Source organism: Candidatus Nitrospira neuquenensis (assembly GCF_979578155.1).
Map to the genome: position 1 here is coordinate 111,679 of NZ_CEFZDU010000039.1, position 44,269 is coordinate 155,947.

Annotated in this window: 46 protein-coding genes, 1 tRNA gene and 1 pseudogene (1 of these 48 cut by a window edge); 10 read left to right on the plus strand and 38 right to left on the minus strand. The window is 69.3% G+C overall.

Translation table 11 applies throughout. The features are described 5' to 3' along the window. From AC1U7O_RS17455 to AC1U7O_RS17490, 8 genes are all read right to left on the minus strand, one after another. On the minus strand, positions 1–854 hold the 5' portion of the coding sequence (locus tag AC1U7O_RS17455; RefSeq protein WP_479896177.1) for a PilW family protein. Its footprint begins 145 nt before the window's first position; 854 of the gene's 999 nt are visible here — the first part of the coding sequence; its start codon is at positions 852–854; the stop codon falls past the left edge of the window. A gap of 104 nt (positions 855–958) precedes the next feature. Further along, positions 959–1,447, minus strand: a complete 489-nt coding sequence (pilV, locus tag AC1U7O_RS17460) for a type IV pilus modification protein PilV (RefSeq protein WP_479896178.1) — start codon at positions 1,445–1,447, stop codon at positions 959–961. A gap of 22 nt (positions 1,448–1,469) precedes the next feature. After that, positions 1,470–1,964, minus strand: a complete 495-nt coding sequence (locus AC1U7O_RS17465; RefSeq protein ID WP_479896179.1) for a prepilin-type N-terminal cleavage/methylation domain-containing protein — start codon at positions 1,962–1,964, stop codon at positions 1,470–1,472. A 203-nt stretch (positions 1,965–2,167) separates the two neighbouring features. Then, positions 2,168–3,622, minus strand: coding sequence for a hypothetical protein (locus tag AC1U7O_RS17470; RefSeq protein WP_479896180.1), 1,455 nt, complete (start codon positions 3,620–3,622; stop codon positions 2,168–2,170). After that, complete coding sequence (locus AC1U7O_RS17475) at positions 3,619–4,395, minus strand: PilW family protein (RefSeq protein WP_479896181.1); 777 nt, start codon at positions 4,393–4,395, stop codon at positions 3,619–3,621. The genes AC1U7O_RS17470 and AC1U7O_RS17475 overlap by 4 nt, the downstream gene beginning before the upstream one ends. 17 nt (positions 4,396–4,412) lie before the next feature. Then, the gene (locus AC1U7O_RS17480; RefSeq protein WP_479896182.1) at positions 4,413–4,901 is read right to left on the minus strand and encodes a type IV pilus modification PilV family protein; all 489 of its coding nucleotides are present in this window, start codon (positions 4,899–4,901) and stop codon (positions 4,413–4,415) included. Next, a complete protein-coding gene (locus AC1U7O_RS17485) occupies positions 4,898–5,332 on the minus strand; it encodes a GspH/FimT family pseudopilin (RefSeq protein ID WP_479896183.1) in 435 nt (144 codons plus the stop codon). The genes AC1U7O_RS17480 and AC1U7O_RS17485 overlap by 4 nt, the downstream gene beginning before the upstream one ends. Positions 5,333–5,568: 236 nt before the next feature. Beyond that, positions 5,569–6,351, minus strand: a complete 783-nt coding sequence (locus AC1U7O_RS17490; protein ID WP_479896184.1) for a prepilin peptidase — start codon at positions 6,349–6,351, stop codon at positions 5,569–5,571. Between the two features lie 207 nt (positions 6,352–6,558). Between AC1U7O_RS17490 and AC1U7O_RS17495 the strand changes: the two genes are divergently transcribed. Further along, positions 6,559–6,843, plus strand: coding sequence for a response regulator transcription factor (locus AC1U7O_RS17495; RefSeq protein WP_479896185.1), 285 nt, complete (start codon positions 6,559–6,561; stop codon positions 6,841–6,843). Here the strand turns inward: AC1U7O_RS17495 and rlmB are convergent. The 12 genes and pseudogenes from rlmB to alaC form a co-directional block, all read right to left on the minus strand. Then, positions 6,840–7,619 (minus strand): 23S rRNA (guanosine(2251)-2'-O)-methyltransferase RlmB, encoded by a 780-nt coding sequence (gene rlmB, locus AC1U7O_RS17500; protein WP_479896186.1) that lies wholly within the window; start codon positions 7,617–7,619, stop codon positions 6,840–6,842. The two genes, AC1U7O_RS17495 and rlmB, sit on opposite strands and share 4 nt — an antisense overlap. Further along, positions 7,594–9,066: a cysteine--tRNA ligase gene (cysS, locus tag AC1U7O_RS17505; protein WP_479896187.1), complete on the minus strand. Its 1,473-nt coding sequence runs from the start codon at positions 9,064–9,066 to the stop codon at positions 7,594–7,596. Before cysS ends, rlmB begins: the two co-directional genes overlap by 26 nt. 10 nt (positions 9,067–9,076) lie before the next feature. Continuing rightward, on the minus strand, positions 9,077–9,931 hold the full coding sequence (surE, locus tag AC1U7O_RS17510) for a 5'/3'-nucleotidase SurE (protein ID WP_479896188.1): 855 nt from the start codon (positions 9,929–9,931) through the stop codon (positions 9,077–9,079). Positions 9,932–10,265: 334 nt separating this feature from the next. Then, positions 10,266–10,342, minus strand: a tRNA-Pro gene (locus AC1U7O_RS17515). A gap of 28 nt (positions 10,343–10,370) precedes the next feature. Beyond that, positions 10,371–10,721: a MerR family transcriptional regulator gene (locus AC1U7O_RS17520; protein ID WP_479896189.1), complete on the minus strand. Its 351-nt coding sequence runs from the start codon at positions 10,719–10,721 to the stop codon at positions 10,371–10,373. 58 nt (positions 10,722–10,779) lie between these two features. Next, positions 10,780–11,049 (minus strand): annotated as a pseudogene (locus tag AC1U7O_RS17525) (integration host factor subunit alpha); the annotation flags it as partial. Between the two features lie 142 nt (positions 11,050–11,191). Next, positions 11,192–12,826: a citramalate synthase gene (gene cimA, locus AC1U7O_RS17530; RefSeq protein ID WP_479896190.1), complete on the minus strand. Its 1,635-nt coding sequence runs from the start codon at positions 12,824–12,826 to the stop codon at positions 11,192–11,194. Further along, entirely contained in the window at positions 12,823–14,046 is a 1,224-nt protein-coding gene (locus tag AC1U7O_RS17535; RefSeq protein WP_479896191.1) for an aspartate kinase, read from the minus strand. The genes cimA and AC1U7O_RS17535 overlap by 4 nt, the downstream gene beginning before the upstream one ends. A 7-nt stretch (positions 14,047–14,053) precedes the next feature. Beyond that, positions 14,054–15,298 (minus strand): 2,3-bisphosphoglycerate-independent phosphoglycerate mutase, encoded by a 1,245-nt coding sequence (gene apgM, locus AC1U7O_RS17540; protein WP_479896192.1) that lies wholly within the window; start codon positions 15,296–15,298, stop codon positions 14,054–14,056. A 78-nt stretch (positions 15,299–15,376) separates the two neighbouring features. Continuing rightward, a complete protein-coding gene (gene thrC, locus AC1U7O_RS17545; RefSeq protein WP_479896193.1) occupies positions 15,377–16,435 on the minus strand; it encodes a threonine synthase in 1,059 nt (352 codons plus the stop codon). A 47-nt stretch (positions 16,436–16,482) separates the two neighbouring features. Further along, positions 16,483–17,796 (minus strand): homoserine dehydrogenase, encoded by a 1,314-nt coding sequence (locus tag AC1U7O_RS17550; protein WP_479896194.1) that lies wholly within the window; start codon positions 17,794–17,796, stop codon positions 16,483–16,485. Continuing rightward, the gene (alaC, locus tag AC1U7O_RS17555) at positions 17,793–18,980 is read right to left on the minus strand and encodes an alanine transaminase (RefSeq protein ID WP_479896195.1); all 1,188 of its coding nucleotides are present in this window, start codon (positions 18,978–18,980) and stop codon (positions 17,793–17,795) included. Before alaC ends, AC1U7O_RS17550 begins: the two co-directional genes overlap by 4 nt. Before the next feature lie 387 nt (positions 18,981–19,367). Here alaC and AC1U7O_RS17560 point away from each other — a divergent pair, with 387 nt between their 5' ends. The 7 genes from AC1U7O_RS17560 (at position 19,368) to mutS (ending at position 26,262) form a co-directional block, all read left to right on the plus strand. Continuing rightward, the gene (locus AC1U7O_RS17560; RefSeq protein WP_479896196.1) at positions 19,368–20,081 is read left to right on the plus strand and encodes a pyridoxine 5'-phosphate synthase; all 714 of its coding nucleotides are present in this window, start codon (positions 19,368–19,370) and stop codon (positions 20,079–20,081) included. 92 nt (positions 20,082–20,173) lie between these two features. Next, positions 20,174–20,560 carry a holo-ACP synthase gene (acpS, locus tag AC1U7O_RS17565; RefSeq protein ID WP_479896197.1) on the plus strand — a complete coding sequence of 129 codons (387 nt, stop codon included), beginning with the start codon at positions 20,174–20,176 and terminating at the stop codon, positions 20,558–20,560. Positions 20,561–20,584: 24 nt separating this feature from the next. Then, positions 20,585–22,150: an NAD(P)H-hydrate dehydratase gene (locus AC1U7O_RS17570; RefSeq protein ID WP_479896198.1), complete on the plus strand. Its 1,566-nt coding sequence runs from the start codon at positions 20,585–20,587 to the stop codon at positions 22,148–22,150. Next, on the plus strand, positions 22,137–22,721 hold the full coding sequence (gene tsaE / locus AC1U7O_RS17575; protein WP_479896199.1) for a tRNA (adenosine(37)-N6)-threonylcarbamoyltransferase complex ATPase subunit type 1 TsaE: 585 nt from the start codon (positions 22,137–22,139) through the stop codon (positions 22,719–22,721). Before AC1U7O_RS17570 ends, tsaE begins: the two co-directional genes overlap by 14 nt. Then, entirely contained in the window at positions 22,718–23,305 is a 588-nt protein-coding gene (locus AC1U7O_RS17580) for an HIT family protein (protein WP_479896200.1), read from the plus strand. Before tsaE ends, AC1U7O_RS17580 begins: the two co-directional genes overlap by 4 nt. Then, on the plus strand, positions 23,298–23,639 hold the full coding sequence (locus AC1U7O_RS17585; protein ID WP_479896201.1) for a LapA family protein: 342 nt from the start codon (positions 23,298–23,300) through the stop codon (positions 23,637–23,639). The genes AC1U7O_RS17580 and AC1U7O_RS17585 overlap by 8 nt, the downstream gene beginning before the upstream one ends. Then, positions 23,632–26,262 carry a DNA mismatch repair protein MutS gene (gene mutS / locus AC1U7O_RS17590; protein WP_479896202.1) on the plus strand — a complete coding sequence of 877 codons (2,631 nt, stop codon included), beginning with the start codon at positions 23,632–23,634 and terminating at the stop codon, positions 26,260–26,262. Before AC1U7O_RS17585 ends, mutS begins: the two co-directional genes overlap by 8 nt. Positions 26,263–26,332: 70 nt before the next feature. Here the strand turns inward: mutS and AC1U7O_RS17595 are convergent, their stop codons facing one another. The 15 genes from AC1U7O_RS17595 to AC1U7O_RS17665 all read right to left on the minus strand — a co-directional run bounded on the left by AC1U7O_RS17595 (position 26,333) and on the right by AC1U7O_RS17665 (position 40,163). After that, the gene (locus tag AC1U7O_RS17595) at positions 26,333–26,992 is read right to left on the minus strand and encodes a hypothetical protein (RefSeq protein ID WP_479896203.1); all 660 of its coding nucleotides are present in this window, start codon (positions 26,990–26,992) and stop codon (positions 26,333–26,335) included. Positions 26,993–27,065: 73 nt separating this feature from the next. Beyond that, complete coding sequence (locus AC1U7O_RS17600; RefSeq protein ID WP_479896204.1) at positions 27,066–27,557, minus strand: hypothetical protein; 492 nt, start codon at positions 27,555–27,557, stop codon at positions 27,066–27,068. A gap of 319 nt (positions 27,558–27,876) precedes the next feature. After that, positions 27,877–29,130 carry a M16 family metallopeptidase gene (locus AC1U7O_RS17605; RefSeq protein ID WP_479896205.1) on the minus strand — a complete coding sequence of 418 codons (1,254 nt, stop codon included), beginning with the start codon at positions 29,128–29,130 and terminating at the stop codon, positions 27,877–27,879. 2 nt (positions 29,131–29,132) lie between these two features. Next, positions 29,133–31,247, minus strand: a complete 2,115-nt coding sequence (gene pnp, locus AC1U7O_RS17610) for a polyribonucleotide nucleotidyltransferase (RefSeq protein ID WP_479896206.1) — start codon at positions 31,245–31,247, stop codon at positions 29,133–29,135. Between the two features lie 141 nt (positions 31,248–31,388). Continuing rightward, entirely contained in the window at positions 31,389–31,658 is a 270-nt protein-coding gene (gene rpsO / locus AC1U7O_RS17615; RefSeq protein ID WP_479896207.1) for a 30S ribosomal protein S15, read from the minus strand. Positions 31,659–31,729: 71 nt separating this feature from the next. Continuing rightward, positions 31,730–32,728 carry a tRNA pseudouridine(55) synthase TruB gene (gene truB / locus AC1U7O_RS17620; RefSeq protein ID WP_479896208.1) on the minus strand — a complete coding sequence of 333 codons (999 nt, stop codon included), beginning with the start codon at positions 32,726–32,728 and terminating at the stop codon, positions 31,730–31,732. After that, positions 32,725–33,120, minus strand: coding sequence for a 30S ribosome-binding factor RbfA (gene rbfA / locus AC1U7O_RS17625; RefSeq protein WP_479896209.1), 396 nt, complete (start codon positions 33,118–33,120; stop codon positions 32,725–32,727). Before rbfA ends, truB begins: the two co-directional genes overlap by 4 nt. Positions 33,121–33,129: 9 nt before the next feature. Next, positions 33,130–33,411, minus strand: coding sequence for a DUF503 domain-containing protein (locus tag AC1U7O_RS17630; protein WP_479896210.1), 282 nt, complete (start codon positions 33,409–33,411; stop codon positions 33,130–33,132). 40 nt (positions 33,412–33,451) lie between these two features. Beyond that, entirely contained in the window at positions 33,452–36,112 is a 2,661-nt protein-coding gene (infB, locus tag AC1U7O_RS17635) for a translation initiation factor IF-2 (protein ID WP_479896211.1), read from the minus strand. 26 nt (positions 36,113–36,138) lie between these two features. After that, a complete protein-coding gene (gene nusA, locus AC1U7O_RS17640; protein ID WP_479896212.1) occupies positions 36,139–37,329 on the minus strand; it encodes a transcription termination factor NusA in 1,191 nt (396 codons plus the stop codon). A 48-nt stretch (positions 37,330–37,377) separates the two neighbouring features. Further along, positions 37,378–37,857, minus strand: coding sequence for a ribosome maturation factor RimP (locus tag AC1U7O_RS17645; RefSeq protein ID WP_479896213.1), 480 nt, complete (start codon positions 37,855–37,857; stop codon positions 37,378–37,380). Between the two features lie 131 nt (positions 37,858–37,988). Beyond that, a complete protein-coding gene (gene dat, locus AC1U7O_RS17650; RefSeq protein WP_479896214.1) occupies positions 37,989–38,825 on the minus strand; it encodes a D-amino-acid transaminase in 837 nt (278 codons plus the stop codon). Then, on the minus strand, positions 38,825–39,181 hold the full coding sequence (locus AC1U7O_RS17655) for a protease inhibitor I42 family protein (protein WP_479896215.1): 357 nt from the start codon (positions 39,179–39,181) through the stop codon (positions 38,825–38,827). The genes dat and AC1U7O_RS17655 overlap by 1 nt, the downstream gene beginning before the upstream one ends. 36 nt (positions 39,182–39,217) lie before the next feature. Further along, complete coding sequence (locus AC1U7O_RS17660) at positions 39,218–39,535, minus strand: Rieske (2Fe-2S) protein (protein WP_479896216.1); 318 nt, start codon at positions 39,533–39,535, stop codon at positions 39,218–39,220. 97 nt (positions 39,536–39,632) lie between these two features. After that, on the minus strand, positions 39,633–40,163 hold the full coding sequence (locus AC1U7O_RS17665) for a DUF192 domain-containing protein (protein WP_479896217.1): 531 nt from the start codon (positions 40,161–40,163) through the stop codon (positions 39,633–39,635). Between the two features lie 164 nt (positions 40,164–40,327). Between AC1U7O_RS17665 and AC1U7O_RS17670 the strand changes: the two genes are divergently transcribed. Together AC1U7O_RS17670 and AC1U7O_RS17675 are read left to right on the plus strand one after the other, a co-directional pair. Further along, a complete protein-coding gene (locus AC1U7O_RS17670) occupies positions 40,328–40,675 on the plus strand; it encodes a 4Fe-4S dicluster domain-containing protein (protein WP_479896218.1) in 348 nt (115 codons plus the stop codon). A gap of 242 nt (positions 40,676–40,917) precedes the next feature. Next, the gene (locus tag AC1U7O_RS17675) at positions 40,918–41,250 is read left to right on the plus strand and encodes a hypothetical protein (RefSeq protein ID WP_479896219.1); all 333 of its coding nucleotides are present in this window, start codon (positions 40,918–40,920) and stop codon (positions 41,248–41,250) included. A gap of 124 nt (positions 41,251–41,374) precedes the next feature. On the opposite strand, the gene AC1U7O_RS17680 is transcribed toward AC1U7O_RS17675, so the two are convergent. The 3 genes from AC1U7O_RS17680 to AC1U7O_RS17690 all read right to left on the minus strand — a co-directional run bounded on the left by AC1U7O_RS17680 (position 41,375) and on the right by AC1U7O_RS17690 (position 44,130). Then, positions 41,375–41,857, minus strand: coding sequence for a hypothetical protein (locus AC1U7O_RS17680; RefSeq protein WP_479896220.1), 483 nt, complete (start codon positions 41,855–41,857; stop codon positions 41,375–41,377). 253 nt (positions 41,858–42,110) lie between these two features. Continuing rightward, positions 42,111–43,673: a fused MFS/spermidine synthase gene (locus AC1U7O_RS17685; protein WP_479896221.1), complete on the minus strand. Its 1,563-nt coding sequence runs from the start codon at positions 43,671–43,673 to the stop codon at positions 42,111–42,113. Between the two features lie 46 nt (positions 43,674–43,719). Beyond that, positions 43,720–44,130: a CBS domain-containing protein gene (locus AC1U7O_RS17690; RefSeq protein ID WP_479896222.1), complete on the minus strand. Its 411-nt coding sequence runs from the start codon at positions 44,128–44,130 to the stop codon at positions 43,720–43,722. Positions 44,131–44,269: the final 139 nt, after the last annotated feature.

The following is a 44,269-nucleotide window of genomic DNA, read 5'->3' on the forward strand; positions in this document are numbered from 1 at the left end:
TTGGTCTGCCGGGCGACGACGTTGATGCGGACCAGCCGGATGGTGTCCGTCGTCATGGCGCCGCTGCTCCAGGTGCTGTCGGAGACGAAATCCGCCTCGTCGAAGGTGTTGGAAGCGTTCTGATCGTCGATCATCCCGTCCGGCTCGCTCCCCCGGCATCCGTCGCAGGCGTACGCGAGCTGCAGATCCTCGATGCCCTCCGCGACGGCGACGCAGGCATTCGGCACGACGTTGCAATCCCGGCCGGACGAGACGCCGCGCACCAGACAGGGCGCCGTGCCTTCGCAGACCGCGGCGTTGGCATCCGCGGGCCCGATCACCTGGTAGGTGAGGCACCGCAACCAATACACCTGGGTCCCGATGGGGAACACCGCCGGCGCGCCGATCGTGGGCGAGACGGAGAGCGCATCGCCGCTTATCGCCGCGACCGACCCGGAGATCACCCCGTTGATCGAAATGGCCGCCCCCACCCCGAACCCCTCCGGCGACATCGCGGCCACGGCACCCGATTGAAGCGTCACGGTCGTGGTCGGCCCGGTGACGGTCTTCGCGAGCGTGGACAGGGCGACCGGCACCACGAGGGACACCCGATCCGGTCCGGTATCCTTTCCCCCGACGTTGTTGTCGGCCGGGACGACCGCCGCGCTACAGGCGTCAACGGTCCCGGCGAATCCGAACCCGGCGGTCTTCAGGTCGTTGGAGATGAGGTCCATCGCGACGCGCGCATTCTGCTGCAACTGCGCGGTCTGATCGTTCACGGTCGCGGCCTTCTCGCTGCTCCCCATCACCGTATAGCCGGCCGCCAGGACCACCGTGGCGATCACGACGCCGATCATCAACTCAACGAGCGACACGCCGGACTCCGCCGCATCGCTCCGCGAAGCACGGCTCGGGCGCCGGGAGGAATGATGGTCCATGCTGCGCTCCGCGGGGTCGCGAATGTGCCCGCCGATCACCGCTACTCGGGAGCCACGACCGTGGTCAGGGTCAACGTGTGGGGTAGGACCGCCCCGCTCCACGTCACGGTCACCGTCACCTGGCTCTGATTCAATCCGCTCGCCCCCTGCGGCCCCAGCGCCGCCACGGCGACCTGGCCTCGGGCGCCGCCGAGTCTGGCGCCGGCCAGCCTGGCGCTCCACTGATCGTAGTCCCCCTGCGCCATGGGCTGAGTCGACGGCGGGCGCGTCGTGCTGTTGGCCGAGTCGATGCCGGAATAGGCCGACACGTTGGCGCGGTTGAAACGGATTCGTTCCATCATGTCGGACGCCAGGTGGGTCGCCTGGCTGAGGTCGTTCGCGTCAACGTTCCGGCTCAGCGCCACATCCAGCAGCCCGGCGATCGCCAGCAACCCCACCGCCAACATGACCATGGCGATCATGCCCTCGACGAGCGTAAAGCCCGCATCCCCCCCCGGGCGATGCGCCCCGTGATGTCCGGACAGCGACACGTGGTCCACTCCCGCTCGGCGCTCAGGGACAGGGCGAGGCCGGACACCACCGGACCTTCCCCGCCGGCGTCACCTGGACCTCATAGGTCAGTCCATGGCGGCTGGTGAGGGTGATGGTCTGGGTGCCCGATCCTCCGCCGACCCGCAGGCCGAGGGAGCTGAACTGGACCGGCGAGGTCCCGCCCCACCCCGCGACCTCCTTGGAGAGGGTCTGCTTGGGCAGCACATCCACGCCTCCGGCCGTGAAACTCGCCGTGACGCGCCCGTCTTCGATCGCCAGCGAGACCGTCAGGGTCGTGTTCCGATTCATCGCAGCCATCCTGGCCAGGCTGAGATTGCCCTGGAAATCCACCACCGCCCGGCGAAACTCCGCGCGGCTGTACCAGTCGATGAAATTCGGCGCTGCGATCATGCTGACCGCGCCGATGATCGCCAGGACGATCAGGACCTCCGTCAGGGACGCCCCGGCTTGGCCTCCGCCGCGAGGCTCTCCCCCTTCCCGTTGGCCCGGTGCCATGGCCTTCAGTGACTCGAGCAAGCGTTGTGCCCATCCCGCGATCGGGGAAAACCGGGGCAAGTCATTGATGCCGTAGGGTCCACCGGCGTTTTAGCCTAACTCTTTCGTGCGGCAATTGCCATGTTTTGACAATTTGCGGCGCTGGGGGCAGGAGGCCGAGCGGACGGCGGAGCGGGAGAGGACCGCGGTGGGGTCGCAAGGCCCTACTGTTCGGACCAGGTACCTGGCGCCGGATAGACCAGGGGGACTCCCCTGAAGAGCCCGTGGCGGAGGTCGGCGTCGTACCAGACTTCCAGGCGATCATCCGATCCGGTGGCCGGTCCGATCGCCCGGCCCACCATGACCGCCCCGTAGAGCCGAGGCTGTCCCGCAACGGTGAGGGTCCCGGCCGTCACCAGGACACCCTGAAGATGCACCCCCTCGAGCGGAAGGGCGATCCGGTCCGAAGAAGCGGGGACGCCTTCCGCAGGCGGGCTCAGGACGGACACCGTCCGCCCCGGCCCTCGGGGTTTCCAGCGAAGGTGCGCATTGACCACGAACAGCCCCTCCGCATAGTCGGTCCCCAGCGAGAGAGCCGCCACGTTGTCCGGCCGTGGCGGCCGTGCATCCAGCGTGTCCACGAAGACCAGGCCGCGGTGGTCTCCGGGGCCTTCGGACCGAAACGCCTCGTCGGGCGTCAAGCCGGCACCCGGCTCAATCCGCCCATCTCGGTACAGAAGCCCGTCCCGCCCCGGCAGGTAGTAGGTGCCGGCCAGCATAGCGGCGCGCTTCATCGTGTCATAGTCCCAGCGGTCCAGGTTCAAGCCCGGCACCGGTTCCTGGTGGGGGTAGACATTCGTCGGAACGGCCTCAGAGGCCCCCGGGGCATGGGCGGTCAGAACGGCATCACCCCCCACCCAGAAGTCCAGCCACCGGTCCTCGCGGCGTTCCATCGTCCCATAGGAGGCGCCCGAAACGGGGGCGACCCGGCTCTTGACCGGAAGATCGCGGGCGGCTCCCAGCCGAACCGACCCGGCCGCCTTCACCGCCCCCCAGTGCGCCCAGACGGGCACCGGCCAGTCCCCTGATGCCGGCGGGTCGTCGGCGCCGAGCTGGACGGCGGCGCGCAGTGACGGCAGGTCGAGCGCCGCGAGTTGGGTGGTCACCCTCCGCGTCAGTCCCCCGGCTTCGGCCACCACCTCCACCGTGCAGAGCAGACCAGGGCGACGAGGACCGTACACCTTCATCTGCACCACCCGTCCAGCCGAGGCCAGCGAGGAGACCGGACCGGACCCTCCGTTGAGCAGGCGATCATCGTCCGGTCGGCCCGCGTCGAGAAGGAGGTCGGGTCGTTCGGCCGTACCCCGGAACTGGGAGGAGCCGTCGGGAGCGAAGAAGGAGGAGCCATGCTCGCGCCGTTCGTACTGCTTGGAAAAGACGGCCCCGCCGCGGACGAGGGTCTGACGGGCGTCGGGGTCATGGAACCACCGGATCGCCGCATCGATCCCCGCTTCGGCCAGGTGCCGGGCCGCGGCATCGGCCTCGCCGACGCCGGCGCTCCGAATCTCCTGCAGGCCGAGACTCAGCGACACCCCGCCCAGGATTGACAGGACGAGCATCAGGAGCACCGACGCTAGGAGCGCCGCGCCCCGCTCGCCGCCGTCAGACCGTCCGGTCACGCCGCCCCTCCCTCGGCCGGGAGGCTCGGGAAAGCGGCCCTGAGCCCGACCTCTCGAACCAGGACTTGGCCCGTGCCGACCATGACCTCGACGCGGACGCGGGCCACCGCTCCGGGGTCCACCGTCCGGCTCGACCGGCGGTCGAAGTAGAGCAGCCGAAAGCCCGACACCCCGCCGATCAGGGGGTTGGCGCCACCGTCCACCTGGCGCATCACGACCGGGGCGCCCCGCCCATCCCTGCCCTGATAGTAGCGGACCAGGCTGGACGCGAACACTTCACTCCCCTCTGGAAAGGCCTGCCCCAAGGGGACGACCAGCGTCAATGCCCGTCGGCGCCCGGCCTTGGCGAGCGCCCCCTCCGCACAACGACCGTCCGAACAGACCACGAGCCGCTTGCCCTGGGACCAGCCCTCGCCGTTCTCGACGGGCAGCACCGCCTCGGCGGCCGACACCGGCCTCGTCAACCGAGTGGTCAATCCGTCCAGGTTGGCGGAGAAGGCGATGGCGCCGGCGCCGGCCTCCAGGACCGCGCCCTCCCCCGGCTTGGCACCGCTCCCGGCAAGACGCAACTCGGCCTCCATTACCTGCAGGCCGAGCCGAAGGTCCTGGTGCACGGCGGCGGACTCCTGCTGGGCGGTGAGCTGGACGCGGTAGTATTGCAGGGCATGGAGGGTGGCCGCGAGCACGACCGCGCCCGACGCCAGGGCGATCACCACCTCCAGTAGACAGACGCCCCGCTGATCGGCTCCGAGCCCCGTGACACCACGCGCCATGGTCGTGACCTCCTGACTTACCGCCGCCCGCCCAGGTACCGCGGGTTGGCGCGGAGCGTGCCGAGTCGGATCTCCCTCGTCCGATCCGGCGCGGTGGGGTAGGTGGCCCGGACCCGGATCGCCACCGCCCCGGTCTGCGACAGGGACCGGCCGTCGATCGGCTGGACGGTCCAGACCAGACGAATCGGACCTTCCTGCGCGGCGGCGCTGAAGACCCCGTCGCCGGCCACCTCATCCGGGTCGGCGCCCTCGTCTCTCATCGAGACCTCGGGCCGGCCGTCGCCGTCCAGATCGTCGCTCAAAAGCGCGTCCCACGGCGCCGCCCGTTTGGCCTCCAGCCTGGACTCGGCCAGGAGCTGCGCGCGCGTGGCCCGCGCGCCGTACCGGATGGCGCGATCGCCGACTTCGAACATCTCCATCACGCCCACGATCGCGATGGCGAGGATCACCATCGCCGCCATGACCTCGATCAGGGTGAACCCCTGCTCGTCCGGAGCGGTCTTCATTGGACGGATACCCTCCCGGTCATGCTGACGGTCAGCGTCCAGCGCTCGTGGTCGCCGCGGCGGAGTCGGAGGGTGAGGGGCGTGGCGCTGCGCCCGCTCGGATAGAACCGGACCAGGACGGGCGCTTCCGCCCCTTCGAGGGCGACCCCGCGACCCGCGAAGTCGTACTCGCGCAGCGTCGCCTCGGGCCGGTCCGACGGGGCGACCCGAGCCCGCGCCGCCTTGGGATCGATCGTCACCGCCACCCGTTCCCGTCGCATCAAAGCCAGAAACCGTGCAGCCCGCAACTCGCCCGCCAACTCCGACACCACGGCCTGGCCCTGGTAGCGCCCTGCCGCGGCCACCAGGCCCTGTCCGACGGCTCCCAACACCAGGCCGACGATCGCCGCCACGACGATCAACTCGATCAGCGTCCTCCCGCGCTCGCTCACGGTCTCCTCCCTTCGCGAGGAATGTTTCGCCACGCCGTGACCGTTTATCCAAATGCCGTGCCCGACGGCCTACGAAGGAGGGGAGTCCCTCGCGGACGGCGCTGCGCGTCGAGAACCCGCGTCATGACGGCGCAAAGCGGAGCCGGCGGCCTTGCGCTCGACGAGGGACGCGTTGAATGGACCGCCGGGGCGGACGACTCGGATACGGTGAGGGATGCCGGACGGATACAGGACGCCTAGCGCGCCCCGAGGACCGCCCCGAAATACCAGGCCAGGAGGTCGTCCTGGAAGAACAGCGCGACAAGGGCGCCGAGGGCGAGGAAGGGACCGAAGGGGAGGTACTCGTCCGGCGTGAGAAGACGGAAGCCGATGAGCGTGAGCCCGACCACCGACCCGACCAGGGCGCCGACCAGGATGGTCAGAAGCACGGGCTTCCATCCGAGCACGGCGCCGACCATCGCCAGCAGCTTGGCATCCCCCAGCCCCAGCCCCTCCCGCCCCCGCACCGCGCGGTAGAGCGCGGCCAAGGCCCAGGGCAGCCCGTATCCCAGGAGGATGCCCAGCAGCGAGTCGGCGCCCCCCACCGGCAAGACCGTCGCCGCGGCGAGGAAGCCGATCGCCACTGCCGGCAGCGTGATGACGTTCGGGATGATCTGGTGGGACAGATCGATGACCGCGATCACCAGCAGGGCGGAGAACCAGAGGGCGTAGACGGCCGACGGCCAGCCGAGGCCGAACCACCAGAGGATGACCACGTAGCCCGACGCGTTCGTCGCCTCGATCAGAGGGTACCGCAGGGAGATGCGTGTGCGGCAGGCCCGGCAACGCCCCCCAAGCAGGACATAACTCAACAGGGGGATGTTGTCCCGGGGCCTGATACCGGCGCCGCAGGCGGGACAGCGGGAGCCCGGCCAGACGACCGACTCGCGCCGCGGCAGTCGGTGGATGCAGACGTTGAGAAAACTCCCGAGGAACGCCCCCAGCAGGCCGGCGACGAGGTACGGCAGCATGGTCCGCATTCTAGCCGATCCCAGGCACCGACGCAGCAGGGCCCCGCCTTCCTCGGTTTTTCCTGCTCAGAACTACTGAGCCGAACTTTTTCCGGCGATTTCTATTTGCTTTGCCGCCGTCCCGCCTCTTATAATTGCCTACATATTTTGACAGTGTGGGGTCGGGAGCCGTCCCGGACTCTTGTCGGACTGATTCAGAGGAAGGAGAGTGCTTCGATGGCAAGCGTGAAGTCCCTAGCCGCTCATCGCACGGGCAAGAAACGGCGTGAGATCGCGCCGCCGCCGAGACGGAAGCGTCCGGAGGCGTTGACGAGCCGCGAGCAGGAGATCCTGCAGCTCATCTGGTCCGGCCTCAAGAACAAGGAGATCGCGCAGCGCCTGAAGATCAGCGTCAAGACCGTGGAAGCGCACCGGGCCAACATGATGAAGAAGGTGCGCGTGTCCAACACCGCGCAGCTGTTGAAGGCCGCGATCCAGGGCGGCATGATCGACATCCGCTAGCCGGGGGAGCCGCCCGGTCCGCCGGTGCGCTGCCTGACGACCTCGTAGAGGACGACGCCGGCCGCCACAGAGAGATTCAGCGACGACACCCGCCCCCGCATGGGGATGCGGACCCGCTCATCGCACTTCCCCAGGAGCCCCGGCCGCACGCCCCGCGCCTCCCCCCCGATGACGAGCGCGAGGGGCCCCCGGTAGTCCAGGTCGGTGTAGGGTCGGCCCGCCGACGGGTCCAGGACATAGACCCAGAGGCCGGCCGCTTGGAGTTCCTCGACCAACCGGGAGAGGTTCGGCACGCGGGCCACGGGGAGGTGCTCGACCGCACCCGCCGAGGCGCGGGCCACCGCGCCCGTCAACCCGACCGCGCGCCGCTCCGGGATACAGACACCGTGCACCCCCGCCGCCTCGGCCGTGCGCAGCACGGCGCCGAGGTTGTGCGGATCCTCCACCTCGTCCAGGATGAGCAAGCAGGGGGCCTCGCCGCGCGCCCGCGCGACGGCCAGGAGGTCGTCCACCGCGGCATAGGCTTTGGCGGCAACCAGGCCGACGACCCCCTGATGTCGGCCGTGCGGGACCAGCCGGTCCAGGGCCGACCTCGGCTCGACGTGGACGGGCACCCGCGCCGCGCGGGCCAGCCGGGCGAGTTCCCCGGCGGGCCGATCGTCCCGCGCCAGGAGCAGCTTCAACAGGGGCCGGGCGTTGGACCGGAGCGCCTCTCGGACCGCGTGCAATCCGTAGAGGAGGTCTGGCCCCTCACCGCTTCCAGCGGCTGGTCCCATCGGGCCGATCCTCGATCGTGATGCCGCGTGCGGCCAGCGCCGCCCGGATCTCGTCGGCCCTGGCGAAGTCCTTCCGCCGTCTGGCCTCGTTCCGGGCCGTCACCGCTCCCTCGATTTCCTCGTCGCTCAACGCCCGATCCCCGGCGCGCGCCGGCGGCTCCGCTTGATCGACGCGGAACTCCAGCTCCTTGAACTCCCAGTCCTTGACAGAAAGCTGAAACAACCCGAGCACCCCGCCCACCCGCCGGAAGGCCGCGCGCGCCTCGTCCCGTACGCCCCGGGAGACGCCCGCCTCGAGCGCCCGGTTCAGCTCGCCGCGCAGGCGCTGGACCTGGGCCAGCGCCGACGGGGTGTTGAGGTCATCGTCCATGGCCTGGCGAAAGGCCGGCTCCAGCGCCTGGACCGCCGCCCGCACGGCTCCGTCCGCGCCTCCCCCGCCTTCGACCGGCTCCTCCAGCCGTTGGAACAGGCCGTAGAGCCCGTCCAGCGCGGCCTTCGCCTCCCGGAGCCCCTGGTCGGAGAAGTCCAGCGGGCTCCGGTAATGGGTGGCGAGGAGGAAGTAGCGCAGCACCTCGGCCGTCACGGGGTCGCGGCAGCCGGACTTGTCGAAGATCTCGCGCAGCGTGAAGAAGTTGCCGAGCGACTTGGACATCTTCTCCCGGTTGATCTCGACGAAGCCGTTGTGCAGCCAGTACCGGGCGAACTCCCGGCCGGTCGCGGCGCAGGACTGGGCGATTTCGTTCTCGTGGTGGGGAAAGATCAGGTCCATGCCGCCGCCGTGGATATCGAACGTCTCGCCCAGGTGCCGCATGGACATGGCGGAGCACTCGATGTGCCAGCCCGGCCGTCCCGGCCCCCAGGGGCTGTCCCAGGCCGCCTCGCCGGGCTTCGCGCGCTTCCACAGGGCGAAGTCCATCGGGTGACGCTTGCGTTCGTCCACCTCCACCCGCGCGCCGGCCAGCAGGTCCTCGGCCCGACGCTTCGACAGGCGGCCGTAGGCCGGGTAGGTTGCGACCTCGAAGTAGACGTCCCCATCCAGCACGTAGGCGCACCCGGCTTCGATCAGTCGCTGGATCAGCCGAAGGATGTCGGGAACGTGCTCGGTGGCCTTCGGCTCGACGTCCGCCGGCGTCACGCCCAGCCGCCCCATGTCCCGCCGGTAGGCGGCGAGGTACCGGTCGGCGATCTCCTGCCATGAGACGCCCTCGCGCGCCGCCCGTTGGAGGATCTTGTCGTCGATGTCGGTGAAGTTTCTGACGTAGGTGACCCGGTACCCCCGGTAGCGGAGGTAGGACCGCACCATGTCGAAGACGAGCGCGCTCCGGCCGTGGCCCAGGTGACACTCGTCGTACACGGTCACGCCGCAGGCGTACATCGTCACGTCGAGCGGCGCCAGGGGCTCGAAGACGTCCTTGCGGCCGGTCAGCGTGTTGTAGAGTCTCAGCATGGAGGGCCGTTCACGCCCGCTTGCCGGCCCGGCGCGTCGGCCCGTCGGAAACCGGCTTCACGGACCGCGCCCGGGGGAAGCTCACGGGCTTGATGCCCCCGGCCCGCCGGCTCCCCTCGAGGTGGGGCTCCCAGCTCCGCAGTCGGTCGAGCAGGGCATAGTGGGTCATGTCCAGGTGCAGCGGCGTGACCGACACCAGGCCCCGCCGGACCGCTTCATGGTCGGAATCCTCCCTCCGACTCCACGCCACGCGCGTGCCGGCGATCCAGAAATACTTGCGGCCGTGCGGGTCAACCTTTTCGATGATCGGCTCGTCGAACCGGCGCCGACTCAGGCAGGTGAGCCGGACCCCGGCCACCGCTCCGAGGGGGCGGTCCGGGACGTTCACGTTCAGCAGCGTCTCCTCCGGCAGGCCGAATTCAAGCACCGCGCGGGCCACCCGCAGGGCATAGGCCGCGGCCGTCCGGAAGCGATAGACCCCATCGGCGCCGTCCTGCGACACGGCGATGGAGGGGACGCCCAGGATCGTCCCCTCCAGGGCGGCGGACACGGTCCCCGAGTAGGTCACGTCGTCGCCCAGGTTCACCCCCCGGTTGATCCCGGACACCAGCAGCCCGGGCTTGACGCCCAGCACCTGTTTGACGGCGAGGTTGACGCAGTCCGTCGGCGTGCCGTTCACCGCGTAGACCCGCTTCTCCACCCGCGTGAGCCGCAACGGCTTGTGGAGCGTGAGCGCGTGGCCGACCGCGTTCCGTTCCCGATCCGGCGCGACCACCCACACTTCGCCCAGGTGTCGCATCGCCGCCGCCAGGACCATCAGCCCCCGGGACGCGATGCCGTCGTCGTTGGTCACGAGGATCTTCACGATGGCCGTAAGAACAAAAAAAGCTGCCTGACGCAGCTCGTGAGCCACTCGGTCGTCGACGTTCAGCCCTGTACGGAGCGCTACGGGCCGGCGGCGAGGGCCCGCCCGCGGGCTTGACGCCGCGGCACGGGCCCCCTGCCCGAAGCCGACGCAGCTCCCGCGGGCCGCTCCCGGCTCGCGCACGATCCGGATTCGTGTCGCTCAGGTACGGCCGCGGCGACTCGGTTGAAGCCCCGTGGTCGCCGCATGGCGATTACCCCAGAACCGAAACGACCTTCAAGGCCCTTCTCCGGCGCGCCCGCTTGGGAGCGCACCGGACCAGGCTCGCGTTGAATGGTCGGGGCGAGCCGATTTGAACGGCCGACCACTCGCACCCCAAGCGAGTGCGCTACCGGGCTGCGCCACGCCCCGACCCCGGTCTTTTTCCACCGGCCGAGCCCTACCGCTCATAGGCCTCCAGCCGTCTCAGAATCGCCTCCAGATGCCCCTTCACCCTGGCCAGCCGATACCGTGGGGGGACCACCTTGCCCCCCCGCCGTCCCCGGCTGGCCCAGTACCGCTTGACGCCGGCGATCGTGTAGCCTTCCTCGTACAGCATCCGTTTGATTTCCAGGACCGTCTCGATGTCCTCCCGGACGTAGAGCCGCTGGCGCCCCCGGCTCTTCTTCGGCCTCAGAAAGCTGAATTCGGATTCCCAGAAGCGCAGGACATAGGGCGGCAGTTTCGTCAGCGCGCTGGCTTCTCCGATCTTGTAGAAGATCTTCTGGCCTAGGGTGGGCTCACCTGCCATCACCGGCCTCGTGTGCCAGGAGCACGGTGAAACGTACCACAGCCCGGCGGCGCGTTCAGTTGACGAACTTCTTGAACACCTGGCTGGGACGGAAGGTCACGACGCGGCGGGGCGTGATCCCGATCTCCTGGCCGGTCCGGGGATTCCGGCCCTTGCGCGCCCCCTTGCTCCGGACCACGAAGTTGCCGAAGCCGGCGATTTTGACCGACTCACCCTTCCGGAGCACCTCTTTCAGCAGGTTGAGGATGAACTCCACGATGTCGGCGGCCTCCTTCTTGGAAACCCCGACTTTCTCGTAGATTTCGTTGGCGATGTCCGCTTTTCGCATGCTTCCCCCTGGATTCCCTCGTAGGTCTCCTTAGGGCACGTCCCGGCTCACTGCCCCCGATCGTGTCAAGTTTCGCCATAAATTACGTGAGGTTATCGGCCGTGTCAAGAGGAATTCCGGATGGGGCCCGGCGCTGGGCCGCTCACGATCCTTTGGGAAGCAGCTTGTACTCGATGCTGTCGGCGAGGGCCTGCCAGCTCGCCTCCATGATGTTCTCGGAGACGCCGACGGTCCCCCACTTCTCCTTGTGGTCGCCGGACTCGATCAGGACGCGGACCTGCGACGCCGTCCCGTGGCTCGCCGTCAACACCCGGACCTTGTAGTCCAGCAGCTTCACCTCCGAGAGCTGGGGATAGAATTTTTCGAGCGCCTTGCGCAGGGCGTGGTCCAGCGCGTTGACCGGCCCCGCCCCGACCGCGGCCGTATGCTCGACCGCCTCACCGACCTTCACCATGACCGTCGCCTCGGAGATGGGCGCCTCGCCGGCCCGGCGCTTTTCGACGATGACGCGGAAGCCGAGGAGCTCGAAGGAGGGCTTGTGCAAGCCGAGGGCCTTGCGCGTGAGCAGCTCCAGCGACCCCTCCGCCCCCTCGAACTGGTAGCCGCGGTTCTCGAGGGCCTTGAGCTGGTCGAGCAGTTCCTGGAGCTTCGGATGGTCCTTCGACAGCGTGAGCCCGTAGGACTGCACCTTGCCCAACAGCCCGCTCCGTCCCGCGTAGTCTGAAACCAGCATCCGTTGCCTGTTGCCCACCAGCTCCGGGATGATGTGCTCGTAGGTCGCGGGGTTCTTCTGCACCGCGTGGATGTGGACCCCGCCCTTGTGGGCGAAGGCGGAATCCCCCACGTAGGGCTGGTGCTTGTTGGGCATGAGGTTCGCGATCTCGGTGACGAAGCTGGACACCTGTCGGAGGTTCGCCAGGCGCTGCTCCCCCAGGACCGGCCGCCGCATCTTCAATTCCAGGTTCGGGACGATGGAGCAGAGGTTCGCGTTCCCGCACCGCTCACCGATGCCGTTGATCGTCCCCTGCACCTGCAGCGCTCCGGCCTCGATCGCGACCAGGGAGTTGGCGACCGCCATCTCGGTGTCGTTGTGCGCGTGGATGCCCAGCGGCACGGGACATTCGCGCCGGACCGTGGCGACGATCTCGCGGATCTCCCAGGGCATCGTCCCGCCGTTGGTGTCGCAGAGGATGACGCGCTCGGCGCCGGCCTCCACGGCTCGGCGCAACGTCTCCAGGGCGTAGTCCGGGTCAGCCTTGTAGCCGTCGAAGAAATGCTCGGCGTCGTAGAACACACGCCGGCCCTTGTCCCGCAGGTACGCGACCGACTCGCGGATCAACTCGAGGTTCGTCGCCAGGGAGGTGCCCAGCGCCTCCGTCACGTGGAGCCCCCAACTCTTCCCGAACAGCGTGATCGTCCCGGTCCCCGCCGCCAGCAGCGCCTGGAGGTTGGGATCCCTCGAGGCCGGCAGACTCGCCTTGCGCGTGGAGCCGAAGGCCACGACGGTCGCGTGCGCGAGGGGGACGCTCTGGATCCGCTTGAAGAACTCGATGTCCTTGGGGTTCGCCCCGGGCCACCCGCCCTCGATGAAGTGCACGCCGAGGTCGTCGAGCTTCTGCGCGACGCGCAGCTTGTCCTCGACGGAGAAAGTCACGTCCTCCGCCTGGGCGCCGTCGCGCAGCGTGGTGTCGTAGATTTCGAGCGCCGGGGCTTGGACCGGTGTCGCAGGGGCCGCGGCCGGCTGACGGACCTCGGGACGCTTCCGCGTGGTGCTCATGCCGGCCCCTTGTCCAGCCCGAACGCCGCGTGCAGCGCGCGCAGGGCCAGCTCCAAGTACTTCTCCTCAATCACGCAGGAGATTTTGATCTCCGACGTGCTGATCATCATGATGTTGACGCCCTCGCGGGACAGGACCTGGAACATCTTGGCCGCCACCCCGGAATGGGAGCGCATGCCGACCCCGACGAGCGACACCTTGGCGATGGCCTCCATCACGGCCACCGACTTGGCCTCGACCTCCTTGGCCACGCGCTGGACGAGCGGCACCGCCTTGCCGAGGTCGGCGCGGGGCACGGTGAACGAAATGTCCGTCAGCGCACCCTGCCCGACGTTCTGGATGATCATGTCCACGTTGATGTTCGCCTCGGCCACCGAGCCGAAGACGCCGGCCGCGACCCCGGGCCGGTCCGGCACGCCGATGATCGTGATCTTCGCCTGGTTGCGGTCGCCGGTGACGCCGGAGACCTCGACCCGCTCCATCTCGGTGTCTTCTCTGGTCACGAGCGTTCCCTGCCCTTCTGTGAAGCTGGATTTGACCTCCACCGGCACCCCGAAACGCGCGGCGAACTCCACCGACCGGCTCTGGAGCACCTTGGCGCCGAGGCTCGCCAGCTCGAGCATCTCCTCGTAGGAGATCCGGTCCAGGCGCCGGGCCGACGGCACGATGTTCGGGTCGGCCGTGTACACACCGTCGACGTCCGTGTAGATGATGCAGCGGTCGGCCTTGAGCGCCGCCGCCAGCGCGACGGCCGTCAGGTCCGACCCGCCCCGCCCGAGCGTCGTTACGTCCGATTGCTCGTTGATCCCCTGGAAGCCGGCCACGACGGGGATGATCCCCTCGGCGAGCGCCGCCTTGATCCGCTCCGCCGTCACCCGCGCGATCCGCGCCTTCGTATGGCGGCTGTCGGTGATGATCCCCACCTGGCGCCCGGTGAACGACCGGGCGTTGAGGCCGCGCCCGCGCAGGTCCATGGCCAGCAGGGCGATCGTGACCCGCTCGCCGGTGGACAGGAGCATGTCCATCTCCCGCTCGTCGGGGTTCGGCGTCACGTCGTGGGCGAGCCGGACCAAGCGGTCCGTCTCGCCGCTCATCGCCGAGAGCACGACCACGACGTCGTGGCCCTCCGCCTTGGTCTTGGCCACCATCTCGGCGACGCGGTGGATGCGCTCGATGGTGCCGACCGAGGTCCCGCCGTATTTCTGGACGATCAGGGCCATGGTCCGCCTACCCGGCGAGCAGCCGCTTGATCAGGCTCGTCGCTTCCCGCACCCGGTCCCGGGCCCGGCCGGCGTCGGCTTCGTTGAACCCGCGGGTCGCCGACTGCTCGGCCGCGTCGGGCCCCTGGCAGAGCGCGTAGCTGACGGGCGGCGGGGTGCGCGCGCCCCCCTCCCGCGAGGGGATGCCGTCGCAGACGACGAGCAGCCGGTGCGGACCGCGCTTGGCCAGCCCCTCGCGCAGGGGACCGACCGTCAACCGGTCGAACTCCTCGACGGCCTTGACCCTCGCCTTCACGTCGCCCGCCCGCCGCGTCTCGTCCGGCAACTCGGCATGGACGTAGACCAGGTCCCGCCTGTCCAGTTCGTGAAGGGCGACCTCGGCGAGCGCCCGGTACTCGCCGCCGTCCGCCGGCGCGCCCGGCGCCGCCGCTTCCAAGCCGGCGCAGAGGCCGATACCCCGGTGGAGGTCGCGGGCCGTCACGATGGCGCCCGTGATCGGGTGCAGGTCGGTCAGCTTGGGCATCCGCGGCGCCCGTCCCTGCCCCCACAACCAGAGGCAGTTGGCCGGCTTGAGTCCCGCCTGGCGTCGCTCCTCGTTCACCGGGTGATCGCGGAGAATGACCAGCGACGCCTCCATCAATTGGCGCAGCCACTCGCCGCCGTCACCCGTGGGGAGGGCGTCGCCCAGCGGGCGGCCGACCACGTCGCGGGGCGGGACGCAGGTCACCCGCGCCTTCCCGCCGACCCACACCATGACATGCCGGTGGCCGATCCCCGGATAGAACTGGATGGCCTCGGAGCCCAGCTGCTCGTTGACCGCGTCGATGAGCTCGCGCGCCTCCTCGGTGCTGATGCCGCCCGCCGCGTCGTCGTCGAGGACGACCTGCGGCGTCAGCTTCCGGACCTCGTAGGCGGCGCCGCTCCCCGGCGCCGGCCCCGTGCGGAGCGTCACCATGCTGCAGCGGAAAGCGACGTCGTGCTCGTCGAGGACGACGCCCAGACTCGCGGCCTCGAAGGGACCGGGCCCCGAATGGTACTTCTTGGGGTCGTAGCCGAGCAGGGCGAGCTGCGTGGCGTCGCTCCCCGCGGACAGCCCCTCGGCCCCCACCGTCGCGAGCCCCAGCTCCCCGTGCCGGGCGAGCCAGTCCATGTGGGGCGTCGCCGCCGCCTGCAGGAGAGTCTGGTCCCCGAGGTCCGGATGCGGCCCCTCGACCATACCCCCGCCGTGCACGATCACGTACTTCATCGTCATGCGCTCACCTGCCACGCCCCGGACCCGTCACGGTTCCTCCCATCACCGCTCCTCTTCCGCCCGCCCGCGGGCGTCCCGCTACAGTTTCAGCAGCCTGGCGACCGCGTCCCGGTCCGCCTTGATGGTCGCCGGCGCCCGCGACACGGTCCTGGCCGTGTCCGGGTCCTTCAAGCCATGGCCCGTCAGCGTGCAGACGACCGTATCGCCGTCCTGGAGCACGCCGCTCCTGCCGAGCTTGATCATGCCGGCCACGCCGGCGGCCGAGGACGGCTCGCAGAACACGCCCTCCTCCGCGGCGATCAGGGCGTAGGCCTCGAGGATTTCCTCGTCCGTCACGACGTCGACCCGGCCGGCCGACTCGGACACCGCCTGCAGCGCGGCCTGCCAGCTCGCCGGGTTGCCGATTCGGATCGCGGTGGCGATCGTTTGCGGCTCTTCGACCACCCGGCCCAGGACGATGGGGGCGGCCCCCGCCGCCTGGAAGCCCATCATCTTCGGCAGACGGGAGACCTGCCCCGCGGCCCGGTACTCCCGGTACCCGCGCCAATAGGCCGTGATGTTGCCCGCGTTCCCGACCGGCAACGCATGGACGGTCGGCGCGAACCCCAACTGGTCGCAGACTTCCATCGCGGCCGTCTTCTGCCCCTCGATGCGATGGGGGTTGATCGAGTTCACCAGCTCGATCGGATAGGTCGCCGTGATCTCCTTGACGATGGTCAGGGCCTGGTCGAAATTGCCCTCGATCTGGATCACCGTGGCCTGGTGCATCATCGCCTGCGACAGCTTGCCGAGCGCGATCTTGCCCGCGGGGATCAGCACGTAGACGGCGAGACCCGCCCGGGCGCCGTAGGCCGCGGCCGAGGCGGAGGTATTCCCCGTGGACGCGCAGATCACCGCGCGCGCGCCGGCTTCCACCGCCTTGGAGATCGCCATGGTCATCCCCCGGTCCTTGAAGGATCCGGTGGGGTTGGCGCCCTCGAACTTGAGGAACAGCTCGATCCGCGGATGGACCTTCTTGGCCAGCCGCCTGGCGTGGACCAGTGGGGTGTTGCCCTCCCCGAGCGTGATCACGGGAGTCCGCTCCCCGACGGGGAGGAACTTGCGATACTCCTCGATCACGCCGCGCCAGCGGATCATGGGTGCGACACCGGGCAAGGGGGCGGGCCGTCGAAAGGACGCATGGGTTACTCGTCATGCCCCTCGACGCGGATGAGCGTGGTGGGCTCGGAGATGGATTCCATCCGGCCGATCTCGGCCAGGGCCTCCTGCACGGCCCGCTCGCGCGCGGCGTGCGTCATGATCACCACGGGAACGGTCTGGCCGTCCTTGCGGCCCTTCTGCAGTACCTTGGAAATGCTGATGCCGTGCCGCCCCAGCGCGCCGGAGAGCTGGGAGAGCACGCCCGGGCGGTCGACGACCATGAAGCGGAGGTAATAGAGCGAGACGATCTCATGGATGGGCCGGACTCGCAGCGGCCGCCGCTCCGATTGCTGGAAGGCTGCGGGCGGCACGCGACCGGACGAGCCGCGGATCAGGTTCCGGGCGATGTCGATGACGTCGCTCACCACGGCGCTCCCGGTCGGCATGGAGCCCGCCCCCTGGCCGTACAACACGATGTCGTTCACGGCGTCCCCGACGAGCTGGATCGCGTTGTACACGCCCTCCACCTGGGCGACCGGCGACGCGGAGGGGATCATCGTCGGATGGACGCGCGCCTCGATCTCGCCGTCCTGGAACTTGGCGATGCCCAGGAGCTTGATCGTGTAGCCGAACTCCCTGGCGTAGGCGATGTCCAGGGGCGTGATCCGCGTGATGCCCTCGGTCCAGATGTCCTTGAAATTGACCGGGGTGCCGTAGGCCAGGCTGACCATGATCGCCAGCTTGTGGGCCGAGTCGATGCCCGCCACGTCGAAGGTCGGGTCGGCCTCGGCGTAGCCGGCGCGCTGCGCCTCCGCGAGCACATCCTGGAACCCCAGCCCTTCCTGGGTCATCCTGGTGAGGATGTAGTTCGAGGTGCCGTTGATGATGCCGTAGACGGACAGGATGGTGTTGGCCGCCAGCCCCTCAGTCAGGGCCCGGATGACCGGGATGCCCCCGCCCACGCTGGCCTCGAAGCCCAGGTCCACGCCGTGCCGCACCGCGGCTTCGAACACTTCCTCTCCATGCACCGCCAGGAGGGCCTTGTTGGCCGTGACGACCGGTTTGCCCGCGCCGAGCGCCTCGAGGATGAAGCGCTTGGCCGGGTCGTAGCCGCCGATCAGCTCCAGCACGATGTCGACGGCCGGGTCGTGGATGAGCGCCCGGGCGTCGGTCGTCAGCGCGCCGGGCGGCAAGGGCACGCCGCGGTCGCGTGCGACGTCCACATCCGCCACCCGCACCAGCTCGACGGGGACGCCGACCCGCCGGCGGATCAACGCGGCGTTCTGCCGGAGAATCCGGACGACGCCGGTCCCCACGGTCCCGAAGCCGATGAGCCCGACCCCGACGCGCGTTCTCACCGGTCCGCCCCCTCCAGCTTCAGGGCCTTCTTGATGCCGCGGACGGCCTGTCTGGTGCGGTGTTCGTTCTCCACGAGCGCGAAGCGGACGTACTCGTCCCCGCCCTCGCCGAACCCGATTCCCGGCGACACCGCCACCTTGGCGTCGCGCAGGAGCAGCTTGGAGAACTCCAGCGAGCCCATGCCGCGGTAGGGCGTCGGAATCCTGGCCCAGACGAACATCGTCGCACGCGGCTTCTCGACCGGCCAGCCGATGCGGTTGAGACCGGCCACGAGCTCGTTGCGCCGGCTCTCGTACCGCGCGACCGTGTCCTTCACGCAGTCCTGGGGACCGTTCAGCGCGATGATGCTCGCGATCTGCACGGGCTGGAAGATGCCGTAGTCGAGGTAGCTCTTGATCTTCGCCAGGGCGCCGATCACCTCGCGGTTGCCGACGCAGAAGCCCACCCGCCAGCCCGGCATGTTGTAGCTCTTCGAGAGGGTGTAGAACTCGACGCCGATGTCCTTGGCCTCCGGCACCTGCAACAGGCTCGGGGCACGGTAGCCGTCGAAGACCAGGTCCGCATAAGCCAGGTCGTGGATGACGATGACCTGGTGCTCCTTGGCGAAGGCCACGACCTTCTTGAAGAACTCCAGGTCCACCACCGCGGTGGTGGGATTGTGCGGAAAGTTGATGACGAGGATCCGCGGCCGCGGCTGCGTCTGCCGATAGGCCCGCGTCAAATCCTCGAAAAAGTCGCTGTCCTGACGCAGCTCCACGCCCCGGACCTCGCCGCCCGCGATGATGACGCTGTACATGTGGATCGGGTAGGTCGGAGTCGGCGTCAGGACGACGTCGCCGGGCCCGATCATGGCGAGGGCCAGGTGCGCGATGCCCTCCTTCGACCCGATCGTGACGATCGCCTCCGTTTCCGGGTCGAGCTCGACGTCGTAGCGCCGCTTGTACCAGCCCGTGATGGCATGCCGGAGCTTGGTGATGCCGCGGGAGGCCGAATACCGATGATTTCTGGGATTGCGCGCCGCCTCGACCAGTTTATCCACAATGTGGTCGGGCGTGGGATGGTCGGGGTTGCCCATGCCGAAGTCGATGATATCCTCGCCCCGACGCCGGGCATCGAGCTTGAGGGCCTGGACCTGGGCAAACACATAGGGCGGCAACCTGTTGAGACGGTAGAACGGTTCCACGATTCCCTCGAGTGACGGGCGCGCCGGAAGCCCGCGATAGGAAGGCGGTCCAACGGCTCTTCGTCCGACAGGATTAAGGCGTCATTCTAATGCAGCCAGGCCAAATCAGTCAATTTTAATCCCCGGTTGGGTGACTTCAGGCCCCCGCAACGGGCTAGGCTCGACCCGTCGGACGGCCTGTCGGAGCCCCCGCGCTCAGGGCCCGCCGACCGCAGCCTCCCCCGCCATCTTCCTTCGCTTGCGACCCCCTGAACCTTTTTGCCATAATACGCGCGGTTCGCAAGCCGGACCCGCCCAACGCACGGCCCGCTCCTGCCCGTCGGTCCACCGGCACGGAGGGCCTCCGCCGGCATCCAGCCCGGGCGGGTGAGCCCGAGAGAGGATCCCTTGGCCAGATTAGGCGTGAACATCGACCATGTTGCGACGCTCCGCCAGGCGCGGGGGGGGGCCGAGCCCGATCCCTTGGCTGCCGCCGTCTTGGTGGAGCTGGCCGGCGCCGACGGGATCGTCGTCCACCTGCGGGAAGACCGCCGTCACATCCAGGACCGGGACCTCACGCTCCTGCGCGACCTCATCCAGACCAAGCTCGACCTGGAAATGGCGGCGGACGAGGCCATGGTCAAGATCGCCCTCGCCGTCAAGCCGCATCTCGTGACCCTGGTTCCGGAGCGCCGTCAGGAGCTGACGACCGAGGGCGGGCTGGACGTGGTCGCCCTGCGGGACCGCGTGGACGCCGTCGTCGGCCTCCTCCACGACGGCGGCATTCCGGTCAGCCTCTTCATCGAGCCGGACCACAACCAGATCAAGGCCGCGCACAAGGTGTCGGCCGACTACGTGGAGCTCCATACCGGTCGCTACGCCAACGCGCGCCGCCTCAAGGAGGAGCAGGCGGAGCTCGAAGCCATCGCCTCGGCGGCCAAGCTGGCCTACAAGCTGGGCATGGGCGTAAACGCGGGACACGGTCTCAACTACCGTAACGTGCGGCGGCTCACGCAGATCCCCGAGATCGTCGAGTACAACATCGGCCACAGCATCATCGCCCGCGCCGTGCTGGTCGGTCTGGAGCGGGCCGTCCGGGAGATGAAACAGCTCGTGACGTAGGAAAGAATGGCGAGTGCCGGTTCGCGGTTTTCAGTTCGTGCCCCTCCGAAACTGACCGCCGCAACCCGACGACTCATCGCTCGCCACAGGTTATGAGAATCGTCGGCATCGGACTCGACTTGGTGAAGATCTCGCGCGTGCGGGACCTCGCCGACACCTGGCGGGAGCGTTTCCTGGGGCGGGTGTACAGCCCGGCCGAGCGGGACTACTGCCTGGGGCGGGCCGCTCCCTACGCGTCGCTGGCCGGCCGATTCGCCGCCAAAGAGGCCATCCTCAAGGCCCTCGGCACCGGGTGGTCCCGCGGCATCCGCTGGCAGGACATCGAAGTGCTCAACGACCAGGCCGGCCGGCCGCGCGCCGTCGTCGGCGGACGAGCCGCCGCGCTGCTCCGCGAGGCCGGGGTCACCGCCGTCCATGTCAGCCTCTCGCATGACACCGACTACGCCGTCGCCGAGGCGATCCTGACGAGCGACGGCTGATCGCCGACGACGCCGGCTCATCCCATGCACATCGTCACCGCAGCCCAGATGCAGGCCCTCGACCGCCGGACCATCCAGGAGGCGGGCATCCCCGGCCGCACCCTCATGGCCCGCGCCGGCGCCGCGGTCGTCGCGGCGATGGAGGAGGTCCTGGGGCCCGCAGCCGGCCGGTCCGTCACGATCGTCTGCGGCAAGGGGAACAACGGCGGCGACGGCCTGGTGGTCGCACGGCTCCTCAAGCAGAAGTCGGCCAGGGTACGGGCCGTGCTCCTGGCGAAACCCGCCGACCTGAGCCCGGACGCCCGGGAGATGTACCGCCGCTTCGTCAGGGCGGCGGGGAAGGCGGCCGTCCTGGTCTGCCCGAGCGACGAGCGGCTCCGCGCGCTCCTCGCCGACAGCGACCTGATCGTGGACGCCCTGCTGGGCACGGGCCTCGCCGCCCCCGTCACCGGGGCCTATCGCGGTGCGATCGAGGCGATCAACGAAGCCGGCCGGCCGGTGACGGCCGTGGACCTGCCGTCCGGCATCCACGCGGACACCGGCGCGATCCTGGGTGCCGCGGTACGGGCCGCGCTCACCATCACCTTCGGGTTGCCCAAGCTCGGCCTCTACGTCGGGGCCGGCATCGACCATGCCGGGACGGTCCGCATCGGCGATATCGGGATTCCGGACGCCTACGTCCGGGCGGTCCAGAGCCCGGTCGCGCTGCTGACGGGCGCCACGGTCGGCCGCCTGCTCCCCGAGCGGCGGCCCTCCGCCCACAAGGGCACCTACGGCCACGCGGGCCTCATCGCGGGCTCGGTCGGCAAGACCGGCGCGGCCGCGATGGCGGCCCAGGCGGCGCTGCGCGCCGGCGCCGGCCTCGTCACCGTCGCGACGCCCGCCAGCGTGAACGACATCCTCGAGGCCAAGCTCCTGGAAGCGATGACCGCGCCGATGCCGGAGACCAAGGCCCGCACCCTCGCCCGCACCGCCCTGGACCGGCTGGTGACGTTCGCGGAGGGGAAGACCGCGCTCGCGATGGGACCCGGCCTGACGACGCACCCGGAGACCGTCGAGCTCATCCATGCCCTGCTCCCGCGCCTGACCCGCCCCTGCGTGCTGGACGCGGACGCGCTCAACGCGCTGGCGGGTCGAACCGCCAGGCTGGCGGACTGCAAGGTCCCGCTGATCCTGACCCCGCATCCCGGCGAAATGGCCCGTCTCGAAGAAAGCAGCACGCCGCCGGCGATCAACACCGACCGCATCGGGATCGCCACACGCTTCGCGCAGCGCCGCGCCGTAGTGCTGGTGTTGAAGGGCGCCCGTACCGTCGTGGCCCATCCCGACGGGCACGCCGCCGTCTGTCCGACGGGCAACCCCGGCATGGCCACGGCCGGCACGGGCGACGCCCTGACCGGGCTCATCGTCGGGCTGTTGGCCCAGGGCCTGAGCCCCTGGGACGCGGCCTGCGCCGGCGTCTATTGCCACGGTCTGGCGGGGGACCTGGCCGCGGCCGAGCTCGGACCGGCGGGCATGACGGCCGGCGACCTGATCCGCCGGATTCCCCACGCCCTCCTGCTGGCAGGATCGTCCCGTGGTCCCTCCTGACGCCCGCCCCCCCTCGCCCCGGGTGCTCCGGCGCCGCCCCGCTGCCGCTCGCCCTTCCGAGTGGGCCGTCTCCTCCCGTTCGCCCGACGACACGGCCCGCCTGGGCCGCCGTCTCGGCCGAGCCCTGCGCGGCGGAGAGATCCTGGCGCTCTCGGGAGAGCTCGGGTCCGGCAAGACGGCGCTCCTCCGCGGCGTCGCCGCGGGCCTCGGCGCCCCCCCCCGATCCGTGAGCAGCCCCACGTTCGTCCTCGTCCAGGAATACGCGGGACGCTTGCGGCTCCTCCACGCCGACCTCTACCGGATCGCCGGTCCTGAGGAGGCGGCCGAACTGGGCCTCGCCCAGGACCTGGACGAGCGGACCGTGCTGGCGGTGGAATGGGCGGAGCGGGCGGGCACCGAGCTGGGCGGCGACCGGCTGGAGATTCACCTGCGCCACCGGGGTCCAAGGAGCCGCGACCTGCACTTCCGGGGCACCGGCCCCCTCGCCCTCGCCTGTCTGACCCGCCTCCGCCGGGCCGGCCCGCTGCGGCGGAGGATGGGCAGCGCGGCCGGCAGGAGGGTCCGCCCGTGAAGGTGATCTGGGCGCCCTGGCGCATGGCCTATATCCGGAAGTCCGGCCGGCCGGCCGCCTGCATCTTCTGCCGCGCGACGCGGCAACGACGCGACGCCGCCAACCTGCTCCTGCACCGCGGCCGTCTGGGGTTCGTGATGATGAACCTCTTCCCCTACAACAGTGGCCATCTCCTCGTCGCACCCTACTCGCACGTGGACTCGCTCGAGGCCCTGACGGCGGAGGAGTCGCTGGACCTGGTGCGCCTCACCAGCCTGTCGCTGCGCGTGCTGCGGGCCGAGAGCCGGCCGGAGGGGTTCAACCTCGGCGTCAACCTCGGCAAGGTCGGCGGCGCCGGGATCGAAGCGCACCTCCACGTGCACGTCGTCCCCCGGTGGAACGGCGACACGAACTTCATGCCGCTCTTTTCCGAGACCCGCGTCATCCCCGAGCACCTTCGCGCCACCTACCGGCGGCTGTCGTCACGGTTCCGCGAGGTCCTCCGGAGCGAGGAAACGGCCGCGTCGCGGCCGACCGGTCCCGCGGCCGGCGGCCGATCATCCCGCCCGCGCACCGGGCGGTCGAGGAGCACCCGCCATGATTAGGCTCGTCCTCGTCGGCATCCTGCTCCTCCTCTCCCTCGCCTTCTTCCTGCAGAACCAGGAACAGGAGGTGACGCTCCGCTACTTCTTCGGGCTGCGCCAGGACTCCACGCCCATCTACAAGCCGATCCTCGCGGCCTTCGGCGTGGGACTGGCCGTGGCCTCCATCCTCCTGTTTCCCGCCTGGGTCAGCGGCCGCATCGAGCTCCGACGGAAGACCAAGGCGCTGCAGGAGGCGGAGGCGGACCTGGAACGGCTGCGCCGCACCCTGGAGAAGTCCCTCCACCAGAGCCGGGGACGGGCCGGCGCCGCCGAGGAAGAGGTCGGGGATGAGTGACGCGGACCTCACGCCCTTGATGCGGCAGTACCGCGAGATCAAGCGGGCCCACCGGGAGGCGATTCTCTTCTTCCGCGTCGGCGACTTCTACGAGATGTTTTACGAGGACGCGATCGAGGCGTCCCGCATCCTTTCCATCGCGCTCACCTCGCGGGACAAGGCCAGTGCCGATCCCGTCCCCCTCTGCGGCGTGCCCTACCATGCGGCCACGGGGTACATCGCGCGGCTCTTGAAGGCGGGACGCACCGTGGCCCTCTGTGACCAGGTCGAGGACCCCAAGATCGCCAAGGGCCTCGTCCGCCGCGAGGTGGTGCGGCTCTATACGCCGGGCACCCTGACCGATGCGGAACTGCTGCCGGCCGCGGAATCGAACTTTCTGGCGGCGATCACGGTCTCGGCCGGCGGGCCTCCCGCCCAGGCTCGCCCGCCGACGGCGGGACTGGCCGCGCTGGACCTGTCCACGGGGGAATTCTGGGTGATGGAGCTGCAGGACCGGCAGGCCCTGTTCGACGAACTGGTCCGTCTCGATCCCAGGGAGCTGCTATACCCCGCCGACCAATCGGACGCGCTGAAGCCCCGGCTCGACGGCCTGCGCGGCATCCGCGTGCAGGCCCAGCCGGCACGCGCCTTCGACCCGGAGGAGGCCCGCCGACGGCTGCTCGACCAGTTTGCGGTCCTCTCCCTCGACGGGTTCGGTTGCCAGGACATGTCCGCCGCGATCCAGGCCGCCGGAGCGATCCTGCTCTACCTCAAGGACACGCAGCCGGCCGCCAGTCTCGGACACCTGCGCCGCCTGCGGGTCCGCCACCGCGACGACGAGATGCACCTGGACAGCGCGACCCTGCGCAACCTGGAGCTGATCCGCCCGCTGTCGGGCGACCGGTCGGACGCCACGCTCTTCTCGGTGCTGGACCGGACCGTCACCAGCATGGGCCGTCGGCTGCTGCGCGAGTGGATCACGCGGCCGCTCGTGCAGCTCGCCCCGCTCCGGGCCAGGCAGGAAGCGGTCGCGGCGCTCGTGGAGCGCGTGGAGCTCCGCAGCGGCTTGCGTCGAGCCCTCGCGTCGGTGCAGGACATCGCCCGCCTCACCAGCCGGGTGGCCCTCGGATCGGCGACGCCGCGCGACCTGCTGGCGCTCCGGCAGTCCCTTGCCGCACTCCCGACGATCCGGAGCCTGCTGGCGCCGCTTGACGCGGGCCTCATCCGGGCGCTGCGGTCCGCCTGGGACGACCTGACGGACGTACACGACCGGATCGAGCGCGCCATTCTGCCCGACGCCCCCCTCTCCACGCGGGAAGGCGGGATTATCCGGGAGGGCTATGACCCCGAGCTCGACGTCCTGCGGAAAACCTGTCGCGAGGGCAAGCTCTGGATCGCACAACTGGAGGCCCGGGAGCGACAACGGACCGGCATCGAGTCGCTGAAGGTCCGCTTCAACTCGGTCTTCGGCTACTACATCGAGGTCACCAAGCCGAACCTCCCGCGCGTCCCGCCCGACTTCATCCGCAAGCAGACGCTCGCGAACGCCGAGCGGTTCATGACGGCGGAGCTGAAGGAGTTGGAGAACCAGGTGACGGGGGCGGAGGCCAGGATGAAGGCGGCCGAGCAGGAGCTCTTCGAGCAGGTCCGGGCCGGCGTGGCCGGCACGACGCCGCGCCTGCAGACGATGGCCGAGGCGCTCGCTCTACTGGATGTCGTCGCCGGGCTCGCCGAGGCGGCCGCCGTCCATCGGTACGTCAGACCCGAACTGCACGAGGGCGGTGTCATCGACATCCGCGAGGGGCGGCACCCCGTCGTCGAGCGGTTGCTCCCGTCGGGAGAATTCATCCCGAACGACACCACCCTGGACCTGGAGGACCACCGCCTGCTGATCCTGACCGGCCCGAACATGGCCGGAAAGAGCACCTACCTGAGACAGGTCGCGCTGATCACGCTCATGGCGCAGATGGGCGGCTTCGTGCCTGCACGCTCGGCCAGGATCGGGCTGGTGGACCGTATCTTCACCCGGGTGGGCGCCTCGGACAACCTCGCCGCGGGCCAGAGCACCTTCATGGTCGAGATGCTCGAGACCGCGCAGATCCTCAACTGCGCCACGTCGCGGAGCCTGATCCTCCTCGACGAGATCGGCCGCGGGACGAGCACCTACGACGGCCTGAGCATCGCCTGGGCCGTCGCGGAGTACATCCAGGACCGGGGGCGGCTGGGCGCCCGCACCCTCTTCGCGACCCATTACCACGAGATGACGGAGTTGGCCCGGCGGCGGGAGGGGACGAGGAACTATACGGTCCTCGTCCAGGAACGCGAGGGCGAAGTGCTCTTCCTCAGGAAGATCGTCGAAGGGGGCGCCGATCGGAGCTACGGCATCGAGGTCGCCAGGCTGGCCGGGTTGCCGGCCGAGGTCATCGGCCGGGCGCGGGAAGTCCTGGCGCAACTGGAGGCCCCGCCGGCCGCCTCGGCCTCCGCCCCGGTGGAGTCACCGCTGCCCCCCGCCGATCCTTCCCTTCCCCCCCCGCACCCGCTTGTGGAGGAGGTACGGCAGATGGATCTCTTCAACATGACCCCCCTCGACGCCCTGAACCGCCTGGCCGACCTGCAGCGCAGGCTGGACGACCCGCCGCGCTGAAGCTGCCCCAAACAAGAAGGCGGTGCCCTTTCGGACACCGCCTCCTTCGACCGCTCGACTGATCGGCGGATTACTTGTTGTAATCCGCCGTCCAGGGGATCAGCCCACCGGCGAATTCCTTCCCGCCCGGCAGCATGACGTCATACTGCATCGCGACGGCGTCGGCGCCCTTGGGGCTCGTATTCAGCTTCTGCTTGACCTTGTAGCACTTCTCCTCGAAATCGCTGGAGGCGTCGCGGCACTCCTGGAACAGCATCGCCCGGATGGCCTTCGGCTTGTCCGGCGCTCCGGCGATCTCCGGCAGCTTCTTCACGGCCGAGATCACCCGGCGATTCTGCTCGACCTCCTGGGCCGTGAACTCGACCAGGACGGTTGCGGACGAAGGCGGCACTTCCTTCGCAGCGGCGGGGCCGGCATGCGGCCGGGCCATGGACTTCAACTGATCCCAGACTTCCTTGTTGGCGGCGTAGAACTTGAGGTTCTTGCCGGGATGGATCCGCTGCCAGAAATAGCCGCTCTCCGCGTTGCCGCCGAGCACGGCGATGTTGATCCACACCGCTTCGTCATAGGGGTCGAGGATGATGACCCGCCCCTGCAACGTGGTCGGCTTGCTCATGTCGCCCCATTCAAATCGTTCCTGGAAGGCTTCGATCGCCAGCGCGGCCGAGGCCATCCCCACGACGAGGGCGACGGCGGCGACGAGCGCCCAGCCTTTCGTAATTCCCTTCATAATGACCTCCCTCCTTGCGGAAACCGTTGGATAAGACGAATGAGAGAAAAAAGCGCTTCCGTCGCGCGACGCCTCAATCCTTGGCCAACACCTTGAAGCCGGTGATCGTCCGCCCATCGAGCGTGACTTCCATCGCCACGAGGTCCTGGGAGGCCTTGATGATCTGATCCATGAGCGCCTTGTCCTTGACCTGGAGGCGCACCGTGGTCTGGGCATGGTACCAGCCCGCGTAGGGGTTGTTCTTCTCAGTCCCGCCGGTGAACCCCCACGAGCAGCAGGTGAACAGCGGATCGGGCGGACGCACGTCCAACGCCGTCGAGGACCGGCCGCTCGGATTACCGGACGCCGGATCGCCGGTGTTCCAGTACTGGATGCCGAAGAGAATCTCGTTGTCCGGATTGTCGGCCCACTGCGACCACACGCGCCCCTTGAGCGTCTTGACCGCGTGGCCCTTCATGACCGGTCCGCCGGCCGCCGGCGCATCCGCGGCGGCAACAAAGCCGGCCGTCAGCAAGCCGGCGACGAACATCACCGTGACTGCGGCTATGACTACGACCCTTTTCATCCCTCGCACCTCCTTCATGAGGATCAAGACTTTGGATATCGCGGCGCCCGCAAAATCAAAAAGAGAACAGATGAGGAGGAACCGCCCCGGATCACCGACCGTCGCCCCGCCACCCCCTTTCCTTCGAATCGCCTTTCTCTGGTGGGATCGCCTCAGAACCGCCCGGGCACTCGCATGCACAACAGGAAAAACAGGGCCCAATCGTACTCAAAGCCCGGAGGCTTGTCAAGGGAATATTCCCCTCCAGGCCCGCGCCGGGAGATCGAAAATTTCTCAAGCGATGTCAACTGGTTGCACGAAACGAGTCGCTCCGTCCTTGTCAACGGATGGCGGCTGCGACGGCGCGCTCGGACACCGGTCCCAGCACGGTGATTGAGAGGCGCGCCGCGTCCAGCAACTCGTCGGCGACGCGTGCGACCTGCTCCGTGGAAATCTGATCAATCTCGGCGAGCAGGGCCTCCGGCGAGGATCGGCGTCCCCAGTGCAGCTCGTCCTTGGCCAGGTGGTTCATGCGGCTGTGGGTGCTCTCGAGGCTCAACAGCAGCCCCCCCTTCATCTGCGTCTTGGCCCGGTCGAGCTCGGTCCGCGTCACACCGTCCTCGCGGAGGCGGCGGATCTGCCGGCAGATCAGCTCCAGCACGCGGGCGGCCTCGCGCGGGCGCGTCGCCGCGTACACGGTCAGCAGGCCGCCGTCGGAGTAGGAAGCCAGGTAGGAGTAGATCGAGTAGGCGAGGCCGCGTTTTTCCCGCACTTCCTGGAACAGCCGCGAGCTGACGCTCCCGCCCAACACGGCGTTGAGCGCGTGGGCGGCATAGCGGTCCTTGTGCGTGACCGGCACGCCCGTGAGTCCGAGGCAGAGGTGCGCCTGCTCAAGGGGCTTGCGCCGGACCAGCAGCCCGCCGCGCACGACGGGCGGCCAGCGGCGCAGGCCGGGACCGTCGGGCCGATCGAAGGCTCCGAAGGACGCCTCCAGCCAGGGCACCAGGTTCTTGACCTCGAAGCGTCCGGCCACGGCGATGATCGTGCGGCCGGGATGGTAGTGCGTCCCGACGTAGCGGAGCAGCGAGCCCCGATCGAGCGCCTTGATCGTCGCCGCCCGTCCCAGGATGGGCCTGGCCAGGGGGTGGGGGGCCATCGCCTGCTCCGCGTGCAGCTCCTGGACGAAGTCCTCCGGATCGTCCTGGACCATCCGCAGCTCATCCAGCACGACCTCCTTCTCCTTCTCCACCTCCCGAGGGAGGAAGCGGGAATGGAGGAAGAGGTCGGCCAGCAGCGCGAGGGCCGGCTTGAGCTGCGGCTCGAGCACCTTCACGTAGAAGGTGGTGGTTTCCCGCGTCGTGAAGGCGTTCAGCTCTCCGCCGAGCGCGTCGATCTCATGGGAGATGTCGGCCGCGGAGCGCGTCCGCGTCCCCTTGAAGAACATGTGCTCGAGGAAATGGGAGAGCCCCTCCTCGCCGGGCCCTTCGTCGCGGGAGCCGACGTTGACCCACACGCCGACCGTGACGGAGCGGTGGGCGGGCATCCGTTCCGCGACGACGCGCAGCCCGTTGCTGAGGAGGAACCGGCGGAACACGCTCAGCCCGCCGCCGGTTCCTTCGTCGAGGCCGACGAGGGCGGGGCCATGGCTTCCTTGCGGCTGAGGCGGATCTTGCCCTGCTTGTCGATCTCGAGCACCTTGACCATGACCTGGTCGCCTTCCGCAACCTCGTCCGCGACGCTCTTGACCCGGTGGTGGGCCAACTGCGAGATGTGGACCAGACCGTCCACGTTGGGCAGGATTTCCACGAAGGCGCCGAAGTCCATGATCTTCCGGACGGTGCCGAGGTAGATCTTTCCGACCTCGACCTCCTCCGTCAGGCTGTTGATCCGGTCGATGGCCTTCTTGGCCGAGGCCTCGTCCACCGCGGCGATCGAGATGATCCCGGTATCCTCCACGTTGATCTTCACGCCGCACTCCGCGATGATGCTCCGGATCATCTTCCCGCCGGGGCCGATCACGTCGCGGATCTTGTCCTGCTTGATCTTCATCGTGAAGATACGGGGGGCGTAGCGCGACAGGTTGGCGCGGGGCGCCGCCAGGGTCTGCACCATGCGGTCCAGGATGTAGAGGCGCCCGACGCGCGCCTGCTCCAGGGCCTGACGCATCAATTGGGGGGTGATGCCGGCGATCTTGATGTCCATCTGCAGCGCCGTGACCCCGTTCCTGGTGCCCGTCACCTTGAAGTCCATATCCCCGAGGTGGTCTTCCAGGCCCAGGATGTCGGACAGCACGACGACCCGTTCGTCTTCCTTGATGAGGCCCATCGCGATGCCCGCCACCGGCTCCTTGATCGGCACGCCGGCGTCCATCAGCGCGAGCGTCCCGCCGCAGACCGTCGCCATGGAGGAGGAGCCGTTCGACTCCAGGATGTCCGACACCAGCCGCAGGGTGTAGGGAAACTGCTCCTTGGGGGGGATGACCGGCTTGAGCGCCCGTTCCGCCAGCGCGCCGTGCCCGACCTCCCGTCGCCCCGGCGAGCGCAGGGGTCGCGCCTCGCCCACGCTGAAGGGCGGGAAATTGTAGTGCAGCATGAAGGTGCGGTAGTACTCGCCCTCCAGCGCATCGATCCGCTGCTCGTCCTCGGTCGTGCCGAGCGTGACGACCGCCAGGCTCTGCGTCTCGCCCCGGGTAAAGAGCGCCGAGCCGTGGGTGCGCGGCAGCACGCCCACCTCGCAGGTCACGGGACGGATGTCGGCGGGGCCCCGCCCGTCGGCCCGCACCTTGTTCTCCAGGATCATGTTGCGGACCTCGCTGTACTCCAGCGAGTGGAAGATCAGCTTGATGTGCCGTTCGCGATGGGGATCGTCGGTCTTCAGCTTCTCGATCGCGCTGGCCAGCACCTCGTCGAGCCGCTCCTGCCGCGCGGTCTTGTTCGGGATCAGGATGGCCTCGCGGATGGGCCCGGCGACGAGCTGGCGCACCGAGGCCGTCAGGGCCTCGTCGATCTCCTCGGCCTTGACGGTCCGCTTCGGCCGGCCGGCCTGCCGCTGCAGATCCCGCACCCTTCCCACGATCTTCTTGATCTCCGCGTGGGCGGCCTCGATCGCGTCGATCATGACCGATTCCGGCAGCTCGTGGCCTCCCCCTTCGACCATCATCACGGCCTCCCCCGTGCCGGCGACGACCAAGTTGAGGTCGCTGCGCTCCAGCGTCTCCAGGTCGGGGTTGATCACGAACCGGCCGTCCACGCGCCCGATCCGGACGCCGGCGACCGGCCCCCCGAAGGGGATGGCCGAGATCGACAGCGCGGCGGAGGCGGCGGTGATCCCGAGGACGTCGGAGGTGCCGGTCTCGTCCGCCGAGAGCACGGAGACGATCACCTGCGTCTCGTAGTAGTAGCCGTCGGGGAAGAGGGGCCGCATCGGGCGGTCGATCAGCCGGCTGGTCAGGACCTCCTTCTCGGAGGGCCGGCCCTCGCGCTTGAAGTAGCCGCCGGGGATCTTCCCCGCCGCGTAGGCCTTCTCCTGGTAATCCACGGTCAGGGGCAGGAAATCCACCCCGGGCTTGACGGTCTGGGAGGCCACCGCCGTCGCCAGGACGACGGTGTCGCCGTACGAGGCCAGCACCGCGCCGTCCGCCTGCTTGGCCACGCGTCCGGTCTCCAGACGCAGGGTCCGGCCGGCCACCTCCATCTCGATGACGTGCACCATACTCGCGTTCTCCTCTTGATCCTGCCCCCACAGATGCCCACAGAGATGGGCTCAACGCGACGGGCCGCCGAGCCCATGTCCGTGTTCACCTGTGGGTGACAGCCGCCCGCGCGCCCGCCGAGCGGGCGCGCGGGCAGTCGGTTATTTCCTGATGCCGAGCCGCTCGATGACCGCCCGATAGCGCGCGTCGTCGATCCGCCGCAGGTAGTCGAGCAGCCGGCGCCGGCGGCTGACCAGCTGCAGGAGTCCCCGCCGCGAGTGATGGTCCTTCTTGTGCAGCTTGAAATGCTCGGTCAGGTACGCGATCCGGTTCGTCAGGATCGCAATCTGGATCTCCGGCGAGCCCGAATCGGCATCATGCCGACGGTACTGCCGGATCACCTCCGTCTTCGCTTCCTTCGCCAACGCCATCTCCCGCTCCTCCTTAGCTTCACTGCCCGCCCGCGCCGCTCCCCCGCCGGGCCCGGCCCGATCCCGGCGGGTTACGCCGACGCCAATACCTTCGCCACCGCAACGGTCCCGGCCCCCGTCCCGCCGCCGACCACCAAGCCCTCCTCCGGCACCAGTCCGATCCCGAGCAACTCCCCCGCCGGGTCCTTCAGGCGGACCGGCTGACCGCCGCGCAGCCCGCCAGGCCCCTGGCCCGAGGCCCGCACCACGGCCTGCGCCGGCACCGGCACGCCGTGCCGGGCACGGAGGGCCGCCGTTTTGTCGAGCTCCAGGGCGGGCAAGGCGGCCAGCGCCAAGTCCAGGGATAGCAGCACCTCCCCCAACCGACCCGCCGCCGCCAGGTCGCCGAGGGCCTGAGGGCTCAACGCCGCATCCACCGCCAGCGGCCCGACCCGCCGTCGCTCCAGGGTCAGGAGGTGACCGCCGACGCCCAGCGCCGCGCCGATGTCGGCGCAGAGGGTCCGGACATAGGTGCCCTTTCCGCAGACGACCCGGAGCGTGACGTCGCGGCCCGCGATCCCGAGCACGTCGATCGCGTGGACGACGACCTCCCGCGGGCCTCGCTCGACCACGCGGCCGGCGCGGGCCGCCTTGTACAGGGGCACGCCGGCCACCTTCACGGCCGAATACATCGGCGGCACCTGGGCGATGCGCCCCCTGAAGCGGGCGACGGCCTCCCGAATCGCCGCCTCGTCCAGGCGACCCGTCTCGCGCCGTTCCAGCACCGTGCCCGTCGCGTCCAGCGTGTCCGTGGTCTCGCCCAGGCGGAGCACGGCGAGATATTCCTTGTCCCAGTCCAGCAGGTACTCGGCAATCCGCGTCGCCCGGCCGACCAGGACGGGCAGGACGCCCGTCGCGGCCGGGTCCAGGGTGCCGGCGTGGCCCACGCGGCTGATGCGGAGCAGGCTCCGCAGCCTGGCGACGACGTCGTGCGACGTCCAGCCCGCGGGCTTGTTGACGTTGAGCACCCCGTCCAAGGAGAGCGCCGCCGCCCGCGCGCCCCGGCCGGCGACCGCCGCCTCGGCGCTCATGGCGCGGTCCCCTCCGGCGCGGGCGGCTCCGGCCGGTCGTCGCCGCCGCCCACGCTCTCGAGGAGCGCGAGCACCCGGTTGGCTCGGATGCCGGTCGTGTCCTTGAAGAAAGTCAGCTCCGGCGTGTAGCGCAGCCGCAGCCGGCGGCCGAGCTCGGTCCGGATGAATCCCGCGGCCCGCTCCAGGTGGGCGAACACCTGCGCCTCGTCGGGCCCCTCCTGCAGGGTCGTGAGGTAGACCCGCGCGATCCGCAGGTCGGCCGTCAGCGTCACGTCGGTGACCGTGACGAACCCCAGGCGCGGGTCCTTCATGCGGCGCATGAGGATCTCCGCCACCTCGATTCGGATCTGGTCGGCGACCCGCACGGCCCGTTGGTAGGCGGTCTTCGGCATCTCGTTGCGCTAGAGCATCTCGATCCGGAACCGGACCAGCTCGACCGCGGGCAGCGATCGGATGAGGTTGACCGCTTGGTCGAGCACCTGATTCACGTGAGTGGTCTCGTTGGCGACGCAGGCCATGCCGAGCACCGCCTTCTGCCAGAGCTCCTGGTCGCCGACTTCCGCCACCGAGAGGTTGAACTTGTCCCGGAGCCGGTCCTTCAGGCTCAACAGCACCTGGCGCTTGGCCTTCAGGGAGGCGCTGCCCGGAATGAACAGCTCTACCGTGCAGAGTCCGACGATCATAACCGCGGCGACGGGGGGCGGGAGGAACCGGGCGCGCGGCTCAGAGCTTGGCCGCGACCTTGTCCAGGACGAACACTTCGAGGACGTCCCCCGGCTTCAGGTCGCCGAAGTTCTCGACGCCGATCCCGCACTCGTAGCCCTGCTGGACTTCCCGGACGTCGTCCTTGAACCGGCGCAGCGAGCCCAGCTTGCCCTCGTAGATGACCGCGTGGTCCCGCAGCACCCGCACCCCGGAGCTGGCCCGGGAGATCGTGCCGTCGGTGACGTAGCACCCGCCGATGACCCCCACCTTCGGAATGCTGAACACCTGGCGCACCTCGGCCCGTCCGAGCACCCGCTCCTTGAAGGTCGGCTCGAGCAGGCCCTCCATCGCGGCCTTGATGTCGGCGATCGCGTCGTAGATGACCGAATAGAGCCGGATGTCCACCCCTTCCCGCTCCGCGAGCGCGGTGGTCTTGGGCTCCGGCCGGATGGTGAACCCGATGATGATGGCTCGGGACGCGGAGGCGAGCAGCACGTCGGTCTCGGTGATGTTGCCGACCCCCTTGTGGATGACCCGCAGCTTGACGGCGGGGGCCGAGAGCTTCTCGACCGCCTCGGCCAGGGCCTCCGCCGAGCCCTGCACGTCCGCCTTGATGACCAGGGGCAACTCCTTGACCTCGCCCTCCTTGATCCGGGAGTAGAGGTCGTCCAGCGTGATGCGCGACTTGCCGGCCGCCAGCTCCGCCAGTCGCTGCTTGCGCGCCCGGGCCTCGGCGATCTCGCGGGCCACGCGCTCGTCCTGCACGACGACGAACTGGTCGCCCGCCGCGGGCACGCCCGGAAGCCCGATGACCTCGACGGGCATCGAGGGGCCGGCCTCCGACACCTTGAGCCCCGTGTCCGTGACCAACGCGCGCACGCGCCCGCTGTGGACGCCCACGACGAAGACGTCCCCGACGCGCAGCGTGCCGCCCTGCACCAGGACGGTCGCCACGGGGCCGCGGCCGCGGTCGAGCTTGGCTTCGACCACGACGCCCTTGGCCGGCCGGTGCGGGTCGGCCTTCAACTCGAGCACCTCGGCCTGCAGCAGGATCATCTCCAGCAACTGGTCCAGCCCCACCTTCTGCTTGGCCGACACCTCGACGAAGATCGTCTGGCCGCCCCAGGCCTCGGGGATGAGCCGGTGCTCGGCCAGCGCGTGCTTGACGCGCTCGGGGTTCGCGCCGGGCTTGTCGATCTTGTTGACGGCGACGATGATCGGCACGCCCGCCGCGGTGGCGTGGTTGATCGCCTCCACCGTCTGGGGCATGACCCCGTCGTCGGCCGCGACGACGAGGACCACGATGTCCGTGATCTTGGCGCCCCGCGCGCGCATCGCCGTGAACGCCTCGTGGCCCGGCGTGTCCAGGAAGGTGATGTGCTTGCCGTGCACCTGGATCGTGTAGGCGCCGATGTGCTGGGTGATGCCGCCGGCTTCCTGCTCGGTGACCTTCGCCTGGCGGATCGCGTCGAGGAGGGAGGTCTTGCCGTGGTCCACGTGCCCCATGATCGTGACGACGGGCGGCCGCGGCTCCGGCCGCTCCTCCTCGGCCCACTCCACGGCCTCTTCCAGCAATTCCTCGCCTTCCTTTTCGGCCGCCACCTCCGCCTTGAGCCCCAGGCCCTCGGCGATGAGCAGACCGGCGTCCAGGTTCATCGGCTGGTTGAGCGTGAGGAGCTGGCCGATCTCCATCAGCTTGCGGATGACGTCGGCCGGCCGTTGACCGACCAGCTCGGCGAATTCCTTGACGGTGAGTCCTGGCGTGAGCTTGATCACTTTCTTCCGCGGTTTGGTGATCTCGGCCGGAGCGGCCGTCTGGACGTGCCGGGAGCGGTCCTCGCGGCGATGGACGGGGATGGCCCGGAGGTCCTGCCAGCGGGCCGCATCCTCCCGGAACTTGACTTCTTCCTCGCCCGTGCGCGCGCGGCCCGGCTTCCGGACCTTCTTCAGCTTGTCCTTGAGGGCCGCCGCGTCCTCGACGGGTTGGACCGGCAGAAGCCCCTTCTTCTTCTCCCGCTCCAGGCGCTGGGCCTCGGTCTCGCCCGCGAGGGCCGGCCCCGGTCCGCCGGCGGCCGACACCGTCCGGACGGCCGCCCCCGGCTCGGCCGGGATGGGCCTGCCGATCGCCGGGGGTGCCGCGGGCGCGGGCGGCTCCCGTTCCACTTTGACCGCCTCGCCGACCGGAGCCGGCGGCGCCGCGGGCGCGGCGGGCTCCAGCGTGGGGGCGCCGGCCGGCGGCGCGATCGGATGGGGCGCGGCTTCCGGCGGACCCAGGGAGGACATCGGCGCCGGCTCCGCCGGACCACCGGTCCGTACGACTCCCTCGGCGGCGATCTCCTCGTCGGTCTTTTTCCGCTTGATGAGAATCCGCTTCTTGTCGGCCTTGGGCGGCGCCTCGACCGGCGCGGGCTTGGCCGCACCCTTGCCGCCGTCGCGGGCGCCGGCCTTGGCGAGCGAGCCGGCCTTCTTGGCCGAAGGCCCTTTCCGCTCCTCGCGCCCGGCGGCCTCGTCCCCGGCGCCGGTCCGCGCCTTGGGAGACAACTGGGCGAGCACCCGCTCCACGGTCGCCTCGTCCAACGCGCTGCTGTGCGAGGCCACCGTGATGCCCATGCGCTTCAACTCGGGGATGAGCTCACGGTTCTCCATCCCGAGCTTCTTGGCCAACTCGTACACTCTCATACGCCGTCATCCCGCGCGTCTCGGCGTCAAGGGGCCGACTGCGGCTCCGCCGCCGGCACCTGCCCGGAGGCCTCCGCGGCGAGGGCGGCGCTGCGCTGGGCGCGCGCCTCCTCCTCCTCGCGCTGGGCCTCCGCCTCCTCCGCCAGAGCGGCCTTGATCTCCCGGTCGCGCTCGACCTTCTCCTTCTCGTATTCCGTCGCGCTGATGATGTCGATCTTCCAGCCGGTCAGCTTGGCGGCCAGCCGGACGTTCTGGCCGTTCTTCCCGATGGCCAGGGAAAGCTGCGAGTCCGCCACCACGACGAGGGCCGACTTCTTCTCCTCGTCGATGCCCACCTTCTCGATCGACGCCGGGTTCAGCGCCTCGGCGATGAAGACGCGCGGGTCGGTGGTCCAGGCGATGATGTCGATCTTCTCGCCCCGCAGCTCCCGGACCACGGCCTGCACCCGCGAGCCCTTGATGCCGACGCAGGCGCCCACGGGGTCCACCGCCTTGTCCCGCGAGGCGACGGCGAGCTTGGTGCGGTCGCCGGGCTCGCGCACGATGCCCTTGATCTCCACGATCTTTTCGGCCACCTCGGGCACTTCGAGCTCGAACAGCTTGCTCACGAAGTGGGGATGCGTCCGGGAGAGGATCACCTGGACGTCCTTGGGGGTCCGCCGCACTTCGAGCAGGAGCGCCTTGATCCGGTCGCCCCGCCGGTAGGATTCGCGGGGGATCTGCTCCTGGACCGGCAGCACCGCCTCGGTCTTGCCCAGGTCCACGAGGTAGTTCCGGCGTTCCTGTCCCAGGATGACCCCGTTGACCAGGTCGCCGGTGCGGGTGGCATATTCCTTCTGAACGGCCTCCCACTCCGCTTCCCGCACCTTCTGGCAGATGACCTGCTTGGCCGTCTGGGCGGCGATGCGCCCCAGTTCCTCCATCTCGATCAGCGAGCCGATCTCGTCGCCGACCTCGGCCTCCGCGTCCACGCGCCGGGCCTCCTGGAGGGACACCTCACACTTCGGGTTGGTCACCGTTTCCACGATGGTCTTAAGGGAGACGACCGAAATCTCGCCGGTCTTCGGGTCAATCTGGACCTGGATGTTCTCCCCCTGGCCGAAGCGCTTCTTCGCGGCCGTCTGCAGCGCGGCCTCGACGGCGCCGATGACCTTGGTCTTGTCGATCCCCTTCTCCCGCCCGATTTGGTCGATGACCGCAATCAACTCTCGATTCATAGCCCCGGTCCTGGTTTCGGTGATACCGTCGCGATCACGCACGCCCGGTCAGAAGGTCACGTCGAGCCGGGCTTCGACGATCTGCCCCCACCCCACCGTCACGGTCTGCTCCCGGTCGGCCCGACCGAGCGTCAGGGTCACGCCCGGCTCGCCGGCTTCCTGCAGCCGGCCGGCGAGCCGCCACTGGCCCTGGACGGGCTGGCGAAGCCGCACGACGATCCGCTTCCCCGCGGCCCGCCGGTAGTCCTCCGGCCTGCGGAGGGGGCGATCCAAGCCCGGCGAAGAAACTTCGAGCGTGTAGGGATGGGGGATCGGGTCCTGCACGTCCAACGCCCGGCCGAGCGAGTGATGCACCTGCTCGCAGTCGCCCACGCTGACCCCTCCCGGCTTGTCGATGAACACCCGCAGGACCGTGCGCGCGCCCTGACCGGCGCATTCGACGTCGACCAGCTCCAAGCCGAGCGCACGGACGATGGGCGCGGCGATGGCCTGAACGCTCTCCGCCAACCGCTGGGAATCCCGCCCCATGGTTGCCCGCCCTCGCGCTTCCCGAGCAGGGAAGGATCCTCGTCTTCCGCGACACAAACAAAAAAGTGGGCCCGGGCCCACTTGAACCTGAGTACCCTACCATTCCCGCGCGTCCGAATGCAAGAAGAATGCTACCGGACAAGTCGCTGGAAGAGGCCGTAGAGGCTCTTGGTCACCGCGCCCGGCACACCGGCGCCGATCGCACGGCCGTCGATGCGGACGACCGGGAGAATTTCGATGGTCGTTCCCGTGAGAAAGACTTCGTCGGCCGCGTACAGCTCCTCGACCGTCACGGCCCGCTCACGGACGCTCCCCAGGGACCTGGCGAGGTCGAGGACCAGCGATCGGGTGACGCCGGACAGGATGCGCGGCCCCTCCGGCGCGGTCTGCACGATTCCGCCGCGCACGATCATCACGTTGCTGACGGCGCCCTCGGTCACCTCGCCGTCCCGCACCAGGATCGCCTCGAAGGCCCCCCGCTCCAGGGCGGCCTGGCGGACGAGGACATTGGGCAGCAAGTTCACGCTCTTGATGTCGCACCGCCCCCACCGCTGATCCTCCGCGGTGGCGGCCTCGACCCCGCTTTCACGGAGGGCGGGCTCCACCGGATGCATGGCCCGGATGGTCATGACGGTTGTCGGGCTCGTGGAGGGGGGGAAGCGATGGTCGCGTGGCGCGGCTCCGCGCGTCACCTGCAGGTAGACCTTGCTCTCGGGCAGAGCGGCGAGGCGGAGCCCTTCCTCGACGAGGCCGCGCCAGGCCTCGATCGACTGCGGCAAGGCCAGCCCGATCGCCTTGGCGCTCCGTTCCAGACGGGCCAGGTGCGCGTCCAGGTGGAACGGCCGGCCGCCGTAGGTCCGGATAACCTCGTAGACGCCGTCGCCGAACTGGAAGCCGCGGTCTTCCACGGACACCACCGCCTCCTCCAGCGGTCCGAACTTTCCGTTGACGTAGCCGATGGCCGGCATCAGGCCCCTTTTCCGCCGCCGGCGTCGCTGTCCACCCGGACGAGAAACAGCCGGCGGTCCTCCGCCGTGAATTTCCATCCCATGCGCTTTTCGAACAGGAGTCGGTGCTCCCCCGGCGCCACGGCTCGGAACTCGAAGGTCCGGCGGCCGGTGTCCACCGCGTTGTTGCTGGCGATCCGGAGGAACTCGTCGCTCACCAGGGCCAGGGCGGTCGGGTCATACGTCGGGACCCACAACTCGCCCCGCGTCCGGTCCTCCCACAGGTGGACGAGGAAGGTCGCGCCCACGCTCGTTGCGAGGGGGCGGATGTCGCGGCTCAGCTCCCCCGCCGATCCCTCCGGCGGCGCCGCCGTCATGCGGCCCCTCCGCCTCTTCCGGTCCGGCTCCGCACCTCAGCGTCGCCTCCGGGCCCCGACGTAGACCTGTCCATCCTTGACGAGCACCTCGTAGCTGCCGACGCAGTAGCCGCCGCCGTCGGTCGCCTCGCCGCTCCGGACGTCGAAGGCCAGGTCATGCCAGGGACAGGAGACGACGTGGCCCTTGAGACGCCCCTTGCCGAGCGGCCCCCCTTCGTGCGGACAGAGGTTGTAGATGGCGTAGAACCGGCCGTTGACGTTGAACAGCGCGATCGCCAGGCCGTTCACCTGACAGACGCGGGAAGCGCCCGGCGGCACCTCCTCCACCTTCGCGACGGGCGTCAACCCCTCCATGCGTGGCTCCGGCACGGTGCGCTCAGCCTCCGGGCATCGGCGCCGCCCTCCATCAGGAGGCTGACCACCGAGGGCGGATGGCTCCTCTCGTCGGTTCTTACAGCCGGAGCGTGAACTTCAGCTCGGGCCCGGGGGCGAGCCCTTCCTTCCTGATAAACCCGGCTTCGGTTTGCAGCACGTACCGGGCGTTCTCCGGCGGCGGGCCGTAGCTGGGACAAGGATCCTGAGGACAGGGCTCGGCGTGCTCGACGAGGTGCACGATGTGGCGGCTCTCGTCTATCCAGATCATGTCGACGGGAATCTTGAACCCCTTGGTCTTGAGCCGATGCCGATCGGAGGTTTCGAAGATATACAGCATCCCCCCGGCGGCTGGCAACGCATCCCGAAACGCCAGCCCGAAGAAGATCTTCTCCGGCGTGTCGGCCACCTCCGCTTCGATCTCGGCGCCGCCCGGGAAGGTGACGATGATGGTGTCCGTATCCTTCCGATTGGTCAGGAAGAAGCTGCTCACGAGCAGCACCATCGCCAACACGATCAACACGAAGACGCGCTTGCGCTTCGGCGCGGTCTGGGGCGGTGACAGGATGCCCATCGTGCCCTTCGTCGCTCCGTCGGCCGCTAGGCCCATCGGCTCATACAGATCAACAGGATAGGCCTTCTGCTCCGCGGCTTGACCGTTGACTTGGCTGAAAGAACCGGTCTAGAATCACCCACGTTTCGCCGGTGACTATGGGCAGGACGTCGCACGGTTGTCAATACTGACCTACTGGTTGTTCGAAGGAGGCTGCGGTCATGGCACTGTTAATCACTGCTGAATGTATCTCTTGCGGGGCTTGCTTGCCGGAGTGTCCCAACGAGGCGATTTTCGAGACTCGGAGCGACGCCGAGAGCAAGGGGTACCATGTCGGGGAGGGCCAGGGCGTCGGCGACAGCATCTACGTCATCACCCATGAGCGCTGCACCGAGTGCGTCGGCCACTTCGACGAGCCGCAGTGCGCCGCGGTCTGCCCCGTGGACAACTGCTGCATCTCCGACCCGGCCTACCCCGAACCTACGGAGGTGCTCTTGGAGAAGGCCCGCAAGCTCAACCCGGACAAGCAGATCGACGAGACCAAGGTCTGGAGCGGCGTCCGCAACTGACGCGGCGCTCCTTTTCGACCGGCTCGACGGGCATCCGCCGGGCGGCTGTTGATCGGTGTGAGGGCCCCGCTTCCAGCCGGAGCGGGGCCCTTCACTGTTTGGACGTCCAGGCGCTCCACAGCCCCACGCCTCCCCTCCGGGTTCCTTGCCGCCGCGCCCGTTCCTGATGCTATAATGTCGCATGCGCTGCGCCGAAGGGGCCAGGCCTCCGTCGGCGCCCTTCCTCAGCCCGGAGGTCCCGGATGCGTACCGCGCTGCTGCTGGTGCTCCTCGTGGGCGGGCCGATCGTCACCCTCTCGGCGGAGCCGGACATCGACCTTTCCGGAACCATCCAAGGGTTCATGGCCAAGCAATTCCCCGCGGCCCGCTCGGCCTTCTGGGTCATCAACGACGCGCAGTGGCAGGACGACAACGAGCTGGTGGTGGACCTGAAGACCGTGGTCACGGCCCCCGGAAGCCTGGCGCCCGACGAGAGCCGCTTTCTGCTCCTGATCGTCGGCGGGAAGCTGGCGGCGGTCCAGAGCGTCCCCTTGGAGGCGGCCCCGGACTGCCGGCCCGAGCAGACAGCCGCATAGTCCCGGCCTCAGAGGCCGATCCTCTTCCCCCTCCCCTCCAGAAAAACCACAGGGCCCCCTCCGCCGGACGGCGGAGGGGGCCCTGCCTCATCAGCCGGCGGGCACGCCGCCCGCCTAGCTCAGCCTACCGCCCGAGCGCCACGAACTTCCCGCCGACATGGGCCGGATGCAGGTGGCAGTTGTACACGAACGTGTTGGCGGAGGTGCCGTAGAAGAGGTCGCTCGTGGGGATCCCGATGTACTTCGTCTCGCCCGGCTTGAGGACCAGCTTGACCTTCAAGACGGTCGGCGCGTTGAACTCGCTGTCGGCCGTCATGAAGAAGCCGTGCTCCGCGCTGGAATTGTTCGTCACCTTCAGCACGACCGGACGACCGGGCCGCGCCTTGAAGTCCACCACCGTGACCGGCGGATACCAGACCTTCATGCTCCCGATCTCGATCGCGAAGATCTCCGCGTCGACCGGCAGCTCCTTGAAGGGCTGGCCGACCACCGAGCCGGTCTCCAGGTCGCCGATCTCGACGCCGCCGGCCTGGTGAGCCGACGCCGTGGACGACAGGCCCACCGCCAACACCACGCCGCAGAAAAGGGACAGGATCATCTTGCCCATGGCCTACCTCCCTTGGAAGAAAGAAGATGGGTATTAGGTTAGTGGATGAGGAAACCCCGACCGACGCGTTCCCGATTCGATGCTGAAATCCCCCGGTACCCGGCGTGAATTGCCGCCCTTATAGCACAGGCCTCCCCCGGAAGCAAGGATGTTCTTTCACGGAGTTCCCGCTCGTCGCCGGGCGATCGGAGTGGGTGATTTCCCAGAGAAATCAGGAAAAATGCCCGCTGCGCCGGTCGTGCGGGAACGGCCGCTAGGGAGCCGGCTCCCCCACTTGCACGTCGCGGCCGATGAGCAGGTCGAACGGCGCGTAGTCGTCCGTGAGCACGACGCCGGGCGGCCACTCCCCCGTGCGATGGGTGACCAGCAGCGCCGGCAACTCGACCGGCAGCCGCCGCTCCGCGATCAGGCGTTCGACGGTTTCGAGGAACGCCGGCTGCCGGATCAGAGGGGCCCGCGGCCCGACGAAGAAGATCAGGTTCTCGGGCTCGGGCCCCGGCGCCCGCGAACGCCAGGGCCCCTTGACGCCGAAGGCTTCGATTTCCGGGAACACCGACCGGATCGTCGCCACGACCGCGAGGGCCCGCTTCTGGTCCGGCCCGTCGCCGGTCGAGGAGAGGTTCACGGCCAGGACGCCGTCCGGTTTGAGGCGCGCCCGCAGCTCCTCGAAGAACTCGCGCGTGGTCAGGTGGAAGGGGATCAGGTGCCGCGCGAACACATCCACCCAGATCACGTCGTACCGCCCTTCGGTTTCCCGGAGGAAGACCCGCGCGTCGCGGACGTGCACATGATGGACGGGTGGCGGCGCATAGTCGAAGAAGGCTTCCGCCGCCCTCACGACGGAGGGGTCCACCTCCACGACGTCCAGCTCCAGCTCCGGCCAGTGGCGGGCCAGCCACTTGGCGAGCGAGCCCCCGCCGTGTCCGAGGATCAACCCTCGCTCCGGCTTGGGCGGCAGGGCCAGCGCCGCCATCATCATCTGGCTGTAGGGAAGGAAGAGCGACACCGGGTCGCTCCGCCACATCACCGCGTGAAAGGTCCGGTCCAGGATCAGATAACGGAGCAACTGGTCGTCGCGGACGCGGATCTGCTGGTAGGGGCTGTCCTCCTGGTAGACCGGCGCGGGCAGGACGAGGACGGGATGGAGCGCGAGCCAGGCTAGCAGGCCGATCCCCCCGACGACCGGCGCGACCGTCCTCGCCCGCAAGGCGACCAGCCCCAGCCAGACCAGCCCGAGGACCACCTGGACCGTCGCGAGGGCCGCGATCAACGTCAGGCTGCCCAGCCAGGTGAGGAGGAAGAACGCCGTCCCCCAGGTCCCGACCAGGCTGCCGAGCGTGGAAACCGCGATCATCCAGCCGGTGTGTCGTCCCAGGTGGCCCATGTCCGCGATCGAGAGCCGCAGCAGTGCCGGCAGCGCGCCGCTGAGCCCGAAGGCGGGGGGCGCCAACAGGACGCTCGCCGCGAGACAGGGACCCCACCGCGGGTCCTGCACCCAGGCGGACACCTTGAACATCACCGGCTGGCCCACTCCCGCCAGCAGGAAGGTCCAGGCGCCGGACCCCAGCAGCAGCCCCGCCAGTACCGCGCCGCCGTGGTGCCGGTCCGCCAGCCAGCCTCCCATGGCATAGCCGCTGCTCATCGCCGCCAGGATGACGCCGATCAGCGCGCCCCAGACGAAGAGCGAGTTGCCGAAGACCGGCGCCAGGATGCGGCTGCCCAACATCTCCAGGGCCATCACCACCGCCCCCGTCGTGAAGGCGGTCGCGAACACCCAGAGACGATAGACTCCGCCCCTCCCTGAATCGCTGTTCATGCGGCGGAAGGCTCACCGACCGGATGAGGGTGTGGACGAGAGGGGTTCAGAGGCTGCCCCAGTTCTTGAAGTACCGCAGCAGGTCGCGGACCGAGATGACGCCGACGATCTCGCCGTCCCGCGTGACCGCGAGGTGACGGATGCCCTTCTCGGCCATCAGGTCGCTGGCCTCGTGCGCCGACCGGTCGATCTCGATGGTGATGAGCGGCGCGCTCATGACCGCCCGCACCCGCACGCGCTCAGGGTCCAAGCCGCCGGCCATGGCCTTGCGGACCAGGTCGGTCTCGCTGACGACCCCCGCGTAGGCACCGGCCGAGCCGACGAGCAGGGCTCCCACCCGCGCGTCGTGCATGGCGTGCGCCGCCTCGCGGAGCGTGGCGTCCGGGCTGATCCAGCGGATCTCCCGACTCATCATCACCGCCAGCGGCCGCAGGAGCACGCCGCCCTGTTGTGCCATGCGCCCCTCCCCGCGCCGCGCGCAGGCGCGCGAGAACGCCGGAATTCTACTGGACGGGTCCGGGGGTGTCAATCGAAGGAAGGGCGGCTCCGCCCGATCGGGGCCACCCGAAAGAGGCCGGATCGCGCCGGCAGTGCCG

Bases quoted from the DNA above. Each gene is read 5' to 3' on its own strand.
- AC1U7O_RS17520 (WP_479896189.1), bottom strand. From the start codon at position 10,721: ATGGCAGGTGAGCCCACCCTAGGCCAGAAGATCTTCTACAAGATCGGA.
- AC1U7O_RS17680 (WP_479896220.1), bottom strand. From the start codon at position 41,857: ATGGGCAAGATGATCCTGTCCCTTTTCTGCGGCGTGGTGTTGGCGGTG.
- AC1U7O_RS17495 (WP_479896185.1), top strand. From the start codon at position 6,559: ATGGCAAGCGTGAAGTCCCTAGCCGCTCATCGCACGGGCAAGAAACGG.
- AC1U7O_RS17655 (WP_479896215.1), bottom strand. From the start codon at position 39,181: ATGACGGCGGCGCCGCCGGAGGGATCGGCGGGGGAGCTGAGCCGCGAC.
- rpsO (WP_479896207.1), bottom strand. From the start codon at position 31,658: ATGGCGTTGGCGAAGGAAGCGAAGACGGAGGTGATCCGGCAGTACCGT.
- AC1U7O_RS17465 (WP_479896179.1), bottom strand. From the start codon at position 1,964: ATGGCACCGGGCCAACGGGAAGGGGGAGAGCCTCGCGGCGGAGGCCAA.
- AC1U7O_RS17475 (WP_479896181.1), bottom strand. From the start codon at position 4,395: ATGGCGCGTGGTGTCACGGGGCTCGGAGCCGATCAGCGGGGCGTCTGT.
- AC1U7O_RS17660 (WP_479896216.1), bottom strand. From the start codon at position 39,535: ATGGAGGGGTTGACGCCCGTCGCGAAGGTGGAGGAGGTGCCGCCGGGC.
- rbfA (WP_479896209.1), bottom strand. From the start codon at position 33,120: ATGCCGAAGACCGCCTACCAACGGGCCGTGCGGGTCGCCGACCAGATC.
- apgM (WP_479896192.1), bottom strand. From the start codon at position 15,298: ATGACGATGAAGTACGTGATCGTGCACGGCGGGGGTATGGTCGAGGGG.
- AC1U7O_RS17670 (WP_479896218.1), top strand. From the start codon at position 40,328: ATGGCACTGTTAATCACTGCTGAATGTATCTCTTGCGGGGCTTGCTTG.
- cysS (WP_479896187.1), bottom strand. From the start codon at position 9,066: ATGCTGAGACTCTACAACACGCTGACCGGCCGCAAGGACGTCTTCGAG.
- AC1U7O_RS17600 (WP_479896204.1), bottom strand. From the start codon at position 27,557: ATGAAAAGGGTCGTAGTCATAGCCGCAGTCACGGTGATGTTCGTCGCC.
- infB (WP_479896211.1), bottom strand. From the start codon at position 36,112: ATGAGAGTGTACGAGTTGGCCAAGAAGCTCGGGATGGAGAACCGTGAG.
- pnp (WP_479896206.1), bottom strand. From the start codon at position 31,247: ATGGTGCACGTCATCGAGATGGAGGTGGCCGGCCGGACCCTGCGTCTG.
- truB (WP_479896208.1), bottom strand. From the start codon at position 32,728: ATGAGCGCCGAGGCGGCGGTCGCCGGCCGGGGCGCGCGGGCGGCGGCG.
- AC1U7O_RS17665 (WP_479896217.1), bottom strand. From the start codon at position 40,163: ATGGGCCTAGCGGCCGACGGAGCGACGAAGGGCACGATGGGCATCCTG.
- AC1U7O_RS17570 (WP_479896198.1), top strand. From the start codon at position 20,585: ATGCACATCGTCACCGCAGCCCAGATGCAGGCCCTCGACCGCCGGACC.
- cimA (WP_479896190.1), bottom strand. From the start codon at position 12,826: ATGAGCACCACGCGGAAGCGTCCCGAGGTCCGTCAGCCGGCCGCGGCC.
- AC1U7O_RS17675 (WP_479896219.1), top strand. From the start codon at position 40,918: ATGCGTACCGCGCTGCTGCTGGTGCTCCTCGTGGGCGGGCCGATCGTC.
- rlmB (WP_479896186.1), bottom strand. From the start codon at position 7,619: ATGGGACCAGCCGCTGGAAGCGGTGAGGGGCCAGACCTCCTCTACGGA.
- AC1U7O_RS17585 (WP_479896201.1), top strand. From the start codon at position 23,298: ATGATTAGGCTCGTCCTCGTCGGCATCCTGCTCCTCCTCTCCCTCGCC.
- AC1U7O_RS17480 (WP_479896182.1), bottom strand. From the start codon at position 4,901: ATGAAGACCGCTCCGGACGAGCAGGGGTTCACCCTGATCGAGGTCATG.
- AC1U7O_RS17685 (WP_479896221.1), bottom strand. From the start codon at position 43,673: ATGAACAGCGATTCAGGGAGGGGCGGAGTCTATCGTCTCTGGGTGTTC.
- dat (WP_479896214.1), bottom strand. From the start codon at position 38,825: ATGCCGGCCATCGGCTACGTCAACGGAAAGTTCGGACCGCTGGAGGAG.
- mutS (WP_479896202.1), top strand. From the start codon at position 23,632: ATGAGTGACGCGGACCTCACGCCCTTGATGCGGCAGTACCGCGAGATC.
- acpS (WP_479896197.1), top strand. From the start codon at position 20,174: ATGAGAATCGTCGGCATCGGACTCGACTTGGTGAAGATCTCGCGCGTG.
- AC1U7O_RS17490 (WP_479896184.1), bottom strand. From the start codon at position 6,351: ATGCGGACCATGCTGCCGTACCTCGTCGCCGGCCTGCTGGGGGCGTTC.
- AC1U7O_RS17630 (WP_479896210.1), bottom strand. From the start codon at position 33,411: ATGATCGTCGGACTCTGCACGGTAGAGCTGTTCATTCCGGGCAGCGCC.
- AC1U7O_RS17690 (WP_479896222.1), bottom strand. From the start codon at position 44,130: ATGGCACAACAGGGCGGCGTGCTCCTGCGGCCGCTGGCGGTGATGATG.
- thrC (WP_479896193.1), bottom strand. From the start codon at position 16,435: ATGATCCGCTGGCGCGGCGTGATCGAGGAGTATCGCAAGTTCCTCCCC.
- AC1U7O_RS17535 (WP_479896191.1), bottom strand. From the start codon at position 14,046: ATGGCCCTGATCGTCCAGAAATACGGCGGGACCTCGGTCGGCACCATC.
- nusA (WP_479896212.1), bottom strand. From the start codon at position 37,329: ATGAATCGAGAGTTGATTGCGGTCATCGACCAAATCGGGCGGGAGAAG.
- AC1U7O_RS17645 (WP_479896213.1), bottom strand. From the start codon at position 37,857: ATGGGGCGGGATTCCCAGCGGTTGGCGGAGAGCGTTCAGGCCATCGCC.
- AC1U7O_RS17595 (WP_479896203.1), bottom strand. From the start codon at position 26,992: ATGAAGGGAATTACGAAAGGCTGGGCGCTCGTCGCCGCCGTCGCCCTC.